The 55810-nt window shown below is 62.5% G+C and carries 55 protein-coding genes and 1 pseudogene (1 of these 56 cut by a window edge); 31 read left to right on the top strand and 25 right to left on the bottom strand.

All coding sequences use genetic code 11. The features are described 5' to 3' along the window. Positions 1 to 718, top strand: the 3' portion of a protein-coding gene (locus NKI73_RS24635; RefSeq protein ID WP_352633386.1) for an HlyD family type I secretion periplasmic adaptor subunit. The gene continues 602 nt to the left of window position 1, outside the view; the window shows 718 of its 1320 coding nt (coding positions 603-1320); the start codon falls outside the window, past its left edge; it ends in the stop codon at positions 716 to 718. 33 nt (positions 719 to 751) lie between these two features. Here NKI73_RS24635 and NKI73_RS24630 read toward each other — a convergent pair whose 3' ends face one another. Then, positions 752 to 1996, bottom strand: a complete 1245-nt coding sequence (locus NKI73_RS24630; RefSeq protein ID WP_352633384.1) for an ROK family protein — start codon at positions 1994 to 1996, stop codon at positions 752 to 754. A 269-nt stretch (positions 1997 to 2265) separates the two neighbouring features. Here NKI73_RS24630 and xylF point away from each other — a divergent pair, with 269 nt between their 5' ends. The 4 genes from xylF (at position 2266) to NKI73_RS24610 (ending at position 7390) form a co-directional block, all read left to right on the top strand. After that, a complete protein-coding gene (xylF, locus tag NKI73_RS24625; protein WP_352633382.1) occupies positions 2266 to 3306 on the top strand; it encodes a D-xylose ABC transporter substrate-binding protein in 1041 nt (346 codons plus the stop codon). Between the two features lie 144 nt (positions 3307 to 3450). Continuing rightward, the gene (locus tag NKI73_RS24620) at positions 3451 to 4776 is read left to right on the top strand and encodes a sugar ABC transporter permease (RefSeq protein ID WP_352633380.1); all 1326 of its coding nucleotides are present in this window, start codon (positions 3451 to 3453) and stop codon (positions 4774 to 4776) included. A 13-nt stretch (positions 4777 to 4789) separates the two neighbouring features. Further along, the gene (locus NKI73_RS24615; RefSeq protein ID WP_352633378.1) at positions 4790 to 5590 is read left to right on the top strand and encodes an ATP-binding cassette domain-containing protein; all 801 of its coding nucleotides are present in this window, start codon (positions 4790 to 4792) and stop codon (positions 5588 to 5590) included. A gap of 153 nt (positions 5591 to 5743) precedes the next feature. Further along, positions 5744 to 7390 (top strand): CHASE domain-containing protein, encoded by a 1647-nt coding sequence (locus tag NKI73_RS24610; RefSeq protein ID WP_352633377.1) that lies wholly within the window; start codon positions 5744 to 5746, stop codon positions 7388 to 7390. A 94-nt stretch (positions 7391 to 7484) separates the two neighbouring features. On the opposite strand, the gene NKI73_RS24605 is transcribed toward NKI73_RS24610, so the two are convergent. The 6 genes from NKI73_RS24605 to NKI73_RS24580 all read right to left on the bottom strand — a co-directional run bounded on the left by NKI73_RS24605 (position 7485) and on the right by NKI73_RS24580 (position 10889). Further along, positions 7485 to 7730 carry a YMGG-like glycine zipper-containing protein gene (locus NKI73_RS24605; protein WP_023757387.1) on the bottom strand — a complete coding sequence of 82 codons (246 nt, stop codon included), beginning with the start codon at positions 7728 to 7730 and terminating at the stop codon, positions 7485 to 7487. 83 nt (positions 7731 to 7813) lie between these two features. Continuing rightward, positions 7814 to 8092 carry a hypothetical protein gene (locus NKI73_RS24600; RefSeq protein WP_352633375.1) on the bottom strand — a complete coding sequence of 93 codons (279 nt, stop codon included), beginning with the start codon at positions 8090 to 8092 and terminating at the stop codon, positions 7814 to 7816. Beyond that, a complete protein-coding gene (locus NKI73_RS24595; RefSeq protein ID WP_352633374.1) occupies positions 8089 to 8343 on the bottom strand; it encodes a hypothetical protein in 255 nt (84 codons plus the stop codon). The genes NKI73_RS24600 and NKI73_RS24595 overlap by 4 nt, the downstream gene beginning before the upstream one ends. Before the next feature lie 124 nt (positions 8344 to 8467). Next, positions 8468 to 9499, bottom strand: a complete 1032-nt coding sequence (locus tag NKI73_RS24590) for a sensor histidine kinase (RefSeq protein ID WP_352633372.1) — start codon at positions 9497 to 9499, stop codon at positions 8468 to 8470. A 172-nt stretch (positions 9500 to 9671) separates the two neighbouring features. Further along, positions 9672 to 9839 carry a DUF1328 domain-containing protein gene (locus NKI73_RS24585; RefSeq protein ID WP_091578592.1) on the bottom strand — a complete coding sequence of 56 codons (168 nt, stop codon included), beginning with the start codon at positions 9837 to 9839 and terminating at the stop codon, positions 9672 to 9674. A gap of 255 nt (positions 9840 to 10094) precedes the next feature. Beyond that, complete coding sequence (locus tag NKI73_RS24580; RefSeq protein ID WP_352633370.1) at positions 10095 to 10889, bottom strand: response regulator; 795 nt, start codon at positions 10887 to 10889, stop codon at positions 10095 to 10097. 222 nt (positions 10890 to 11111) lie between these two features. On the opposite strand from NKI73_RS24580, the gene NKI73_RS24575 reads away from it, so the two are divergent. Further along, complete coding sequence (locus NKI73_RS24575; RefSeq protein WP_352633368.1) at positions 11112 to 11315, top strand: NepR family anti-sigma factor; 204 nt, start codon at positions 11112 to 11114, stop codon at positions 11313 to 11315. A gap of 3 nt (positions 11316 to 11318) precedes the next feature. Further along, positions 11319 to 11870 carry a sigma-70 family RNA polymerase sigma factor gene (locus tag NKI73_RS24570; RefSeq protein WP_352633366.1) on the top strand — a complete coding sequence of 184 codons (552 nt, stop codon included), beginning with the start codon at positions 11319 to 11321 and terminating at the stop codon, positions 11868 to 11870. Positions 11871 to 11938: 68 nt separating this feature from the next. On the opposite strand, the gene NKI73_RS24565 is transcribed toward NKI73_RS24570, so the two are convergent. Continuing rightward, a complete protein-coding gene (locus NKI73_RS24565) occupies positions 11939 to 12259 on the bottom strand; it encodes a response regulator (RefSeq protein ID WP_352633426.1) in 321 nt (106 codons plus the stop codon). 224 nt (positions 12260 to 12483) lie between these two features. Here NKI73_RS24565 and NKI73_RS24560 point away from each other — a divergent pair. From NKI73_RS24560 to NKI73_RS24550, 3 genes and pseudogenes are all read left to right on the top strand, one after another. Continuing rightward, positions 12484 to 12698: pseudogene (locus tag NKI73_RS24560) on the top strand (Crp/Fnr family transcriptional regulator); the annotation flags it as partial. Between the two features lie 154 nt (positions 12699 to 12852). Further along, on the top strand, positions 12853 to 13179 hold the full coding sequence (locus NKI73_RS24555; RefSeq protein ID WP_352633365.1) for an ElaB/YgaM/YqjD family protein: 327 nt from the start codon (positions 12853 to 12855) through the stop codon (positions 13177 to 13179). A 12-nt stretch (positions 13180 to 13191) separates the two neighbouring features. Continuing rightward, entirely contained in the window at positions 13192 to 13650 is a 459-nt protein-coding gene (locus NKI73_RS24550; RefSeq protein WP_352633364.1) for a hypothetical protein, read from the top strand. Between the two features lie 80 nt (positions 13651 to 13730). Here the strand turns inward: NKI73_RS24550 and NKI73_RS24545 are convergent, their stop codons facing one another. Then, on the bottom strand, positions 13731 to 15263 hold the full coding sequence (locus NKI73_RS24545) for a sensor histidine kinase (protein WP_352633363.1): 1533 nt from the start codon (positions 15261 to 15263) through the stop codon (positions 13731 to 13733). Between the two features lie 169 nt (positions 15264 to 15432). On the opposite strand from NKI73_RS24545, the gene NKI73_RS24540 reads away from it, so the two are divergent. Then, positions 15433 to 15606 carry a hypothetical protein gene (locus NKI73_RS24540; RefSeq protein ID WP_352633362.1) on the top strand — a complete coding sequence of 58 codons (174 nt, stop codon included), beginning with the start codon at positions 15433 to 15435 and terminating at the stop codon, positions 15604 to 15606. 29 nt (positions 15607 to 15635) lie between these two features. Here NKI73_RS24540 and NKI73_RS24535 read toward each other — a convergent pair whose 3' ends face one another. Beyond that, positions 15636 to 16556, bottom strand: coding sequence for a diacylglycerol/lipid kinase family protein (locus NKI73_RS24535; RefSeq protein WP_352633361.1), 921 nt, complete (start codon positions 16554 to 16556; stop codon positions 15636 to 15638). A 243-nt stretch (positions 16557 to 16799) separates the two neighbouring features. Here NKI73_RS24535 and NKI73_RS24530 point away from each other — a divergent pair, with 243 nt between their 5' ends. Continuing rightward, on the top strand, positions 16800 to 18122 hold the full coding sequence (locus NKI73_RS24530; protein WP_352633360.1) for a PRC-barrel domain-containing protein: 1323 nt from the start codon (positions 16800 to 16802) through the stop codon (positions 18120 to 18122). A gap of 50 nt (positions 18123 to 18172) precedes the next feature. Here the strand turns inward: NKI73_RS24530 and NKI73_RS24525 are convergent, their stop codons facing one another. Continuing rightward, positions 18173 to 19744, bottom strand: a complete 1572-nt coding sequence (locus tag NKI73_RS24525) for an alkaline phosphatase family protein (protein WP_352633359.1) — start codon at positions 19742 to 19744, stop codon at positions 18173 to 18175. A 227-nt stretch (positions 19745 to 19971) separates the two neighbouring features. Here NKI73_RS24525 and NKI73_RS24520 point away from each other — a divergent pair, with 227 nt between their 5' ends. From NKI73_RS24520 to NKI73_RS24505, 4 genes are all read left to right on the top strand, one after another. Continuing rightward, the gene (locus NKI73_RS24520; protein WP_352633358.1) at positions 19972 to 20904 is read left to right on the top strand and encodes a VOC family protein; all 933 of its coding nucleotides are present in this window, start codon (positions 19972 to 19974) and stop codon (positions 20902 to 20904) included. Between the two features lie 4 nt (positions 20905 to 20908). Further along, positions 20909 to 21529 carry an alpha/beta hydrolase gene (locus NKI73_RS24515; RefSeq protein ID WP_352633357.1) on the top strand — a complete coding sequence of 207 codons (621 nt, stop codon included), beginning with the start codon at positions 20909 to 20911 and terminating at the stop codon, positions 21527 to 21529. Positions 21530 to 21531: 2 nt separating this feature from the next. Next, entirely contained in the window at positions 21532 to 21831 is a 300-nt protein-coding gene (locus NKI73_RS24510) for a GNAT family N-acetyltransferase (RefSeq protein ID WP_109665182.1), read from the top strand. Positions 21832 to 21975: 144 nt separating this feature from the next. Beyond that, on the top strand, positions 21976 to 23034 hold the full coding sequence (locus tag NKI73_RS24505; protein WP_352633356.1) for a dipeptidase: 1059 nt from the start codon (positions 21976 to 21978) through the stop codon (positions 23032 to 23034). A gap of 9 nt (positions 23035 to 23043) precedes the next feature. Here NKI73_RS24505 and NKI73_RS24500 read toward each other — a convergent pair whose 3' ends face one another. From NKI73_RS24500 to NKI73_RS24485, 4 genes are read right to left on the bottom strand one after another with little or no spacing between them, the layout of a single operon-like run. Further along, positions 23044 to 23304: a hypothetical protein gene (locus NKI73_RS24500; RefSeq protein WP_352633355.1), complete on the bottom strand. Its 261-nt coding sequence runs from the start codon at positions 23302 to 23304 to the stop codon at positions 23044 to 23046. 2 nt (positions 23305 to 23306) lie between these two features. Continuing rightward, positions 23307 to 24566: an aminomethyl transferase family protein gene (locus tag NKI73_RS24495; RefSeq protein WP_352633354.1), complete on the bottom strand. Its 1260-nt coding sequence runs from the start codon at positions 24564 to 24566 to the stop codon at positions 23307 to 23309. A gap of 3 nt (positions 24567 to 24569) precedes the next feature. Next, positions 24570 to 26135, bottom strand: a complete 1566-nt coding sequence (locus tag NKI73_RS24490) for a phytoene desaturase family protein (protein ID WP_352633353.1) — start codon at positions 26133 to 26135, stop codon at positions 24570 to 24572. Beyond that, the gene (locus NKI73_RS24485; protein ID WP_352633352.1) at positions 26122 to 27741 is read right to left on the bottom strand and encodes a phytoene desaturase family protein; all 1620 of its coding nucleotides are present in this window, start codon (positions 27739 to 27741) and stop codon (positions 26122 to 26124) included. Before NKI73_RS24485 ends, NKI73_RS24490 begins: the two co-directional genes overlap by 14 nt. A 201-nt stretch (positions 27742 to 27942) precedes the next feature. On the opposite strand from NKI73_RS24485, the gene NKI73_RS24480 reads away from it, so the two are divergent. From NKI73_RS24480 to NKI73_RS24460, 5 genes are all read left to right on the top strand, one after another. Beyond that, entirely contained in the window at positions 27943 to 28737 is a 795-nt protein-coding gene (locus NKI73_RS24480) for a class I SAM-dependent methyltransferase (protein ID WP_352633351.1), read from the top strand. Positions 28738 to 28743: 6 nt separating this feature from the next. Further along, positions 28744 to 29457: a transcriptional regulator BetI gene (betI, locus tag NKI73_RS24475; protein WP_502905610.1), complete on the top strand. Its 714-nt coding sequence runs from the start codon at positions 28744 to 28746 to the stop codon at positions 29455 to 29457. 30 nt (positions 29458 to 29487) lie between these two features. Beyond that, positions 29488 to 30570: an ABC transporter substrate-binding protein gene (locus NKI73_RS24470; RefSeq protein WP_352633349.1), complete on the top strand. Its 1083-nt coding sequence runs from the start codon at positions 29488 to 29490 to the stop codon at positions 30568 to 30570. Between the two features lie 117 nt (positions 30571 to 30687). Then, entirely contained in the window at positions 30688 to 31764 is a 1077-nt protein-coding gene (locus NKI73_RS24465) for an extracellular solute-binding protein (RefSeq protein WP_352633348.1), read from the top strand. Next, a complete protein-coding gene (locus NKI73_RS24460; RefSeq protein WP_352633347.1) occupies positions 31761 to 33071 on the top strand; it encodes a flavin monoamine oxidase family protein in 1311 nt (436 codons plus the stop codon). The genes NKI73_RS24465 and NKI73_RS24460 overlap by 4 nt, the downstream gene beginning before the upstream one ends. Here NKI73_RS24460 and NKI73_RS24455 read toward each other — a convergent pair. The 3 genes from NKI73_RS24455 to NKI73_RS24445 are packed head-to-tail and all read right to left on the bottom strand — an operon-like array spanning position 33035 to position 35863. Then, positions 33035 to 34108 carry an ABC transporter ATP-binding protein gene (locus tag NKI73_RS24455; protein WP_352633424.1) on the bottom strand — a complete coding sequence of 358 codons (1074 nt, stop codon included), beginning with the start codon at positions 34106 to 34108 and terminating at the stop codon, positions 33035 to 33037. The two genes, NKI73_RS24460 and NKI73_RS24455, sit on opposite strands and share 37 nt — an antisense overlap. A gap of 16 nt (positions 34109 to 34124) precedes the next feature. After that, a complete protein-coding gene (locus NKI73_RS24450) occupies positions 34125 to 34949 on the bottom strand; it encodes an ABC transporter permease (RefSeq protein ID WP_352633346.1) in 825 nt (274 codons plus the stop codon). Continuing rightward, positions 34946 to 35863: an ABC transporter permease gene (locus NKI73_RS24445; RefSeq protein WP_352633345.1), complete on the bottom strand. Its 918-nt coding sequence runs from the start codon at positions 35861 to 35863 to the stop codon at positions 34946 to 34948. Before NKI73_RS24445 ends, NKI73_RS24450 begins: the two co-directional genes overlap by 4 nt. A gap of 271 nt (positions 35864 to 36134) precedes the next feature. Between NKI73_RS24445 and NKI73_RS24440 the strand changes: the two genes are divergently transcribed. Both NKI73_RS24440 and NKI73_RS24435 read left to right on the top strand, forming a co-directional pair. Next, on the top strand, positions 36135 to 37556 hold the full coding sequence (locus NKI73_RS24440; RefSeq protein WP_352633344.1) for an aminotransferase: 1422 nt from the start codon (positions 36135 to 36137) through the stop codon (positions 37554 to 37556). Between the two features lie 201 nt (positions 37557 to 37757). Beyond that, a complete protein-coding gene (locus tag NKI73_RS24435) occupies positions 37758 to 38453 on the top strand; it encodes a hypothetical protein (protein WP_352633343.1) in 696 nt (231 codons plus the stop codon). Positions 38454 to 38463: 10 nt separating this feature from the next. Here the strand turns inward: NKI73_RS24435 and NKI73_RS24430 are convergent, their stop codons facing one another. Beyond that, positions 38464 to 39666 (bottom strand): aromatic ring-hydroxylating oxygenase subunit alpha, encoded by a 1203-nt coding sequence (locus NKI73_RS24430; RefSeq protein WP_352633342.1) that lies wholly within the window; start codon positions 39664 to 39666, stop codon positions 38464 to 38466. 496 nt (positions 39667 to 40162) lie between these two features. On the opposite strand from NKI73_RS24430, the gene NKI73_RS24425 reads away from it, so the two are divergent. After that, positions 40163 to 40573, top strand: a complete 411-nt coding sequence (locus tag NKI73_RS24425) for a hypothetical protein (RefSeq protein ID WP_352633341.1) — start codon at positions 40163 to 40165, stop codon at positions 40571 to 40573. Positions 40574 to 40688: 115 nt separating this feature from the next. Here the strand turns inward: NKI73_RS24425 and NKI73_RS24420 are convergent, their stop codons facing one another. Both NKI73_RS24420 and NKI73_RS24415 read right to left on the bottom strand, forming a co-directional pair. Next, on the bottom strand, positions 40689 to 42776 hold the full coding sequence (locus tag NKI73_RS24420) for an ATP-binding protein (RefSeq protein WP_352633340.1): 2088 nt from the start codon (positions 42774 to 42776) through the stop codon (positions 40689 to 40691). 77 nt (positions 42777 to 42853) lie between these two features. Beyond that, the gene (locus NKI73_RS24415; protein ID WP_352633339.1) at positions 42854 to 43627 is read right to left on the bottom strand and encodes a response regulator; all 774 of its coding nucleotides are present in this window, start codon (positions 43625 to 43627) and stop codon (positions 42854 to 42856) included. A 45-nt stretch (positions 43628 to 43672) separates the two neighbouring features. Here NKI73_RS24415 and NKI73_RS24410 point away from each other — a divergent pair, with 45 nt between their 5' ends. Next, positions 43673 to 44374 (top strand): winged helix-turn-helix domain-containing protein, encoded by a 702-nt coding sequence (locus NKI73_RS24410; protein WP_352633338.1) that lies wholly within the window; start codon positions 43673 to 43675, stop codon positions 44372 to 44374. A gap of 72 nt (positions 44375 to 44446) precedes the next feature. Here NKI73_RS24410 and NKI73_RS24405 read toward each other — a convergent pair whose 3' ends face one another. Both NKI73_RS24405 and NKI73_RS24400 read right to left on the bottom strand, forming a co-directional pair. Then, positions 44447 to 44614 (bottom strand): hypothetical protein, encoded by a 168-nt coding sequence (locus tag NKI73_RS24405; RefSeq protein ID WP_023757353.1) that lies wholly within the window; start codon positions 44612 to 44614, stop codon positions 44447 to 44449. 40 nt (positions 44615 to 44654) lie between these two features. Continuing rightward, positions 44655 to 44987, bottom strand: a complete 333-nt coding sequence (locus NKI73_RS24400; RefSeq protein ID WP_352633337.1) for a hypothetical protein — start codon at positions 44985 to 44987, stop codon at positions 44655 to 44657. Positions 44988 to 45344: 357 nt separating this feature from the next. Here NKI73_RS24400 and NKI73_RS24395 point away from each other — a divergent pair, with 357 nt between their 5' ends. Continuing rightward, positions 45345 to 45800, top strand: coding sequence for a L,D-transpeptidase (locus tag NKI73_RS24395; RefSeq protein ID WP_352633336.1), 456 nt, complete (start codon positions 45345 to 45347; stop codon positions 45798 to 45800). Between the two features lie 154 nt (positions 45801 to 45954). Here the strand turns inward: NKI73_RS24395 and NKI73_RS24390 are convergent, their stop codons facing one another. Together NKI73_RS24390 and NKI73_RS24385 are read right to left on the bottom strand one after the other, a co-directional pair. Next, positions 45955 to 49038: an efflux RND transporter permease subunit gene (locus NKI73_RS24390; protein WP_352633335.1), complete on the bottom strand. Its 3084-nt coding sequence runs from the start codon at positions 49036 to 49038 to the stop codon at positions 45955 to 45957. Then, the gene (locus NKI73_RS24385; RefSeq protein WP_352633334.1) at positions 49035 to 50378 is read right to left on the bottom strand and encodes an efflux RND transporter periplasmic adaptor subunit; all 1344 of its coding nucleotides are present in this window, start codon (positions 50376 to 50378) and stop codon (positions 49035 to 49037) included. Before NKI73_RS24385 ends, NKI73_RS24390 begins: the two co-directional genes overlap by 4 nt. A 145-nt stretch (positions 50379 to 50523) precedes the next feature. On the opposite strand from NKI73_RS24385, the gene NKI73_RS24380 reads away from it, so the two are divergent. The 5 genes from NKI73_RS24380 to NKI73_RS24360 all read left to right on the top strand — a co-directional run. After that, entirely contained in the window at positions 50524 to 51057 is a 534-nt protein-coding gene (locus tag NKI73_RS24380; protein ID WP_352633333.1) for a TetR/AcrR family transcriptional regulator, read from the top strand. A gap of 482 nt (positions 51058 to 51539) precedes the next feature. Continuing rightward, positions 51540 to 52868 carry an NAD(P)H-dependent oxidoreductase gene (locus tag NKI73_RS24375; protein ID WP_352633332.1) on the top strand — a complete coding sequence of 443 codons (1329 nt, stop codon included), beginning with the start codon at positions 51540 to 51542 and terminating at the stop codon, positions 52866 to 52868. A gap of 2 nt (positions 52869 to 52870) precedes the next feature. After that, complete coding sequence (locus NKI73_RS24370; RefSeq protein ID WP_352633331.1) at positions 52871 to 53899, top strand: thiamine pyrophosphate-dependent dehydrogenase E1 component subunit alpha; 1029 nt, start codon at positions 52871 to 52873, stop codon at positions 53897 to 53899. Then, a complete protein-coding gene (locus tag NKI73_RS24365) occupies positions 53899 to 54897 on the top strand; it encodes an alpha-ketoacid dehydrogenase subunit beta (RefSeq protein WP_352633330.1) in 999 nt (332 codons plus the stop codon). Before NKI73_RS24370 ends, NKI73_RS24365 begins: the two co-directional genes overlap by 1 nt. Positions 54898 to 54900: 3 nt before the next feature. After that, positions 54901 to 55810 (top strand): E3 binding domain-containing protein (locus NKI73_RS24360; RefSeq protein ID WP_352633328.1); only part of this gene is annotated, 910 nt, incomplete at its 3' end.

Genomic DNA, 55810 nt, shown 5'->3' with positions numbered 1-55810 from the left:
GACCGGCCTGTTGGACAAGGGCCTCACCAATCGCACTGAATATTCGCAGCTTTTGCGTAGCGAGGCCGATCTCGTCGGGCAGGGAGGGGCGCTGGAGGCAAATCTTGCATCGGCCAGCACCCAGATCGTCGAAGCCCAGGAGCAGATCGAGCGCCTGACCACGCAACGCGTGGAGGAAGCCCTGACGAAGCTCGACGAGGTGCGTTCTTCGCTGGCCGACATTGACGAACAGATGCGCGCATCCGAGGCAGTGCTGCGGCGGACGACGATCAAGGCACCGGCGGCGGGCATCGTGGTGTCGTCCACCTACAATTCCAAGGGCAGCGTGATTGCCCCCGGCGAGAAGATCATGGAGATCCTGCCTACGGCATCGGGCCTGATCGTCGATGCACGGCTGCCGCCGAAAGACATCGACCAGGTTCGTGTCGGCCAGCCGGCAAAATTGCGCTTGTCCGCGTTGAACATGCGGCTCACCCCTGAGATATCAGCCATCGTGACACAGGTTTCCGCGGACCGGCTCATCGACCAGGGTACGCATGAACCCTATTTCCGCGCCAAGCTGAAGATTGCCGCCAACCTGCCGCCCGACGTGAAAGTGGAGCAGCTTTACCCTGGAATGCCGGTCGAAGCGTTCATCAGCACTGGCGACCGGACTTTCTTCGAGTATCTCGCACGGCCGATGCTTGATTCCTTCGCTCGCGCTTTCACGGAGCGGTAGATGTTGCGGACCGCGCAATTTTGACCCTGGTCCTCACGCAACACTCTTTCCGGCGCTCCCTCGCGCCTGCGCGCCGGGCGCGAAAATTTCCTGGTCGACGAAGGTCAGCGCGCGCATGGCGCAGCCTTCGCGGATCAGCGGCAATTCGTTCGGCTCGGTGTCGAAGGAAATCGACTTCGAATGCTGGCCGCCGGCGGTCTGGGCAATCGCCTTGCGCAATGCCGGCTCGATCAGGTCGAAGGCGGCGGCGCTGGCGCCGACCATGGCGACGGGGGCCGGATCGATCAGGGCGAACAGGCTGCCGAGACCGTAGCCGAGCGCTTCGCCGGCCTTGCGATAGGCCTCGCGCTCAGGCCCATCCCGTTCGCGGGCCGCGGTCGCCAAGGCGCGCATGTCGGCGTCGCTGACATCGGCGACGGGTTCCGCGTCCTCACCCAATTGCCTTGCATTGCGCCAGATGGCGTAGTTGCCGGCATAGGCCTCGACGCAGCCGCGCCGTCCGCAACGGCAGAGCGCGCCGTTCGGCTGATGGATCATGTGGCCGAATTCGCCGCCCGAGGAATGGGTACCGGTGAACAGCTCGCCCTTCAGCACCAGGCCCATGCCGATGCCGTGCGACAAGAGAATGGCGATGAAATCGTCGCGGTAGCGATCGGGATCGCGCCAGCGCAGCGCTATCGCCATCATGTTGCAGTCGTTCTCCATGGTGGCGGGGATGGCGAACTCGTCTTCGAGTATGTCGGCGAAAGCGATGTCGGTGTGCGGCGTGATCGGCGACCACAGCATGGCGCGAGCACGGGTGTCGGTGATTCCCTGGATCGCCAACGCGATGCGGGCGATGCTGCGCACGTCAAGGTCGGGGTCTTCAAGGCGGCGCCGCACGATGGCGACGCATTCGCCGATCAGCGCGTCGCGCGACATGGTCAGTGTGTCCAGCCGCCGCTGTTCCTCGGCGACCACCTGGCCGGCATAGTCGATGACGGCGACGGAGAGAAAATTCAACGACAGCACCACGGTCATCACCGCCGCCGCTTCCGGATTGAGGCTGAGGCCGACCTGAGGCCGGCCGCGTTTGAGCGAGCCGGCCTCGCTTGGCTTGCTTTCGGTCAGGATGCCTTCACCGATCAGGTCGGAGGAGATCGCCGATATGGTCGAGTGGCTGAGCCCCGTGGTCGCGGCGATCTCGGTGCGTGACGGCTGTCCGGCGCGGCGTACGGCCGCGATCACCATCGCCCGGTTGCGGCGGCGCAGATCGTCGTGGCGGATTCCGACCGACATGCTTCTTCAAGTCCTCCCGGTCGCCGCGGTTCTCCGTGCCCTCGAACGCTGTCGGCAACGCAGCCAAATACTGGCAGAAGCCGTCCACTCTGTCATTTATTTATTCCGGGGCTCGAAAAAAATTCGCGAGCACATCAAAATCCATCAGAATCGATGTTGACAGTGTTCGGGTGTTGGACCAGTATTTTTTCGAGGCTCGAAAAAATAGGGCCTCTGTGCCGGCCTTCGGGTCAGTTTGGTCGCGCCATACGCGGCGCAGGGAGGATAATATGAAAAGATTCACAGCCGCCATCCTGGCGGGTGTCGCAATGTCGCTGACGCTCGCGTCGGTCGCGCAGGCGAAGGACAAGGTCATCGGCGTCTCGTGGTCCAACTTCCAGGAAGAGCGCTGGAAGACCGACGAGGCCGCCATGAAGACGGCGATCGAGGCAGCCGGCGACAAGTATATCTCCGCCGACGCGCAGTCCAATCCCGGTAAGCAGCTTACCGATGTCGAAAGCCTGATCTCGCAGGGCGCCAATTCGCTGATCATCCTGGCGCAGGATGCCTCGGCCATCGGCCCGGCGGTGCAGAAGGCGCTGGACGAAGGCATTCCGGTCGTCGGCTATGACCGGCTGATCGAGAACAAGGATGTCTTCTATCTGACCTTCGACAACAAGGAAGTCGGGCGCATGCAGGCCCGCGAAGTGTTCAAGGTCAAGCCGGAAGGCAACTATGTCTTCATCAAGGGCTCGGGTGCCGATCCGAATGCCGACTTCCTGTTCGCGGGCTCGATGGAAGTGCTCAAGGAAGCCATCGACAGCGGCAAGATCAAGAATGTCGGCGAGGCCTATACGGACGGCTGGCTGCCCGCCAACGCCCAGAAGAACATGGAACAGTTCCTCACCGCCAACGACAACAAGGTCGATGCCGTGGTCGCGGCCAATGACGGCACCGCCGGCGGCGTCGTCGCGGCGCTGACGGCACAGGGCCTTGCCGGCACCGTGCCGGTCTCGGGCCAGGACGGCGACCACGCCGCGCTGAACCGCATCGCGCTAGGCACGCAGACGGTGTCGGTGTGGAAGGACGCGCGCGAGCTCGGCAAGAACGCTGCCGAGATCGCCTCGCAGCTGGCCGATGGCAAGAAGACGGCCGATATTGCCGGCGCCAAGGACTTCACGACGCCGGGCGGCAATACTGTCAAGTCGCTGTTCCTGACCCCGGTTGCCATCACCAAGGACAACCTCAACGTCGTCATCGACGCCGGCTGGATCAAGAAGGACGAAGTCTGCGCGGGTGTTGCCGCCGGCACCGTTGCGGCCTGCAACTAAGAGCCGGTCTCTTCCTGCATTCTCAACGCCGCGGCCCAAAGCCGCGGCGTTTTCTCAAAAAGATTTGTGTTTCCGCATCGCGCGGATAGCTTCTAGGCTGGGTTCCGGTATCCGCGTCGGACGGCCAGCCGGTGGGAGGAAATCATGACCGACACGACGTCCAACCCCGCAAATACGCCCGCAGACCAGGCGCGCGCGTCCGAACTGAGCACTGTCGGACGCTTCCTCAAGGCAACCGAACTCGATACGCGCATGCTTGGCATGGTTGGTGCGTTGCTGGTCATCTGGGTCGGCATTCACATCCTGTCGGGTGGACTTTTCCTGACGCCGCGCAACCTCTGGAACCTGTCGGTGCAGACCTCCTCGGTCGCGATCATGGCGACCGGCATGGTGCTGGTCATCGTCATGCGCAACATCGACCTTTCGGTTGGTTCCGTCGAAGGCGTGATCGGTATGATCATGGGCGTGGCGCAAGCCGAATTCCTCATTCGTGTCATCGGCTTCCAGCTTGGAAATCCCTGGCTCTGGATCATCGCGCTGGCCGCCGGTGTGGTGCTCGGTCTTGTGATCGGCGCCTTCCAGGGCTTCATCATCGCCTATCTCGAAGTTCCTGCCTTCATCGTGACGCTGGGCGGTCTGTTGGTCTGGCGCGGCATGGCATGGCTGATCACCAACGGGCGCACGGTCGCGCCGCTTGACTCCACGTTCCAACTGATGGGCGGAGGACCGCGGGGCTCGATCGGCGCCACCGCCAGCTGGATCATCGGCATCGTCGCTTGCGTGGCTGTCGCCTTCGCGCTGCTCAACGGCCGGTCGCAGCGCAAACGGTTCAATTTTCCACTGCGCCCCGTCTGGGCGGAAACCTTTCTCGGTGTAGTCACCTGCGCTGCCATCCTTGGAGCCGTCTGGATCGCCAATTCCTATCCGTGGCCAATCGGCATCGTGCGCCAGTATGCGCAGCAGAACGGCATCACCGTTCCCGAAGGCGGGCTGTTCATCGCCCACGGCATCGCCATACCGGTGCTGATGGCCGTCGCGGTCGGCATCGTCATGACCTTCATCACCAAGCGCACCCGTTTCGGCCGCTATGTCTTTGCCATCGGCGGCAATCCGGAGGCCGCCAATCTCGCCGGCATCAACACGCGCTGGGTGACCATGAAGGTGTTCATGATCATGGGCGTGCTGGCCGCGATCAGCGCGGCGATCTCGTCGGCCCGTCTCAACGCATCGACCAATGCGCTGGGCACGTTGGACGAGTTGCTGGTGATCGCCGCCGCCGTCATCGGCGGCACTTCGCTTGCCGGCGGCTCCGGAACGGTGCTGGGCGCCATGCTCGGCGCGCTGCTCATGCAGTCGCTGCAGTCCGGCATGGTGCTGCTTGGCATCGACTCGCCGCTGCAGAGCATCGTCGTCGGCGCAGTGCTGGTCATCGCCGTCTGGCTCGACACCGTCTATCGCAAGCGCGTCTAGGGAGGACAAGATCATGGCAGACAAGACCGCTCCCATGGGCACCGCGCTGATCGATATGCGCAACATCTCGATCGCGTTCGGCGGCATCCGCGCCGTTGACGACGCCTCGATCGATCTTTTCCCCGGCGAGGTCGTGGCGCTGCTCGGCCACAATGGCGCCGGCAAGTCGACATTGATCAAGATCCTGTCCGGCGCCTACAAGCGCGATGCGGGCCAGATCTTCGTCAACGGCGAGGAGGCATCGATCTCCAACCCGCGCGACGCCAAGAAATACGGCATCGAGACGATCTACCAGACGCTGGCGTTGGCCGACAATGTCGACGCCGCCGCCAATCTGTTCCTCGGCCGCGAGCTGATGACCGCCTGGGGTACGCTCGATGACGTTGCCATGGAGGCGGAGGCGCGCAAGGTGATGGGCCGGCTCAATCCGCGCTTCCAGCGCTTCAAGGAGCCGGTGATCAAGCTGTCGGGCGGCCAGCGGCAGTCGGTGGCGATCGCGCGCGCGATCCTGTTCAACGCACGTATCCTGATCATGGACGAGCCGACGGCGGCGCTTGGCCCGCAGGAAACGGCGCAGGTCGGCGAACTGGTCAAGCAGCTCAAGTCCGACGGCATCGGCATCTTCCTGATCAGCCACGACATCCACGATGTGTTCGACCTTGCCGATCGGGTCTGCGTCATGAAGAACGGCCAGGTCGTCGGCACCGCCCGCACTACGGACGTGACCCAGGATGAGGTGCTCGGCATGATCATTTTGGGCAAATGCCCGCCCGGTGCCATTCCAGGACCGGGCGCTCTGAAGATCGCCGCTTGAGGCTTGCCGGTAGCGATGCCGCCTGACCGGAGGAATGTGCCGGGTCTCGGACAATCCGATGTGCCAGCCGTCAGGATGGCTTGGCCTTGCCATTGTATTGGCACGGCGACTTCCCCATAAAAGGCTCGACATGCTCATGGACCGCATCATCCGTTGAAGAAGCTTTTTCCAACCGTCGCGTTCATCGCCGTTGCGCTGATCAGCATGACGATGGCGGGGTTTGCCTATTTCGCGACGCAGGAGGCCGCCCGCATCAAGTTCGAAGCGACGGCCGACGACGCGCTCAACCGGATCGAGAGCCGCATCGACCTGCATCTGTCGCTGCTGCGCTCGACGCAGGCCCTGTTCGATGCCCGCAACGGCAATATTTCCGGCAACGAGTTCAACGCGTTCTTCAAAGCGCTCGATGTCGACAAAAACTTTGCCGGCTTGCGCGGCATCGGCTATCTCAAGCTGGCGAAGGCTGGAGACGAGGCAGCGATCGAACGCGATATGCTGCGCGACCATGGCGTCAGCCATCCGATCTATCCTGATACCACGCAGCCATGGCGCACTCCGGTCGTGCTGTTCGAGCCGCAGGACCCTTCCAACCAGACCAGCGTCGGCTACGACATGTTCAGTGAACCGGTACGGCGCGCGGCGATCGAAAAGGCGATGTCGGACGACCAACAGCACGCCAGCGGGCTGGTGCAGCTGGGCCACGACACCGGTGCCGCGCAGACGTTCACCGGTTTCCTCGTCTTCGTGCGGCTCAATGTCGAAACCGCACCCGATGCCATCAATGCGCCCAGATCCTCCACAGCCGGTTTTCTCTATGCGGCCTTTCGAGCTCGCGACCTGTTCCAGACCGCGCTCAGCCGGTCCCCGCTGCTGCCGGTCAACACGGAAATCTACGACGGCGACGGCGCTGTGAACGGCGACAATCTGCTGTTCCGGTCGGAGACGCCACCGGCTTCGACCTTGGGGGACAGGCTGCTGGTCACCCGCAAGATCATTGTGGCCGGGCGGCCATGGACTGTGCTGTTCCGGCCGACGAGCGCCTTCTCGCAGCCGTCGTCGCGCGCCATTCCGGTGATGCTGGGGCTGTTTGGCCTGCTGTTGGCGGGCGCCATCGCGCTGGTGGCGCGTTATCAGGAGCGGGCCTATGAGGCGGCGTCGCGCTTGCACGAGACCACGGAAAAGAGCCTGCTCGAAAAAGACCTGATGCTGCAGGAGATGAAGCATCGTATCAAGAATTCGATCACCAGGGTGCTGGCGATCGCGCGCCAGACGGCGTCGCGGGCCACCGACGTCAATGAGTTTTCCGCATCCTTCTCGGCCCGGCTCCAGGCGATGGCGGCGTCCCAGGACATGCTGACGCGTTCGCGCTGGCAGAAGGCCGATCTTGGCGATCTCTTGCGCATCGAGCTTGGCCAGGTGTTCGGCAAGGAGCTGCCCGAAGAGCTGTTGTCAGGGCCGCAGGTGCTGCTCGACGAAACCACGACGCAAGCGCTCGGCCTGACCTTTCACGAACTGGCGACAAATGCGCTGAAATACGGCGAAGCCGGCAATTCGGCCAATTCGTTCAAGGGGGACTGGGCGCTGAAAGTGGACTGGTCGCTCGAAGGGCGCGGGCGTGATAGGACGCTTGCTCTCAACTGGCGCGAAACCGGGCACAAGAAACTCGAAGCGCCTGCCAAGACCGGATTCGGCACCAAGCTGATAGACCTCAACGTTACGCGCGAATTGCGCGGCACGATCAAGCGCGATTACCAGCCCAATGGCCTGAACGTGGAAATCAGAATCCCCCTGGCGAACTGAGCGCGATCGTCAGGCGCAGAATCAACCATCCAAACAACGAAAAACCGGAGGCCGGCTAACCGGTCTCCGGATCAACGTTTCGATTATCGCCGAATTAGTTGCAGCGAGCCGTGTAGATCCGGCCGCGATGATCGCGATACTGGCAATAGCCATTGCGCAGATTGCGCACCAGCAGGCCGGAACCAGCACCCACGGCCGCGCCGATCAGCGCGCCCTTGCCGCCGCCGACCAAGCCGCCGACACCGGCGCCAATCAAGCCGCCGCCAACCACGTCCTGTTCGGTCGAGGTGCAGCCACTGACCGCCACCACCGCAACCATGGCAATAATCATCTTCCGCATAGAGTCACTCCTCACTTTGTGTCCTCACTTTAATAAGCTCCAACCGCCATTTAGCATGAAATGGAGGCCTTTGCTGCTGCAATCTATTGTTGGCGAAGATAGTCTTTTTCTGGGCGTATCGTGTTCGACGCTATCACGACGCTGGAAATCGCCAGGGAAGCGTCGAGCGTGCCGTCCGGATGCACATTCCAGACGATCTGGTCATAGTCGTCTTCCAGAGCCGGATCCACCGGAAGGCACTTGGCTACGATATGCTGAGCCTGCCCTTGAACATCGCTCATCGCAAACGGCCGTTCGGCAACGCATTGGTCGGCGGTTTCGAAGACACTTACAGGAACCTGGAGTTCACGACAGTCGGTCATTGTGTTCGAGCAGCCGATGACCAGCAACAATGCAGCGATGTGTTGAGCGGCCAGCGCGCGCGGGGCGTTGACGTCAGGAACTCAGCTGGTAGCATGACTGCGAGTATGACCGCAGCAGCCAGACCTAAGGCGAGAATGCGCATCGAGATATGGCGGACAGAAGGCGGTGGCACGGTTGCCTCGGAGTCTTCAAACTCGCCCATGGAGATACGAGCGGCCTGTTCCAGTCTGTTCATGTCGGCAACCGTCAAAGGCATTCCTCCCACACCATGCTGCAAGTCCTGCTGCGGAAATGTCCGACGATGCAACAGGTTCAAGCGGTGTCTGGGAAAAACAGCATCCGCTTTTATGGTGAACAGCCGGTTAAGGAGCCGCTCATTCCGTCTCGAAATTGCCATGCGGAACGACAAGGCGGTATTCGAGGCGGCCAGCCGCGATTTCAAGCGTCGCCGTGCCGTTTAGCGATGCCGGCACGACCCGTTCGAGTGCGACGCTACCGAAGCGCTTCTCGCTACGCTGGTTGTCATTGGCTCCGATCGTCTCGGCCCAGGTCAGAGACAGAGAGGGCCCGGTGTCGGCGACGGTCAGGTTGGCTGTAACCTCGACGAACCCATCCGGCCGTGACAGGGCGCCATAGCTCACCGAGTTGACGGCGAGTTCATGCATGGCGAGGCCGATATGCAGGGCAGCGTTGGGATTGAGATAGGGGTTTGCCCCCTGAAAACGCAGGCTGCGCACCGGATCCCCGCCGTAGCGGCCAACCTGGCCCGATACCAGTTCGCGAAGTGCGGCGCCCCGCCAATTGGAGGAGGTCACGAGATCCTGGGACGAAGCCAGCGACTGCAGCCGGCCGCGGAAGCGTGTCAGGAAATCACCGATGCCGTCGGAGTAGCGCCCGGTCTGGGTGGCTATGCTTTGAATGATCGCCAGCAGATTCTTCGAGCGATGACTGACTTCGCGCAACAGCGTCGTCAGGGTCTGCTCACGGCGTTTCTGCTCGGTCGTCTCGACCATCGTGGTGACGACGCCTTGCACCGTGCCGCCATCGCCGTGGTCGGCATCGATCCAGACTTGAAACCAGCGGATGCCATCCTCGACGGGAACGCTGATCTCGAGACGTTGCGGGGTGCCGGATGCAATGACGTCGCGCTTGGCCGAGCCAATGCGATCGGCCTGCGCCGCCGGCAGGATGCCGTTGCTGTCGGCGGCGTCGGAAACCCAAGGCGCGCGCATGTTGCGCGCCCATACGGTTTTCATCTCGCGATCCTGATAGAGCACGGAAATGCCGGCATTGTGCAACGCGTGGAGAAGAGCCCGGCCAAGCTGCATGCCGCTTTCGGCAGGATGCAGGGCGATCACTTCATCGCTTTGCACGTCGTCTTTCCTATCTCCGGTTCTGGAACGCATCGGCCAATCTGTCCACCCAACTCAGGCTGAACGGCTCACTGTTGAATGGGTTCCAAAAGAGAATTCCCGAAAACCAGCTCCAAAAGCGGTCCGCCGGACGGTGCCCTTTGCAGGATACCGCCCGGCGGTGGCTGGAAACCGTTTGAGGGGTGCGGCTTCCAGTGTCCGGTCCTCACGACGCCCGTTTGAATAGGCCGGCGAGGAGGGAAATGATCAGGAAGGCGAGAAAGATGAAGAACAATATCTGCGCTATCCCCGCAGACGTGCCGGCGATGCCGCCAAAACCAAGCGCGCCGGCGATGATTGCCACGACGAGAAATACGAGCGCCCAGTAAAGCATGGTTCATCTCCTTCTAATGGTGCGATGAAAACGTGGGTAGATGCGGTTTGTTCCACCCTTTGCCGAAAAAGACGATGCTTGCAAATCGTTCGGAGCCGGAGGCGCAGGAGGAATTTCGCCGTTGCCGCCCGATGCGTGCATCAGGCGGCACGAAGTGAAGAACTGATGAATTTGAAGATCTGGGAGAAAATCGGCGAGCGAGGCTATCGCCTTGGGTTCGTCAATTCTTCAATTCCTCCGCTCCTCAATTCCCGACTATGCGGCGGCTTTCGCCTGGCGATCGAAGAACAGCGCCTGGCTGATCAGTGCCTTGACCATGTCGGGATTGAACGGCTTGGTGACCAGGAAGGCCGGTTCGGGACGTTCGCCGGTCAACAGACGCTCGGGAAAGGCGGTGATGAAGATGACCGGCACCGATGTCGACGACAGGATCTCATTCACGGCTTCGATGCCCGAACTGCCGTCGGCGAGCTGGATGTCGGCCAGCACCATCTTCGGCCGTGTCTTGCCGAACATCATCACCGCCTCGGCATGGGTGCGCGCCGTTCCGACGACGCGGTGCCCGAGGCTCTCGACCATTTCCTCTATATCCATGGCGATCAGCGGTTCATCCTCGATGATCAGCACGTCGGTTGCCACCTGGCGGGATATCTCGTTGCTTGCCTGCGCCAGCAGCTCTGAAAACTCCTGGTCGCCGACATCGAGAATCTCGGCTGCCTCGTCCTCGCTGAAACCTTCGACGGCTACGAGCAGGAAGGCCTGGCGGGGGAGCGGCGCAAGCGCATTCAGATTGGCGGCGGCGCGCTGTTCCCATGCCGATTGCGCCTGCTCCTGCGGGACGCGGATGGCGACCGATGTGAACAGCTTGGCGAAAACCTTGTACAGCGCGATGCGGTCGCTCGATGCCTCGGGAAAGATATCGACATCGGCGATGATGGCTTCGAGCATCGCGGCGACCAGCGCGTCGCCACTTTCCTGTGATCCGGAAACGGCCCGCGAGAAGCGGCGCAGGAATGGCAGGTGTGGTGCGATGGTGGCGGATAAGCTCATGATAAGACGTCTCCCTCAGAATGACGTGATTGCATAGATTGCAGGTCAAGCTGATTGCAAGCCTAGTTAAACAACGCCCTTCCTGAGAAAAAGTTCCGGTCTCGGTGGAACTAATGCGGGGGAACGGCGTTTGAATGCCGGGATGGGCAACCAGACGAGGGTGCCGCTTGCGTTGTGTTGAGTCGGTTGTGAGCGGCTTGGTGCTGGGAATATAAGGGCAAAATGAAGGATATGACGAAAGATATTCTAGCTGGCGCCGCGGGCAGGCGCCGGAACGGTTCTGGTGACGCCCTCGGGCCGAACTCCGAAATCGGACGCAAACTCAAACAATATTACGACGAGCTGGTCTCCGACGATGTGCCGGATCGCTTTGCCCAGTTGCTCAGCCAACTGGAACGGGCCGAACCCGCACAGAAGAAGGACTGAAGCATGGCAGCGGTCTCCCAAGGCTTCAAGACCGATCTGCTTGGGGCGATCCCGAGCTTGCGCGCCTTTGCCGTGTCGCTGACGCAGAATGCCGACAAAGCGGACGATCTCGTCCAGGAAACGCTGGTCAAGGCGTGGGACAAGCATGAGAGCTTCCAGCCTGGCACCAATCTCAAAGCATGGCTTTTCACCATCCTGCGCAATGAATTCTATTCGCAGATGCGCAAACGCGGGCGCGAAGTGCAGGACAGCGACGGCATCATGACGGCCAGGCTTGCCGTTCATCCGGCCCAGCATGGCCAGCTCGATCTGAAGGATTTTCGCGGCGCCCTCGAGCAATTGCCGGAGGATCAGCGCGAAGCCATCATCCTTATCGGTGCGTCGGGTTTCTCCTACGAGGAGGCCGCCGAGATTTGCGGTTGCGCGGTCGGGACGATCAAGAGCCGCGTCAGCCGGGCCCGCACGCGCTTGCAGGAGATCCTGAAAATATCAGGCGAAGACGAGTATGGTCCGGATGCGATTTCGGCCCAGGTAACGGGCACTCCGGCCAGTTGACCTGCGATCGCCAGGCGCGATCCGCAAGGGTCGGGCGCCAGGCGCGATCCGCAAGGGTCGGCATCTTCTCAACCCGGAGAAGCACGTCCGCAGGCCGCCGCCACCGCTTGCACGAGGTCTTCACCCGAATAGGGTTTGCCGACCAGCTTGACGCCCGGAAACGATGCCTTGATTTCATCGGCATCCGAATAGCCCGACGCAAACACGAAAGGTACGCCTGCCGCGCGCAACCCCGAAGCAAAATCGAGTGTCGAGGCGCCGCCCAGCATGAGGTCGACAATGGCCGCATCGAATTGCGTGGCGACCTCCCGGCCATCGACCTCGGTCAGATCGCGGGCGATCACCACCTCACCGGCGCCGTGGTCACGGCAAAGCTGCTCGACATCCATGGCGATGAGAAATTCGTCCTCCAAGACGAGAATCCGCAATCCGTCAAGCAATGTGGGCACAGGCAATGTGGGCACAGGCAATGACTCCTCGAAACGCATAGACTCATGATCGCTAATTGGCGTGCTGTCATTTAAAAAAGACATGTGGCCGGCGGCGGAACCTCAATCCTTGCAACGCATTGAAATGCAGCCCTTCCAAAGAGCGGGCTTTCGAAGGGGGCGAAATGTCAGCTCAGGACAATCGCGCTCGCTCTAACCGTAAGTATCCTTGCGAGAACTGCCCATCGCGGTGCCGGTTTTCCGCGACTTCGAAAAACAGGAACTGGCCTTCATCGGCAAATTCAAGAAAGGCGAGCTCGCCGTCGACAAGCTGTTGCTGGACGGCCGCCGCCAAATCCTCAACTATCTCATGCTCGGCGATCTGATCGGCCTGCACGGCAGGTGATTCGTCGGCCGCTGATTTGGCAAAGCGCTTTTTTACCATGTCGGCGGGCAGGGTGCGCGCCGATGCGTTTTCGGCTAGTTTGTCCCTGGTGTCGGAACCTTGAGACATGCGGCGCGTTTGAAACCAAGCAATCACAAGGAGTTAAGCAATGGCAACTGCCGCAGGAAAGACCGCAAGCGACGCCCGTGCAAATGCAGACCTTGAAGCCGACATCAGGCAGTTGAAGGCCGATATCGACAAGCTCACCAAGCAGTTGGCCAAGACCGGCGAGCATGGCTATGGCACAGCCCGCCGTGCGGCCACCGAAGGGGTCGAGCAGCTGCGTGCGCACGGCGAAGCTGCCTTCGACAGTCTGCGCAGCAACGCCAAGGATATCGAAGCGCAGATGATGGCCAGCGTGCGCGAAAAGCCGGTGACGTCACTGGCGATCGCCGTCGGCGTTGGCTTCCTCTTCGCGCTTCTCGCGCGTCGCTAATCGCATCCTCAGATGGGAATGCTCGCATCCCTGATTTCCGGCCTGGCGTCGGGCGAAACCGTTGCCGCCATGCGCCGGGCGCGCACGGCGGCAATCGTCTATGGGCTCGCCCTGTCGGCAGCGCTCTGTGGTCTCGGGTTTCTGGTCGGCGCAGCCTATATCTGGGCGGCGATGCGCTACGGGTCGCTTGCCGCCGCGCTGGGCTTTGGCGCCGGTTTCCTGGTGCTTGCCGGGCTGATCCTGCTGATTTACCAGATATCCGCAGGCTCGCGCGCGCGGCGCCGGGCGCAACGACGCAATGCCGAAATGAAAGCAATCGGCATCACCGCCGCGCTCGCCGTGCTGCCGACGCTGCTCAAGGGAAAGGGCGGTCTCGGCGTCATCCTGGGTCCGGCCCTGGCGATCGCCGCCTACGCTATCTATCGTGAGAACGTGAAATCTGACGATCCGGATGAGAGCGAGCGGAAATAAGCCTTTTGGCCCCTTTCCGTTTGATCATGATCCCGAAACCGGCTCTTGCTTCGCTGATTTCGGGTTCGGGGTCAGGTCCGTCACTTCGACAGATCTTCCAGAGGCATCGATATTTCGGCAAACACACCTTCCGGCCGGAACTCGTGGGTCACTTCGCTTGAAATCACCTTGGCAAGGCTGCGGCGGATGAGGATCGAGCCGAAACCGTGCCGCTCCGGCGGGGCGACTTGAGGACCGCCGCTTTCGCGCCAGGTCAGGACCAGGCGTCGAGCACCCTTCCTGCCCTGCGTCCTCCAGTCGAGATCAACCTTGCCTGATACCACCGACAGCGATCCATATTGCAGCGCATTGCTGCCCAGTTCATGCAGGATCAGGCCAAGTCCGACGGCCTGGTCTGGCGACAGCAGCAAGTCGTCGCCGGAGATCGTCATGCGCGGCTGCTCTGCCGTTTCGAAAGGCCTGACTTCGATCTGGACAAGTTCACGAATGCCGATGCCGCGCCACTCGCGGTCGGACAACAAATTGTGGGCGATGCCCAGGGCCTGAAGCCGGGCGCCAAAGGCTTCGAGGAATTCGCTCGGCTGGCGGGCATGGCGCACGGTCTGCGTCGCCAGCGCCTGGACGGTCGCCAGAGTGTTCTTGACGCGGTGGTTGAGTTCGCGCAGCAGCAGCCGTTGCCGCTCGTCGCCAAGCTTGCGCTCCGATATGTCGTAGTTGACGCCGAAGATCAGCGTCGGCTTGCCGTCGCCGTCGCGCTCGATGACACGGCCGCGCGTGGCGAGCCAGCGTGGCGGATGAAAGCCCTTCACCCGGTATTCGCCGAAATAGTCGTCGCTGCCGGTCAAGGCGTCGCGAAAGCGGGTTTCGGTCTGGTAGACGTCGCGCGGATCGATGGCGGTGAGGATGTCGCGTGCCCGCAGCCGGTTCGAGCGCGGCAGGTTGAACAGCTCCGACATCAAGGTGTCGCATTCGATGATGTCGTTGCGGATGTCCCACGCCCAGCTGGCCAGCGACGCCGCATCGAGCGCGATGGCGCGCCGCTTTTCCTCGCGCGCCAGCGCGGCCTCGGCGATGGCGCCGCTGCGAGTCGCGTCCTTCAAGGTGAGCAGGCTGGCGGCGAGGCCGGCGAGCGCCTTCAACTGGTCGAGTTCGGCGCGGGATGGAAAGGCATGCGGCTTGCGGTCGAGCACGCACAGCGTGCCGATGCGGGCACCTGCGACGATCATCGGCGCGCCGGCATAGAAACGGACATGGTGCTTGCCGGTGACCAGCGGGTTGGCCTTGAAACGGGGGTCCGTCGTTGCATCCGTGACCACCATCGGCTCGTCGCCGGCGGCAATCGCATGGACGCAGAAGGAGATGTCGGTCGCGGCTTCGGTCTCGTCCAGGCCGAAGCAGGATTTGAACCATTGCCGCTCATGGTCGACGAGCGTGACCAGGGCGATCGGCACCTGCATCGCCGCCGCGGCAAGGCTGCTGATGCGGTCGAAATCCGGATCGGCGGCCGTATCCAGCATCTCCAGCCCGTGCAGCACGGCCAGCCGGTCTTGATCCTTGATCGCGCGTGCAACTTCAGCCGGCAGGCCCGGCACTGTTTCTGCCTTACTATTCACCAAGCCCCCAATGCCCCGTCTTGGCCTGCCCCGTCTCGGCCTTCGCTCCCGCGCCGGCCTGCCGATCCAGGAGCAGCCCGCCGATCCGGAACCATCCTAGCAAGGAACCGTTACCTGACCATGTTGTGCCAGATGCGTCAGCTGGTGCAAAACAAGACAAGGACCGACCATGGCCAAGATCATTCCCGAGAACAAAGCGCGTCAGGGGCGATGGGGCTGGCACGGCCTGCGCATTTTGATTGCCGCGCTGCTTCTGGCCTTCGCTGCCTGGGGCATCGCTGAAATCTATGGTGAATTGGTCAAGACGCCGGCGACGGAGCAAGGAAGTGCGCCAAGCGGCTAGATTTTCGGGCTTCGTCGTTCGAGGTCGCATCAGGCAGCCTTTGCCTCGGCGAGGCTGGCCGGCACCAGGACATTCAGTGCGCCAGGCCGGATTTCGATCGTCGTTTCACGATCGAGCCTGACCAGTTCTCCATCCATCACGGCGCGAAACTTGCTGCTTCCCGAATGGATTTTCAGGACCGTTCTGTTCGCCTGATGGATTTCGACATGTTCATTGTCGCGCCATTTGCCGCGCGCCATGTTGAAGAAGAATTTGACCAGCTCGGCGCGCTGCTGCGCCACCGTGACATAGACGCCAAGCACGCCGCCGGCCGGGTTGTCAGCGTAAGGCAGGTGGCCTTCGCCGAACAGATTGTTGGTGATGCCGATGCCGGTGATGCGGGCCGCAATCTCGGCTTCGCCGATGCTGAGCGTCACGTTCATCGCCGGGGGATTGTTGATTGTCGCCCAGGCTGCCTTGGCCGTGGCGCGGATCTTTCCCAGGCGCGAACCGAATTCCATCTTCTGGCGCAGTTGCACCATTTTGGCGTGCATGCCGATCGAAAACTGATGAACGAAGGGCCGGCCGTTGGCCGTGGCCATATCGACTGCGACAATTTCGCCGTTGGCGAAGGACTCCAGCGCGGCATCGAGGGACTGCGGAATGCCCAGCCCACGAGCGAACAGGTTCATGGTGCCGGCCGGCAATATGGCAAGCGCCTTCTTCGTGCCCATCAGCCGGGCAGCCGCGGCGGAAATGGTCCCGTCGCCGCCACCGGCCAGCACGACATCGACGGAGCGGCGTGAAGCCGCGCCGTTGAGCGTTTCCACTACATCCTTGCCGGCGACAATCTCGATGCTGAGAGAGTGCCCCGACGCCTCCAGCGTCTGATGCATCCTTTCGGAGAAAGCGGCAAGGTCAATAGTGCGCAACGTGCCGCCATCCCGGTTCAGCACCGCTGCAAATCTCATGCCCCGCTCCGTCGCTCGGGCCGGCACAGACCCAGCCAATGGCTGAAACGCGACGAAGCGGGAAAGGTTCCGTTTTGAAAGCAGCCAATACCGGCTCCGTCCTTCAGTCGCCGCGCATCCGCGCCCGCGTTTTTGTCGGAACAACAGCATGCTCACAACGTTGTGAAATTGCAGATGACGCCGCGTCCGAACTCCCTAAGCGACGGTTGCGGCGCACAAAATTACGCACGAGGAGAGACTGACATGATCCGCAATCTTTTAGCCACGACTGCAATCGCAACCCTGGTCGCGACTGGGGCTTATGCGCAGACTGCAACAACCCCGGCGCCAGCACAGACGCCCGCCGTTCAGGAGCCCGCCGCTGCCCCGGTGCGTGCCGAGGGCAGCATCGTCACCAATATCATCGGTGAATCCGTCTATAACGGCACCGGCGACGATGCTGAGAACATCGGCAAGGTCAGCGACGTCGTCTTCGACAAGGATGGACAGGCGAAATCCGTCGTCATCGGCGTCGGCGGCTTCCTGGGTATCGGAGCGAAGAATGTCGCTTTCGACTATGCCAAGCTGCAATGGGCCGAAAAGAACGGCGACCGCTGGCTGGTTGCCCAGACGACGAAGGACGAGCTGACGGCGCAGGCAGAATTCGACAGCAAGCCCTACGCTCCGGCTCCTGCGCCAGCCGCGTCGACCGATGCCACGGCGCCGACCGCGCCCGCGACGACGGATACGGCGCAGAAACCTGCCGACATGAATGCCCCTCCGGCGGAACCTGTGAAGCGCGCCGATGGCAACCTTGCCACCAACATCATCGGGGAAACCGTCTACAATGGCACCGGTGATGACGCGCAGAACATCGGCAGCGTCAGCGACATTGTGCTGACCAAGGAAGGCAAGGCCGAGTCCCTAGTCATCGGCGTCGGTGGTTTCCTTGGCCTCGGAGCCAAGAATGTCACCTATGATTTCTCCAAGGCCCAGTGGGCCGAGAAGAATGGCGACCGCTGGCTGGTGGCCCAGACCACCAAGGAAGAACTGCAGGCGCAGCCGGATTTCAACCGCAAGGCCTATGATCCGGTACCCGCGACAACGGCATCCAATGAGCCGGCAGCAACCGCCCCGGCCGCCGTTCCGTCCAACACGACGGCCCCTGCTGTCGCTCCGGCAGACAAGACGGCGGCGGCTCCTGATGCCTCGGCTCCCGACCAGACGCAGACCGCAGCCATCGACAAGTCCGCGCTGACCGAAATGCCGGTTGGTGAGATCCGCGCCGACGATCTGAAGGGCACCACCGTCTACGGTGCCAACGATGCCAAGGTCGGCGTGATCGGCGACGTCGTCTTGACCCCCGACAAAAACCCCGATGCCGTGATCGTCGATGTCGGCGGCTTCCTCGGCATTGGCGCGAAGGAAGTCGCGGTCGGTATGGATAATCTCAAATTCATGACCGACAAGGACGGCAACAAGTATCTCTACACGACCTTCACTAAGGAACAGCTCGAGGCTCAAACCGCCTATGACAAGGGCAGCTATGCCGAGAAGCGCGATCAGCAGCGCATGATTGTGCGGTAGCTCGGTTCAGTCTTGAAGAAGGTCCGCCCCGGCAACGGGGCGGACCTTTTTCATGTCAGGCGCGGAGGGAGACCGGCGGCGCGGCCCGCAATTCCGTGCTCCGTCAGCTCTACCAGTGCCAGCGACTGGTCAAGATGTTCGGCACGCCAGGCAAGGAGCCGTTCGGCAAACTCCAGCCGCACGGCGAGATGCTTTGGGGAGGCCGCGAGATTGTCCAGTTCGCCCGGATCACTTTCGAGATCGAACAGCAGCGGCGGCAGGCCGCCACCGAAATGGACATATTTGAATTTTTCCGTGCGGATGACGGCGAGGTTGCATTGGCGTGAGGTGATGCCGAAATGGCGTTCGGCCTCACCATCGGCAATCGAGCGGAAATCGAACTCCCAATGCGCGGCATCGCGCCAGGCTGCAGGGTTCGCTCCGTCCAGGAACGACCTCAGCGAGTGACCGTCGAGATGTGGCGCGGGAGCCTCGCCGAGCAGGTCGAGAAGCGTCGGCACAATGTCCACCGCTTCGGTGAAGCGGTCGACGCTGCCGCCGGCCGCCTTGCGGTGGTGCGGATCGCGGATGATCAGCGGAATGTGATAGCTGCCATCGAAGTAGCCGCCCTTGCCCAGCATGAAATGGTCGCCCATCATCTCGGCATGGTCCGATATCAGCACGATGATGGTGTCGTCCCACGCGCCCGCGGTCTTGACCGCTTGCCAGACGCGGCCGAGCTGCGCGTCGACCTCTGAGATCATGCCGTAATAGATCGCGCGTATACGGCGAAAGTCGTCATCGCTCCAGTCGTGCACCCTGCCATTGGCGTCGGGACGGAACTTAGCCTGCTTCTGCCGGCCAATGTCATAGACGAGATAGGGATGGCTTTCCGCCTCTTCCTGCCAGCTTGCCGCCCGCAGGAAGGCGGGGCCGTCCGCTGGTTCATACAGCGTGTTGTAGGGCTCCGGGACGATGAAGGGCGGGTGCGGGCTGATGAACGAAAGATGCGCGAACCACGGCGCGGCGCGCTCCTGCTCGCCGAGCCAGCGCGTGAATTCGCCGGTCAGGAAGGCGGCCGGCGTTTCATCCCTGGAGTAGACAGGTGGCGCGTTGCTGACAGATGCGCTGGCCTTGCCTTGGGTCACCGGGCGGTGGATGTCGGGAGACCCGGCGCTGGTGTCGATACCTCGCTGCTTCAGCCAGGACAGCCACTGTTTCTGATGCTCGGGCAGCAGCTGGCGCACCGTAAAGCCCGGCAACACGCCTTCATAGCTTTGCAGCCGCGGGTCGCCCGGCGCCAGCAGGCGCGGGTCGAGCGACACGTCGGTATAGCCGAACAGTGTCGGATCATAGCCAAGGCCGCGCGCATGCAACGCGATGTTGCCGTGACGGGCGTCAAGCGGCGTGCCGTTGCGGCAGACGCGGTTATTCATCTGGTAGAGGCCGGTGTAGAGGCAGGCGCGGGCCGGCGAGCAGGGCGCCGCACCGCCATAGTGCCGCTTGAACAGCACACCCTCTGCGGCCAGTGCGTCGGCATTCGGCGTTTTCACAACCGGATGGCCCGCGGAAGACAGACAATCGCCGCGCCACTGGTCGCATGTGATCAGCAGAATGTTAGGCCGCCTGGCTTTTCCAGTCACTCGCGATACCCTTGTCCCTGGATGGTCGAACGCCGCTCATGGAACCGAATTCTGACGACGGCGCAAGTCCGTCTTGTGAGTCAATTGGTGAACAAACTTCTTTCCATTGTTCACTTTTGCAGGACAGTCCATTCTGTGTTTGCCGCCTTTGCCTAAAGCGCCCGCATCCTCATATTGGCGTGGACAGCGGCGAGGGCCGCACAAGCACCAAGGGAAGGAGCAAGACAATGCTCGACCAGATCAAGGGCCTGCATCACGTCACATCGATGGCCAAGGATGCCCGGCAGAACAATGAGTTCTTCACCCAAAAGCTCGGCCAGCGCCGGGTCAAGAAGACTGTCAATTTCGACGCGCCCGATGTTTACCACCTCTACTATGGCGACGAATCCGGGATGCCCGGTTCAGTGATGACCTATTTCCCGTTCCCCAACATCGGCAAGGGCCGTCACGGCGTCGGTGAAGTCGGCACCACGGTCTATTCGGTACCGGAAGGCACGCTTGCCTACTGGGAAAAGCGTTTTGCCGATGAAGGCGTCACCGGCGTGTCGCGCGAACAGACATTCGGCGAGAAGCGTCTGGCCTTTTCCGGTCCCGATGGCGACGGTTTCGCGCTGGTCGAGGACAAGGCGGATAGCAGAGCGCCCTGGGCGAAAGGCGGCATCCCAGCTGATGAGGCGATCCGCGGCTTCCACTCGGTGTCGCTCCGGCTGAAGGATGGCGGTGCCACCGAGGAGCTTTTGAAATTCATGGGCTACGAGGAGATCGAGAAATCAGGCAACGTCAGGCGGCTCGCTGTGAAGAACGGCAACGGCGCCGATGTCGTCGATATCGAATCGCTGCCGACCACGGCCTTCGCCGATCTCGGCGCCGGCTCAGTCCATCATGTCGCCTTCGCCGTCGAGAACCGTGCCAAGCAGCTCGAAGTGCGCAAGGCGTTGATGGACACCGGCTATGGGGTGACACCGGTGATCGATCGCGATTATTTCTGGGCGATCTATTTCCGCACGCCGGGTGGCGTGCTGTTCGAAGTTGCCACCAACGAGCCGGGTTTCGATCGCGATGAGGATACCGCTCATCTCGGCGAGGCGCTGAAGCTGCCGACGCAGCACCAGCACCTGCGACCCTATCTCGAACAGCATCTGCAGAAGCTGGAAGGCTGAGACCATGAGCAAGGACGCGTACATCCACAAGCTGCTGCCCGGTTCGCCGGGCGGTCCGTTGCTGTTCGTCTTCCATGGCACGGGGGCCGACGAGAACCAGCTTCTGTCGCTGGGGCGCGATCTCGCGCACCAGGCAACCATTATCTCGCCGCGCGGCGACGTGTCGGAACAAGGTGCGGCACGCTTCTTTCGCCGCACTGGGGAAGGCGTCTACGATATGGACGATCTGGCGCGGGCGACGGACAAGATGGCAGGCTTCGTCAACACGTACGTCGAGGCGGCGAAGCCGTCGGCCGTGCTCGGTCTCGGCTATTCCAATGGCGCCAATATCCTGGCCTCGGTGGTGTTTGCGATACCGGCGCAGTTCGACGCTGCGGTGCTGATGCATCCGCTGATCCCGTTCGAACCTGACGTCAAGGGCAGTCTCGCTGGCCGCCATATTCTGCTCACCGCCGGCAAGCACGATCCGATCTGCCCACCGAACCTGACCACGCGGCTCGAAGCTTATTTGCGTGCCGACGGCGCCGATGTCACAGTGGAATGGCATGAAGGCGGGCACGAGGTGCGGCCAAACGAGATCGAGGCGGCACGGCGGTTCTTTGCCAATGCTGCCCAAGGAGTATAGCGATGCCGGATCAACTGCCTGAGATCGAACTGGAGGATCGCGGTTCCAAGGGTCGCTACGTCCTTCGCGGGCCCGGTGGCGCCGAAGCCGAGATGACCTTCACCAAGATCGGCGAGCACCAGATCATCATCGATCACACTGAGGTACCGGACGCGTTTCGCGGCCAAGGTGCCGGGCTTAGGCTCGTCACCCGCGCCGTCGAGGATGCGCGTGCGGCAGGCAAGAAGATCATCCCGCTCTGCCCATTCGCCAACGCCCAGTTCCGCCGCCATCAGGAATGGGCTGACGTGCTGAAGCGGTAGGGATTTCGTCGCTCGTAAACGGCGCGACAAGCGGCTGCCATCCCAGCGGGGATGGCTTTGGCATTTGCGCGGGTGGCGCATCCTGCCTATGTAGATATGATCCATCTCAGCCCCTTGCCGACAAACGAACCGAATGATCCCCCTATGACCGAAACCGACCTCGTTCCCGTCTTCGACGGCCACAACGATACGTTGCTCAGACTCTATCAGTCTAAAGACACCGACGTCGAAAAGCTGTTCATCGAGGGGAAATCGGGCGGCCATATCGACCTGCCGCGTGCCAAAGCCGGCGGCTTTGCCGGCGGCATGTTCGCCATCTTTCCGCCGCCTGTCGAGAAATCCAGGCGCAGTGCCGTGCCCCTGGCGCCGAGTGATGCCGAGCCGCTGCCGCCCGAGGTTCCGCGCAATGACGCGCTGACCTCGACGATCGCCATGGCCTCGATCCTGTTTCGGCTGGAACGGGCCGGAGCGCTCACCGTCTGCCGCAGCGCCGGCGACGTGCGCAACGCCATGGCGCAAGGCTCGATCGCGGCGGTGTTCCACATCGAAGGCGTCGAGGCGATCGATCCAGAGCTCACCATGCTCGACGTGCTGCACGCTGCCGGCCTGCGCTCGCTCGGCATCGTCTGGAGCCGGCCGAACGCCTTCGGTCACGGCGTGCCGTTCCGCTTTCCGTCCTCGCCTGACACTGGGCCCGGCCTGACCGATGCCGGCAAGGCGCTGGTCAAGGCCTGCAATCAGCTGAAGATCATGATCGATCTGTCGCATCTCAACGAGAAAGGTTTTCGTGATGTCGCCGCACTCAGCGACGCGCCGCTGGTCGCCACCCATTCCAACGTGCACGCGATCTGCGGTCATTCGCGCAATCTCACCGACTGGCAGCTCGGCGCGATCCGCGAGTCCGGCGGCATGGTCGGGCTAAACTTCGCCACTGGCTTCCTGCGCGAGGACGGGCGAATGAATGCCGACACCAGCCTCGACATCATGGTGCGCCATGTCGATTCGCTGCTGCAGGCGCTGGGTGAAGACGGCGTCGGCGTCGGCTCGGATTTCGATGGCGCCATGATCCCGGCCGTCATCGGCGACGTTGCCGGCCTGCCGAAGCTGCTCGATGCTCTTTCGGCACGGGGTTTCGGCCGTGCGCTGATCGAAAAGATCGCCTATCGCAACTGGCTCGGCGTGCTGGAAAAGACAATTGGATAGCGCTTAGCGCTATTCGAAGCCGATCCTTTTCAACCAGTCCTTGCCGCCGCCGCGATCGCGGATGATCGGCAGCGGATCTTCCGAATCGAGCCGTGCGCAGATGCGGTAGACTTCGAGCGTCTCGGCGCTCATCTCGTCGCGCTTGTAGAAAAACATGGCCGCGGCATAGCGCGTGCGGCCGGACCATTTTTCGCCGAGCGGCGTGTTGACGAGCTCCCACTGCTCGGCGGCTTCCCCATCTTCTTTAGGCTTGTCGGCTTCGTCGGTCATGGTCAGAAGTCCGCGGGCGGGTTGGCGGTGCGGCGGTCGAGCTTGATGAACGGCCGCGCCACTACCTTGGCCCGCTTCATCAGCTTCTGATACTGCAGCTCGCGCATGGCGTAGATCTCGACCCAGAGGTCCTCGATAATTGTATCACCGTATGGCCGCGCCAGCGAGGCGATGGCGATGTTGCGCTTGGCCATCGGCGACCACATGGCGCCGCTGACCAGGCCAACCTCCTGGGCTTTCTTGTGGTAGATGATGGCGTGTTCGGCCGGGATGTTGCCCTCGATTTCCAGCCCGACCAGCACATGGCGCAGCTTGCGTTTGGTGCGAGCCTCGAGGATGGCACGACGGCCGTTGAAATGGCCCCTTTCCAGATCGATCATGAAGCCGAGCCCGATCTCGTCAGGCATGCGCAGGCGGTCGGCGCGGATGGCGTGCTCGGCGGTGGTGAAATCCGCATTGGCAACGATCAGCCCGGCCTCGAGACGCGCGCGGTTGAGCGGCGTGTAGCCGATGGCGCGGATGCCGCGCTGTTCGCCCGCAATCATCAGCCGGTCCCACAGGCTCAGCGCCTTGCCGGCCGGCACGAACAGTTCGTAGCCGAGATCGCCGGTGAAGCCGGTGCGCGAAATCGTGACGCTATCCCCATCATGCGGGAAGTCGGCAAGATCGAATATTTTCAGCTTTTCGACGCCGGTGAAGCCGGCATCGCGCAGCACCGCAAAGGAAGTCGGCCCTTGCAAGGCGAGGCCCGCGATGGCTTCTGTCTCTTCCTCGACTGTGACGTCGAAGCCGCAGGCGCTGTCGAGCAGCCAGGGCAGATGCCGCTCCTGCGAACAGAGGCGGAAACGCGTCGATGACAGCCTAAACAGCATGCCGTCGTCGAGGACAAAACCCGCGTCGTCGCACCATGCGGTGTAGTGGACGCGGCCCGGTTTGAGCTTGGTGACGTCGCGTAGCGTCACACGATCTAGCAAGGCTTCGGCGTCCGGCCCTTCGATCCGGTATTTGATCGTCGGCGAAATGTCGAACAGCGCCGCCTGGCTGCGGATGGCGAAATATTCGAGCTCCTCGTCCCACAGCGAATGCGGGGCACGGTAGCCGGCCCAGTTGTACCAGTCCTGGGTTTTGGCCAGCGCGTCGATACGCGGCTGAAAGGGTGTGCCCAGACGCAGCGTGCGGAAATGCGATTGGACGGCGATGCGAGCCGAAATGGCTGTGCCGGCTGTCTTTGCAACGGGCTTCTTCCTGGTTGCCTGAGCCATGGCCTATCCTTTCATCGCAATGATGCGTCGCGCCGCGTTGAGGCCAGGCGCACCGGACACACCGCCGCCCGGATGCGAGCCGGCGCCGGCCAGGAACAGGCCTTCGACCGGCGTGTCGTAGCCTGACCAGCCTGACACGGGCCGCGAGACCAGCATCTGGTCGGCTTGCAATTCGCCGTGGTGCCAATGGCCGCCCGGCATGCGGTAGCGCGTCTCGATGTCGGCTGGCGTCAGAAGCTCAGCATGGACGACGCTCTTGCCGATGCCGGGCGCGTGAGACTCGAGCTGCGCCATGATCGCCTTGAGGAATTTCGGCTTGCCGGCAGCCCAACCCTCTTTCAACTGATAGGGCGCGTATTGCACGACCGCCGACAGCACGCAGGCGCCGTTGGGTGCTAGCGATGGGTCGGCGAGGCTGGGCAGCGTGATCTCCATCACCGGCTCCGGCGAGAACTCGCCATATTTGGAGGGATTGAAGGCGCGCTCGACGTGATCGGGTGAGGGGGCTATGACCAGCCGGCCCTTGTGACCGGCGGCATCGACGCCGCTGAATTGCGGCGGCCGGTCGAGCGCCAGATTGAGCTTGGCCGCATCGCCCTTCATGCGGATGTTTTTCACCTTGCGCATGAAGCCGATGTCGATCTCGCGCGGTCCAACGAGGTCGAGAAAGGTGGTTGCCGGACTGATGGCGGAGACGATCGTGCTGGCGCGCAGCACCTCGCCATTGTCGAGCGCGACACCGACGGCGCGGCCTTTCTCCATGATGATTTTTGCTACGGGCGCCGATGTGCGGACTTCGACGCCAGCCTTCTCCGCCGAGGCACGGATGGCGGCGACGATCGCGCCCATGCCGCCCTTTGGCAGAACCTGCGCGCCGGCCGCACCGGCGGCCTCACCGGCCAGCCGATAGTAGAGGCCGAGCAATGAGGTCGGTGAACGGGGGCCGAGGTGGCTGCCGAGCGTCGCATCGAAGGCTAGCAGGCCCTTCAGCCTGATATCGGCAAGCTGCTCGTCGAGCAGGTCCGCGACGTTCATCAACAGCACGCGCAGGAAGTCGCGCATGTCTTCCTTGCCGAGCTTCTTCAGCGCCAGCGCGGTCTGGCCGAGCGAGGCGGTCTCGAGCAGCGACATGCTGGCGAGATTGGGTGGCCGGCGCGAGAGGAACGGCTTCAGGATGCCGGCATAGCGCAGCAGCTGCGCGCGCAGGTCTTTCCATGCCGATTGCTCGGATGGGCTGGCGCCAGTCAGCACCTCGCCATAGGCGCCATGCAGGACCAGTGGTGGGCCGTCCTTCGACAAAGCCACCGACGTCATGAAGTCGGCGCGTGCGATTTTTAGCCCGTGTTTCTCCAGCTCCAGCGTCTTCACCACATCGGGATGCAGCCGGTTGAGCAGGTGGGCGATTGACGAGACGCGAAAGCCCGGTGCGAATTCCTCGGTGCGCGCGGCGCCGCCGACGTCGGCGCCGGCCTCCAGAACGAGCACCTTGCGGCCGGCTTTTGCCAGCGTGGCAGCGGCGACGAGGCCGTTGTGGCCGCCGCCAATGACGATGCTATCAAATGACGTCATGGGCCGGGCTCATATGCGAGGTGGATTTGGCAAGATCGCGCAGGATTTCCGCCGCGGCGTTGCGGCCGGGCGCGCCCATGACGCCGCCGCCGGGATGGGTCGAGGAGCCGCAAATATAGAGGCCGCCAACCGGCGAACGGTATTGCGCGTAGCCCGGCACCGGCCGGTTGAACAGAAGCTGGTCGAAGGTCAGTTCGCCCTGGAAGATGTTGCCTTCGGTGAGGCCGACTTCCGCCTCGATCTCGCGCGGCGTGCGCACCTCCATGTGGACGATGCGGTCGCGGAAGCCTGGCGAATACTCCGCGATCTGCGAAATCACGCTTTCGGCGAAACCATCGCGGTCGGCATCGGTCCACTCGCGGCCGTTCACCTTTGGCGGCGCGTATTGCACGAAGCAGCTCATGAAATGCTTGCCGGGCGGCGCCATGGTCGGGTCGAGCGTCGTCGGGATGACCATGTCGAGGAAGGGGTCGGCCGACCAGCGCCCGGCCTTCCAGTCGTCATAGGCGCGCTCCATGCGCTCCATCGAATCGGTGAAATGCATGTCGCCGCGATAGATCGGCGAGTCCTTCGGCAGCGCCGGGAATTCCGGCAGCGAATCGAGCGCGATGTTGACCTTGCCGGAGGAGCCGCGGATCTTGAAGTTCCTGACCCGGCGCAGGAAAATGTCGGGCAGTTCCTTTTCCTCGACCAGTTTGAGGAAAGTGCGCTTCACGTCGGCATTGGAGACGACGAGCTTGCCGTAAATCTCCTCACCGCCGGCCAGCACCACGCCCTTGGCTTTTCCTCGGCCGACGAGCACATGGTCGACCTCGGCGCCGGTTCGGATGGTTCCGCCTGACGCCTTGAAGGATGCGGCCAGCGCCTTGGTCACCGCGCCCATGCCGCCGCGCGCATAGCCCCAGGCGCCGACAGAGCCGTCGACCTCGCCCATATAGTGGTGCAGCAGCACATAAGCCGTGCCCGGCGACATCGGGCCGAGCGCGGTGCCGATGATACCGGACAGCGCGAAGTTCGCCTTGATGACGTCGGTCTCGAAATACTCGTCGAGGAATTCCGAGATCGACATGGTCCAGAAGCGCAGCGTCAGTGCCATTTCCTCAGCCGACAGGCTGGCGAATTTCTTGCCGAGATAGAGCAGCTCGCCGATGTCGCGCGGCCGAAAACTGGTCGGGTCGGGCGCGGTGCGCATCAATAGCGGCTGGATAAAACGGCACTGCCGCGTCACGTCGCGGGCGTAGCGATCATAGGCTTCGGCGTCGCGCTTGGAAAAGCGGGCGAACTCGCGCCGGTGGGCGTCGTGGTCGCGGTAGTTGGCGAGATAGTCGCCGTCGCGGGTGAACACCGCGCCACCCTCGTAGGAGATGACCTGCAGGCCGAAGCGCGGCAGTTCGAGGTCGCGCATGATCTCTGGCCGGAATAGCGAACAGACATAGGAGCAGTTGGAGTAGAGGAAGCCCGGCGTCAGTTCGCGGCTGGTGGCGGCACCACCGACCCAGTCGTTCTTCTCGACCACCAGCACGTCGAGGCCGGCGCGCTGCAGATAGCAGGCGTTGACCAGGCCGTTGTGTCCGCCGCCGATGATGATCGCATCCCAAGCTTTCATTTTGGCCCAGTCTTCCCCTAGCGACCCGCTCTCATTTTTGCGTGATCTGTTCCCGAATGCGCGGAATTTGGCACGAGGGCTGTCATTTTGTCCAGTAATACTGAATGAATGTTCAACAAATGATATTGTGTTTTCCCTGACGTGCGCTACGCTTTGCCGGCGTTCTAAGGTTCTGAAATCGGCGGACGGGGACGACATCCGATGATCGAAACGGCAGATGCCGAGCCGGAGTATGACGACACCGCCATCCGCTTCCTCGAGGCGCTGTGGGGCGATGGCTATCTGTCGCCCGGCGGGCCTGATGAGGTCGACCGGGTGGTCGAAGGGCTTTCGCTCAAGGGCAAGACGATCCTCGAGATCGGCTGCGGCTCAGGCGGTATCACGCTGCATCTGGTCGAGTGCCACGGTGCCGCCCAGGCCACCGGTTTCGATGTTGAACAGCCGGTGATCGAGACGGCGAGACAACGGGCCGCCGCGCGAGGGCTCGCGGATCGTGTCAGCTTCATCCAGGCACCGCCGGGGCGGCTGCCTTTCGCCGATCGCTCCTTCGATGTCGTGTTCTCCAAGGATGCACTGCTGCATGTGCCGGACAAGGACGCGCTGTTTGCCGAAATCTTCCGGGTGCTCAGGCCGGGCGGCGTCTTTGCCGCCTCCAACTGGATGATCTCGCATGACGGCGAACCGTCGCCCGAGATGAAGGCCTATATCGCGGCGGAAGGGCTGTCTTTCGCCATGGCGTCACCGGCACGCTATGCGCGGGCGATGCGTAGCGCCGGCTTTGCCGATGTCGCCGTCAGGGACCGCAACCCCTGGTACCGCGACGTGGCGCGCGGTGAGCTGGAAAGGCTGAAGGGGCCGCTCTATCCGACGGTCGCGGCCGCGGTTGGCGCAGCCTATGTCGACAAGAACATACGAACCTGGGAAGCCATGCAGAAGGTGCTTGACAGTGGTGAGCACCGTCCCACTCATCTTCGCGGTCGAAAGCCGGTTGGATAGCCGGCGATGCTGGAGACCATCAGACTCATGAAGACTTCAGTCGCCAAGGAAGCCCTCCTTGAATCGGCGCGGAAAAGCGAGGCCGAAAAGCGCGGACGCAAGGCCTCGAAGGAAGTCAGGCAGCTTCAGCTCATCGAGGCGACGATCGATTCCCTGGCCAAGCGCGGCTATTCGGAAACGACGATGGCCGATGTCGCCGATGGCGCCGGCCTGTCGCGCGGCATCGTCAATTTTCATTTCGAAAGCAAGGAAAAGCTGCTCATCGCGACCTTGCAGCATATGTATGACGAGTACTCGGCGCATTGGCGCAACGCCCTGCAGAAGGCAGGCGATGATCCGGCCCAGCAACTCCAGGCGCTGGTCTCCGCCGATTTCGACCGTTCGATCTGTAACAAGCGAAAGCTGGCCGCCTGGTGCGCCTTTTGGGGCGAGGCCAAGTCGCGGCCGACCTATCAGGCGCTGAGCAGTGCGCGCGATGCCGTCTATCAGACCATCTTCATCGACCTGTGCGTGACGCTCAAGCAGAGCGGCGGTTATGCCTATGAACCGCAGGTGATGGCGCTGGCACTCAGCGCAATGCTGGAAGGGCTGTGGCTGCGGTTGATGATGGGGACCGAGGACACCACCCGCGAGACCGCGCTGCAAGCAGCCAACGAATTCCTGTCGGCGGCCTTCCCGAAACACTACCCGTCGAAGGCCGCCGGCACCACGAAACCATAAGAACACCAGAACAAAGCAGAGGATGGAACAATGAAAAAACTGACCCGACGCCTGACATTGACCCTGGCGCTGACTGGTGCGCTGGCGGCTTCGGCCGCAGCACTGGCAGTCGCCGCCGACAAGGACCTGGTCGTGTTCGACTGGTCCGGTTATGAGGACCCCAGCTTCCATCCGAAATATGTCGAGAAGAACGGCGACTCGCCGACCTTCGCCTTCTTCGGCGACGAGGACGAGGCGTTCGAGAAGGCTCGCTCCGGCTTCAAGGCCGATCTTGGCCATCCCTGCTCGCAGAGCGTGGTGAAATGGCGCGAGGCCGACCTTCTGCAGCCGCTCGACACGTCGAAGATCACGGGCTGGAAAGATCTCAATCCCGGCATCATGGCGATGAAGGATCTTGCCACGACGCCGGACGGCAAGGCGTGGTTCATGCCCTGGGACTGGGGCAACACCCAGCTCACCTACAACACCTCCAAGATCGACGCCAAGGACGTGCAATCGCTGAAGGCTTTTGCCGATCCCAAGTTCAAGGGCAGGGTGTCGATCGGCGACAATGTCGACGACGCCTATGCGCTGGCGAGCCTCGCCATCGGCGTCAAGGACTGGACCAAGATGACCGACGACCAGTTCAAGCAGGCATCCGATTTCCTGCGCCAGGTGCATAAGAACATCCGCTCCTACTGGACCGACACAACCGACGTCGTGCAGCTGTTGAGCGGTGGCGATGTCGACCTCGCCTGGGCCTGGAATGACGCCACCGTGCAGTCGGTCGCCGCCGGCGTGCCGATCATGGCGAAGAAGGACACCGACGAAGGCATCTCGACCTGGGTCTGCGGCTATGTGCTGTTCAAGGACGCGCCCGGCAACATCGACAAGGCTTATGACTATCTGAACGCCGTCAACGATCCGGAGACCGCCAAGGTGCTGGTCAAGGACTGGGGCTATGGCCAGGCCAACGCCAAGGGCATGGCCGGCGTCGATCAGGCGGTGCTGAAGGAAAAGGGCTATGACGACGTGCAGAAATTCGTCGACAAGACACTGTTCCAATCGCCGGTGCCGTCCGACCTCAAGCTCAAGATGATCGCCGAATTCGAGAAGATCAAAGCCGGTTATTGAGCCCTGTTCTGGGCGTCCCGTCTGCGCGCCCATCGGGCGGCAGACGGGCTCGCCAAAGTCTGGGAATTCTCCTAACCTTGCGCTGATGTTTTCGCGACCCCGGGGGAATTCTCAGCCATGAAATCGATGCTACGCCGCCTTGCCCTTGCCGCCGCGTGCATGATCGGCGGCGGCGCTGTCTATGCCTCCGCCGAAGGCAGCGGCGATCTCGTGGTGTTCGACTGGTCGGGCTATGAAGATCCGCTGCTGCATCCCGCCTACACCGCCAAATACGGCGCCGAACCGACCTTCGCTTTCTTCGGCGACGAGGACGAAGCGTTCGAGAAGATGCGGGCGGGCTTCAAGGCCGACATCGCCCACCCCTGCTCGCAAAGCGTTGTCAAATGGCGCGAGGCCGGCATGCTGCAGCCGCTCGACACCTCCAGGATATCAGGCTGGAAGGACCTCAATCCCGGCATCATGGCGATGAAGGATCTCGCTGTCACCGCTGACGGCAAGGCCTGGTTCATGCCGTTCGACTGGGGCAACACCTCGCTGCTCTACCGCACCGACAAGGTGACGGCGGAAGAGGCGCAATCGCTCAGGATCTTCGCCGATCCCAAGTTCAAGGGCCGCGTCACCATCGGCGACAATGTCGACGACGCCTATGCCTTGGCGAGCCTGGTGATCGGCCTCAAGGACTGGACCAAGATGACCGATGCGCAGTTCCAGCAGGCGTCCGCGTTCCTGCGCGATGTGCACAAGAACGTCCGCTTCTACTGGACCGACGACACCGACCTCAACCAGGCCTTTATCGGCAATGAGGTCGATCTCGTCTGGGGCTGGAACGAGACCTTCGTGACGCTCAAAGGGCAAGGCATGCCGATCGCCATGAACCGCGACACCAAGGAAGGGATTTCCACCTGGGTGTGCGGCTATGTGCTGATGAAGGACGCGCCCGGCAAGCTCGACGAAGCCTATGATTTCCTCAGCGCCGTCAATGCACCCGGCGTGTCGGACTACCTAGTCAAGACCTTTGGCTATGGCCATGGCAACGGCGCCGGCATGGGAGCGATCGACCACAAGGTGCTGGTCGAGCGCGGCTTCGACAATCTCGACAAGTTTCTCGACAAAACGCTGTTCCAGCAGCCGGTGACGCCGGAGCTTAAGCAGCGCATGGGCGCCGAGTTCGAGAAGATCAAGGCAGGCTATTGAAGAGCGAACCGGAAAGAACCGATGTCGTCATCGTCGGCGCCGGCTTCACCGGCCTGTCGGCAGCACTTGAGCTGAAGGCAGCCGGCATCGATTTCGTCCTGCTCGAAGCACACGACCGCGTCGGCGGGCGGGTCGAGTCCATGGAGATCGGCGACGGAGAGCGTATCGACAGCGGCGGTCAGTTCCTGTGCGAGGATATGCCGGCGCTGATGGCGTTGGTTGAGGAGCACGGCAAGACGCTGGTCGAGACCTATGTCGACGGCGAATTCGTCGCCCAGCCGGCCATGTCTGCCCGAGAGGCAGAACGAACCTACGTCGGCTCGATGGTGATCCGCGATCGCATGAACGCGATCGCGCCTGATGATCCTGATATCGCCGGCTTATCAGTCGCCGCCTGGCTCGATCGGCAGGGCGACCCCGAGGACGCCAAGGCAGCCTTTCGCTCGATGATCGAAGGTTTGTGGTGCCAAGCACTGGAGAAGCTGCCGCTTTGGCACCTCATCGACAATGATCGCCGTATCACCAACGAGGTGTCGGAGCTGCAATACTTTCTCGCAGAGACGATGCATTCGCTGGCGGAGGATTTGGCTCGAGATCTGGGCGGCCGGGTGCGGCTTGGCGCGCATGTCACGCGCATCGAGCAAGGCGCAAATGGCGTGTCCATCCATGCCGGCGCGGGTTCGATAGAGGCTCGTTGTCTGCTCGTCGCCGTGCCGCCAGTCATGGCGTCGAGGATCGACTATTCGCCGCCACTGCCGGCGGCCCTGGAGAAAGCACTCGGCGTCTGGCGGAGCGGTATGGTGATCAAGGTACTGGTGCGCTATCGCACCGCCTTCTGGCGAGCCAAGGGCTTGAGCGGCATGGTGATGTGGCGCGACCAGCCGGGTTTGTTTGCCTGCGACGCCAGCAAGGATGACGATCATCCGGCGCTGGTGGTTTTCATTGGCGGTCCGTCTGCCATCGAATGGCGCGGCTTTGGGCAGGAGGGCCTCCGCACCAGAATTGCGGCGCGTCTCGTTGCGGCACTCGGTCCAGAAGCTGCAAAATGGGTCGGCTTTGCCGTCCGATACTGGTTCGACGACGAAGGCAGCGTTGGCGGCTACAGCGACCTCATCGTCGACATGGATGCGACCGACGCCGAGCGTATAATCCGAGCCGGCGCGCCAGCAATGCATTTCGCCAGTTCAGAGCTGTCACCGTCATTTCCGGGCTATGTCGAAGGCGCGATCATCGCCGGGCGCATCGCGGCGCGCAAGATCATCACGGAAGTTCAGTCGGCCATCGCCACCAGCGCTTCCGGGTCGTAGGCGAGGCGGATAGAGGTTCCCACCGGTATGTCGTCGGCACCGAAATCGTTGGTTTCGGTCACCGATAGCGGCTTCTCCAGGCCCGGTATCTCGACGATCAGATGGGTGATCTCGCCGAAATAGTGGCGTTCGACCACCCTTCCGGCGACTTCGAATTTTGCCGTCGCATTGTCCCACAGCACGCGCAGGCGTTCCGGCCTGATGCCGAGCGTGGCGCCGCCGCCATTGCGCACAAAAGCCTTCGGCTTGTCGGTCTTGATCCGGCCGAAGCCCAGCGTATCGACGACCAGCGACGCGCCGTTCTCCTCGACAATCTGAGCCTTGACGAAATTCATGCCGCCGAGGAAGTCGGCGACCTGGCGGGTGACCGGCCGCTGGTAGATCTCCTTGGGCGAAGCGACCTGCGCGATCCTGCCGCCGAACATCACGGCGATGCGGTCGGACATGGCGAGCGCTTCATACTGGTCGTGGGTAACGAGCACGAAGGTGATGCCGACGGCCTGTTGCAGGCGGCGCAATTCGACCTGCATCTGCTCGCGCAGCTTCTTGTCCAGCGCCGACAGCGGTTCGTCGAGCAGCAGCACCTTGGGCCGCATGACCAGCGCGCGGGCGAGGGCCACGCGCTGCCGCTGGCCTCCGGACAGTTCTGTCGCCAGGCGCTTGCCTAGGCCTGTGAGCGAGACCTGCGCCAGCGCCTCCTCGACGCGGCGTTTTTCCTCGCCGCCCTGCAGCTTCAGCCGCTTCAGCCCATAGGCGACGTTCTGCTCGACATTGAGATGCGGGAAGATCGCGTAGCTCTGGAAGACCATGTTGGTTGGCCGGCGATTGGCCGGGATGCCTTCCATCGGCTGGCCGCCGACCGAGATCGAGCCGCTGGTCGGATTGTCGAAGCCGGCAATCATGCGCAGCAGCGTGGTCTTGCCGCAACCGGAGGGACCGAGCAGCGAGAAGAACTCGCCTTCGCGGATGGTCAAGGAGGCGTCGTCGAGCGCCTTGAACGCGCCGTAGCTGCGGGTGACGTTCTTGATCTCGATCATGGATCGTTGCGGCTGCTCAGGCATAGAGGCCTCCCTCGTTCTGGGTGCGTCTGGCCGCGCGGCGACGCAGGATTTCGGCGACGGTCATCAACAGGAAAGAGGCGATCAGCAGCAGCGTGCCCAGCGCCAGCACGCCGGGCAGCTTCGCCGCAAAACGCAGCTGGCCCCAGATGTAGATCGGCAGCGTCGCCTCGGTGCCGGTGAGGAAGAAGGCGATGATGAATTCGTCGAGCGAGATGGTGAAGCAGACGAGCAGGCTGGAGATGATGGCCGGCGCCACCATTGGCAATGTCACCCGCCGGAAAGTGCCGAAGGCGCTCTCGCCGAGGTCGGCGGAGGCTTCCTCCAGGCTGCGGTCGAAGCCTTCGAAGCCGGAGGTCAGCACGGTCATCGAATAAGGGATGCAGACGAGCACATGGCCGAGCACGACGGTGAACAGCGACAGGCTCAAGCCAAGCTGCAGCATCACCAGCAGCATCGAGATGGCGACGATCACCTCAGGCAGCACCAGCGGCGCCATGATCAGGCCGTTGATGGTGCGACGGCCGGGATAGCGGTATCGGGTGATCGAACGGGCGGCGAGGATGCCGAGCACGGTGGAGAGGATTGCTGCCGAGGCGCCAACGATCAGGCTGTTCCAGGTGGCGTCGAGCAGTGCGGGCGTGCGCGGCAGGTCCTCGTACCAATGCAAGGTGAAGCCGGTGAGCGGAAATTTTGGTGTCGCCGCCGTGTTGACCGAGAAGATCGGCAGGAAAATGACAGGCAGATAGAGGAACACGACATAGAGAAACGCATAGGTGGCCAGCCAGCCGCCGGACAGGAAGCGCCGCACCACAATCATCGCGCCAGCCTCTGGACGGCGCGGATGATCAGCACCGTGGCGCCCGCCATCAGCGTCACGATCAACATGGTGGTGACGGAAAGGGCCGCGCCCAGCGGCCAATTGGAGGCCTTGCCGAACTGCGCCTGGATGGCGTTGGCGATCATGACACCGTCCTTGCCGCCGACCAGCTTCGGCGTGACGTAGTCGCCGACGGTCGGGATCATGACGATCAGCGCCGCCGAGATGACGCCAGGTGCCGACAGCGGTAGCGTCACGCGGAGGAACGAGCGTAGTGGGCCGTCACCGAGATCGGTGGCTGCCTCGACCAGCGTGCGGTCGACCCTTTCCAGCGAGACGAAGATCGGCAGGATGGCGAAGGCCGCCCAGGCATGGGTGAGCGTGATGATGACGGCGCTCGAATTGTAGAGCAGCGCGGTCGACGGCTCGTCGATGATGCCAAGACCCATCAGGCCGGAATTGAGGACGCCGTTGTAACCGAGGATGACCTTCCACGACATCACCCGCAGCAGATAGCTGGTCCAGAACGGAATGGTGATGAGAAACAGCCACAGGCTCTTGTGGCGACCGCCATGGAACGAAATGAAGTAGGCGATCGGATAGGCCAAAAGGACGGTGAGCAGGCTGACCGTCAGCGATATGTAGAGCGAGCGCCATAGGAGATCACGGTAGATCGGCTCGGTCAGCGCGACGCGGTAGTTTTCCAGCGTGAAGGTGCGGTCGATGGTCAGGTAGTGCTGTGTCCAGAAGGAATGCGCGATGACCACCAGGATCGGCAGGACCAGAAGGATAAGCGCGTAGATGAAGGTCGGGCTGATCAGGGCGAGGCCCTGCACGGGTTCGGACTGCAGAAGGGCATTTCGTCTGGCCCGCGTCATGCGCAACGGGGGCGACCCTTCCGCAGCCGCCGTCATTGCCAGGCTCCGGGGGACAGGGCCCCGGGTGCGATCTCGGTTGCTGGCCTGGACTGTCCCGCCATGCGGCATCCCATTGTGCTGGTGCCGGCGGCTTGTTCCCCTTGCCGGCTTTCTTTCATCATGCGCGCATCCTTGGATTGAAATCAAGCGCTAATTCTGCAATATTGATTGAACGAACATTCAATATGAAGTGAAGAAAGCCGCTGTTTCCGATACTTGGCATCTCATTTCATGACCGATGAAATTCTGTGAGGCATGTGAGGCGACAATGGCTGCGGCAAGAGACCTGAAGGCAAACGGGATGGCCGGCGCGGAGCCCGGCGACGATGCCGTCGAACTGGCCAAGCACCATCTCATCCAGCCCTGGCCGTTCGCCGGCTCAGTCGGCGCTGAGGCGCGCGCGCTGATCGGCGAAGGCGACGGCATCTACATCACCGACAGCACCGGCAAACGACTGATCGACGGGCCGGCCGGCATGTGGTGCGTCAATGTCGGCCACCGCCGCGAGGAACTCGCCAAGGTGATGTACGACCAGGCGATGGCGCTGTCCTACAACACGCCGTGGTACACGATGAACGCGCCGTCGGCGGAACTTGCCAGGCGCATCGCCGGCCACGCGCCAGGCGATCTCAGCCATGTCTTCTACACCACCGGCGGCTCTTCGGCCGTCGAGACGGCGCTGCGCTTCATGCAGTTCTACAACAATGTGCGCGGCCGGCCGGAAAAGAAGCTGATCCTGAGCCGCGGCGGCGCCTATCACGGCTCGACCTATCTGTCGGCCTCGCTCAACGGCCGTCCGCGCGACCGAGACTGGATGGACGGCGCCGACGAACTGGTGATCAAGCTGTCTTCGCCCGATCCGTTCCGCCGTCCGCACGGCATGAGCCTAGCCGCCTTCACCGATTTCCTGGTCGATCAATTCCGCGACACGGTCGCCCGTGTCGGCGCCGACAAGATCGGCGCCTTCGTCGGCGAGCCAGTGCAGGCATCCGGCGGTGTCGTCGTGCCGCCAGACGACTATCTCAAGCGGATCCGCCAGATCTGCCGCGACAACGACATCCTCTATGTCTCCGACGAGGTGGTGACGGCCTTCGGCCGACTTGGTCACGTCTTTGCCTCGGGCGACATGTTCGGCATCGATCCTGACATGATCACCTTCGCCAAGGGCGTCACCTCGGGCTATTTCCCGCTCGGCGGCGTCATCATCTCGGAGCGGCTGCTGGAAGAGCTGCGGCGCTCGAACCATCCCGATGCGATGTTCGGCCATGGCCTGACCTACACCAGCCATCCCATCGGCTGTACCGTGGCGTTGAAGAACCTCGATCTGCTGGAAGAGGGCGTGCTTGCCCACACGCATGCGGTCGCGCCTTACTTCCAGGCGCAGCTAAAGACACTGGAAGAATTGCCGCTGGTCGGCGAGGTGCGAGGCCTCGGCCTGATGGGTTGCGTCGAGTGCGTGGCGGACCGCGAAAGCAAGGACCCGCTGCAGCTCGACAAGGATGTGGGAAAACGCATCGACGCCCATTGCCATGAGCTCGGCCTGCTGGTGCGGCCGCTGATCAACATGTGCGTGATGTCGCCGCCGCTGGTCATCACCCGCGAGCAGATCGACGACATGGTCGGCATTCTGCGGGAAGGCATTTCGAGGACGATGGATGATTTGCGCCGGGAAGGTGTGTGGCGGGGCTGAGCTTCCAAGACTTGAGTTCCTCCCCCGCGCAGTGGGGCAAGGAACTCAAGCTGGAATGAAGACGCGATTCTCGCGCCTCTCCTGGACGGTCCCTAGCATGACAACCATGCGACCGGACCGTTCCCGTACGAGACGCCTCCAGCTCGCGGCTCGCCCAGCGCCGCGAATGCCCAGGCGGTTCGGCTCATTGGCAGGCTCGCCTTGCTGGCCAGCTCGACATTTAGCAATTTTCCCCAAGCCCCGGCCTCCGCAACGTTGCAAGTTGTGGCGGCATATTTCGGCGCCGACCTGCGAGGCCGCGCCGGCGGTCGGTTCGTCTACCTGGAAACGAAAGGCAGTATGGCGATGGCGATTTCTCCGTTTCTCACCGCTCTCGGATCCGAAGGTCCCCCAGCCGACGAAGCAAAAGACATGAGTCTGTATGGATGGCTAATCGGAAGCTGGGAAATGGACACGGTCCACTACCTCGACGACGGCACAATCCAGAAATGGGATGGGGAATGCCATTTTGGCTGGGTGCTCGAAGGCCGCGCGATTCAGGACGTTTGGATCAGGCCCAAGCGCCCTGCGCCTTCCACGATGTATGGCACGACCTTGCGCATCTTCGATCCTGGGATCGATGGCTGGCACATCATATGGAACGACCCGCTCAACCGGGACCACTCGCGCCAGATCGGGCGGGCCGACGGCAAGGACATCGTCCAACTCGGCAATGACTCGCGCGGTCTGAAAACTCGATGGCGTTTCACTGAGATCACCGCCAACAGCTTCCATTGGATCGGCGAGGAAAGATCTTCCGAGAGCGACCCTTGGAAAATCACGTATGAGCATCTAGCCCGCCGAACAAACCCTGAGGCTAGTGGCGTCCGCTTGGCACCACACCCGCATCTGTTTTGAACCAAGCCTCCTACGACCGCGACCTCAGCGCGTCGTTCAAGTTCCACATGTCCTTCTCCTCGGGCGCGGTCTCCAAGCCCAGCACCGGCAGCATCTTGCGGAGATGGTCGTGGTGGGTGCGCACGCCGTATTCGAGGTCCGAGAGATAAAAGCCCTCGAAGGCTTCGGACAGCATGGATTCGTTCGACCACACCGAGAGCTGCACATCTTCCGACATGGTGTCGCGGTCGATGCGGAAAGAGAGGTAGCGGGCGGCGGCCTGTTCGCGGCTTTCGTCGCGGTAGCGGTAGATGGCGCCGCGCAGCAGGGTCTGCCCGGTCGACAGCGGGAACTCCTGATAGAACTGCACCGACTCCGGCATCACCGAAATGACCGCATTGGGGAAGATGCCGTAATAGACCCAGGCCTTTTTCAGATAGTCGGGCAGATGAGCTGGTTCGGGCGCGATCTTGACGTAGTTCTTGACGCTCCAGCGCCGGCCGGCATGCGGGTTGTAGGTGGCGAATGAGCGCGACACGCCGTTTATGAAGGGCTCGTCGAAATAGGTGGCGCCATAGAGATCCTGCAAGGCGGGATGCGCCATGGCGACGTGATAACCCTCATTGTCGACATCGCGCACCGACTTCCAGTTGACCGGCGTCTTCTGGCTCCAGATGCCCCAGGAGGGCACCATGTCGGCGGCGTTGTAATGCGCGAATTCCGGCTCGATCGGCTTCATCAGCTCGGCGACCGAGGGCTGTGGCCCGCCATTTCGGAAGCAGATGAAGATGAAGCCCATCCAGACTTCCAGGTCGAGCGGCATCAAGCCGAACTCGGTCTTATCGAGGTCGGGGAAGGAACGCGGGCGTGCGGCACCGCGTAGCGTGCCGTCAAGATTGTAGACCCAGCCATGGAACGGGCACACCAGCGCGTTCTTGCAATTGCCCTGGCTGTCGGCGACGACGCGGCTGCCGCGATGGCGGCACATGTTGTTGAAACCGCGCACGACGCCATCCTTGCCGCGTACGACCAGGGCACGTTCGCCAACCACATCCATGGTCAGGTAATCGCCGGCATTTGGTATATCGCTGACATGTCCGACGATCTGCCAGTGATTGCGGAAAACATGCTCCTTCTCGAGCTCGAGAAGGGCATCCGAATGGTAACTCCAGCCCGGCAGTCCCCGCCGGTCCCAATCGTTGGGGATCGCCACGTCGCGGAGGTGCGGGTTCATAAAACGTCTCTTCTTTTTATTGAATACTTATTCAATAAAAGCATATTTCTCATTGAAATGCAATGGCTTGTGAAAATTCGACCGCTTCCGTGCCGGAATCTCCATGCTGTCCGAGGCCGAAATACACACAACTGTCGACCCGGAAAATCCCGGAGAATCCGGGTGTTAGTCGGAGTTTCGGGCATGCTGTCCAGGCCCGACTTTGCGAAGCGAACAGAGCGCAGGACAAACGCTTCCCCGAGGGCGAAAATGGCTTCGCTATTCTTCGGTCGGTCCGCTGGTTCACAGGCATTCGGATCGGCATAGTCGGCCGTAACTGGGCCGAAAATCGCCTGCCGGCATGATGAGTGCGTCAGCGTGCCCGGTTTTGCCCGATTTTGCCCGAAATATTGTTTCAATCTCGTTACATTGTCAGTCTCGCACCACCGTTGCCTTGTTACAAAGCGCGGCTAAGTTCGATTTATCACCAAAAAGAAACTCAGCGAAGGGGAAGGCAATGCATGCGAAAATCCAGACGATCCGCGGCGAGTGCCGCCTTCAGGCTCCAGAGCGCAATGACCGCCGTCCGAAACTGGCGCTGCGCCAGCGGGCCAGCGACCACCCCATGGCGATGTTCATGGTGCTGGTTGCTTGCGCCTTCGTCGGCATGGCGTTTACGCCGACAATCGGGCCGGCCTTCGCTTCGTTGACTCCCCCGGCCAACCTCATCGAGGGCGCGCAGACGACGACCAGGACCGCGCGTCTGCCGATGCCGGTGACCGACTTCGCCTGCAAGGGCCAGGCCTGGGGCGCCGAGAGCATCGATTGCCTGCGCGCCATCGCCGAGCAGTCCGGAGCGCACAAGACCCGCGCGATCCGCATGATCGCCAACGCCGCGCCGTTGACCGGCACGCCGAATATTTTCTGATTTTTCGTCGAAGCCTGATCCCGAAACCGGTTCCCACTTGGGATCATGCTTTGAACTCCCCGAGCGCTCCCTCCAGCGCGCTCTTCTTCGGCCCCCGCCCCCGGGGGCCTCTTTTTTATCCTTTCAAGGCCGCCTGTTCGGCGATGGCGGACAGCACACTGCGCACATCCAGCGTACTGAACGGCTTTTCCAGGATCTGCGGCCGTTGCTGCGCCGGCAGGGCCTCGATTTCGGCTTTTGCGCCGATCAGGTCGCCGGTGACCAGCACGAAACGACGCGCCAGGTCGGGCTTTTCGGCAAGCAGTTCGCGATAGATCGATATGCCGCTGATGCCCGGCATGCGCAGGTCCGAAAAGACGATGTCTGGCGGCATGTGGCCGCCCAAGGTGGCCGCGCCCGATTCCCAGACAGGAACGATCCGCGACTTGATGCCCATCAATTCGAGAATATCGGAGAGCGAGCCGGCAACATCCGGCTCGTCGTCGATGATCAAGGCGTGGCGCAGGCCGCTCGATCGCGGCTGGTTATCGCCGGCGGTGGCGAGGCCGGCTACAATGGTGGGCAGTTGGACGACGAAACGCGCCCCCCTCGGCAACACTTCCTCGAACCAGACATTGCCATTGTGCCGCTCGATGATCGATTTCGAGATCGACAGGCCGATGCCGGTGCCGACGCCGACCGGCTTGGTGGTGAAATAGGATTCGAAGATGCGGCTGCGGATCGCTTCCGGCACGCCGGGCCCATTGTCTTCGACCGAGAAGCAGGGGTGACCCCGGTCGCTGCGGAACGTCCGCACCTTGATCAGCCGATCACCGGCAATGCCGGCCAGCGCATGCTGGCTGTTGATGAGGAAGTTGGCCGCCACCTGCGTCACATGGTCGGCGTCGGCCATGGCCAGCAGCGGGCCGGTGGCGAAATCGGTGTCGATGATGATGCCGCTGGAGCGCGCGCCGTAGGCGGTCACTTCCAGTGCCGCCCTGATCACCTGGTTGAGGTCGGTCTCGGCTTGTGCCGCGGGATGGAGCCGGACCATCGACAGGAAGCTCTTGACGATGCGGCCGCAGCGCTCGGCGGCCGCACGCACTTTCTCGGCGCGCACCTTGGTCTGCGGGTCGGAAGCGAATTCGTGCAGCAGCGTCGATTGCGCCACCACCACGGCCAGCGGGTTGTTGAGTTCGTGCGACACGCCGGCCAGCAACGAACCCATCGCCGCCATCTTCTCGTTCTGATGCAGCTTCTCGCGCTGGCGGCCGATCTCCTCCTCGGCGCGCAATTTGTCGCGCAGGTCGCGGATGGAGCCGAAGATCAAGCGACGGTCTGCGACCCGCATCTCGGTCGCCGTCAGTTCGATCGGGAACACTTCGCCGGCGGCATTCTGGGTCACCGTCTCGAGCCGCTGGCCGACCATTGGCGCGCCGCGGCCGGACATGTATTCGGCCCCCGAAGCATAACCCTTTCGGTAGTAGATCGGCACGATGGTATCGAGCAGGTCCTTGCCGAGGATGTCGCTGCGCTGGAAGCCGAACATCTTTTCGGCGGCCGGATTGAATTCGATGATCGAGCCGGTCTCGTCGATGACGACGATGGCGTCGAGCGAGGCCTGCAGCATGGTGCGGCGAATGACCTCGCTGGCATGGGCCTCTGAGGGCGAGCGTTCGATGGCATCGCCGATGGCGAGCGCGATGATGTGTAGCGTCGCTTCTTCCTCGTCGGTCCACTCGCGCTCGTTGACGCAGTCATTGACCGCCAGCGTGCCCCACAGATGGCCATGCGCGAAGACCGAAACCGACAGGAACGACTTGATGTTCTGCTTTTCGAAGTCGGTTCTCAGAAAGCCTTCGAGATCGCGCGTATGCCCGGCGAAGATCTTGCCTTGCCGTTCGTCCTCGGCCAGCCGCTCCAGCAGCGGATCCGAATTGACGATCGACTGCATGATGACGGTCGGCGACGCCAGTTCGCCACCGAAAAGAGGGTCGATCCAGTAGGCGGCGACAGATTGGGCGAAGCCCTGGCCGGGCAGCTCGCGCAGGCGAAACAAGATGCCGCGCTGGCAATCCATGGCTCGGCAGAGCGTTTCGAGGATGCCGTCCATCTCGCGCTGCCAGTCGCCGGCCTCACGCAACCGGCGAACGACACGCACGGCCGCCATCGCTGCGCCCTGCCTGAACCCTTGCATATCCGTGCTTGCTGCTTCAGCGATCATCTTCTGCCGTCATTCCGGAGTCGTGCCAATCCGATTGGCGAGCAAGGGCTGCGAATCCGACCCTGTGGCCTCGGGGCTCAGTTGCCGTCGCCGGTCGGCAGCGAGAAGATATAGCCCTCGCCGCGCACCGTGCGCAGGAATTTCGGATTGGCCGGGTCGGTCTCGATCTTCTTGCGCAGCCGCATGATGCGAATGTCGACCGCGCGCGACGATTCCGGGTCTTCGGTGAAGCCGATCGCCTCGGAAATCGCGGCGCGGGTCAGCAGCCGGTTGGCGCGGGTCAGGAAAACTTCCAGCACGTCGAATTCGCTCTTGGCCATGTCGATCACCGCGCCATTGGCGCCGGTGACCAGCCTGCCGTCGAGATCGGCCTGGAAAGGGCCGAAGGCAACGGCTCGGCGATCCGTCCTGGCCTTCTTGTCCTGAAGCTCCTGCGGCTGGGGAACCCGGCGCAACACGCTGCGGACCCTCGCCAGCACCTCGCGCAATTCGTAGGGCTTGACGATGTAGTCGTCAGCGCCGAGTTCCAGCCCGACGATACGGTCGAGCGCGGTGCCGGCGGCGGTCGCGTAGATAATGCCGATCGGCAGTTTCGAGCGCAGCCAGCGGCCGAGCGAAAGGCCGTCCTCACCGGGCATGGCGATGTCGAGGATGGCGAGATGGAACGACTGCGTTTCAACGAGGCTGCGCGCGGCGGCGGCGCTTTCAGCGGTGACCACGTCATAGCCGGCGGCGCCAAGATATTCGGCGACCGCATCCCTCAAATCGGGCTCATCCTCGACGATGACAATTCTTGCCCGCACGATGTTTGCGCTCCCACTTTCAGTGGAAAGTAGATTGGGTATAAACATGATGTCCAGCACTCATATCCGGTTGCCAGGGAACGGTTGGAAAACATGGCCGCACGATCGATCATCGCGCTTGTTTCCGTTGCCGAAGTGGTCGCGACCGAACTCGCCGACCATCTCGAGCGGCGTGGCCACGATGTGCATCAGGCGCGCCAGCCCTGGGAGGCCGAATCGCTGCTGTCGGGAAGGGGTATCGATGTCGTCGTCGTCGGCGACAGTCTCAGCCAGGCGGAGGGGCGGGACCTGCTCCGGCGTTATGGCGGCCAAGGCGGGGGTGGCGAGGGCGGGCCGGATTTCATCCTGATCTGCCGGCCGGCCGATCTCGTCGACAAGGTGCTGGCGCTGGAGCTTGGGGCGGCCGACGTCGTCGAGAGCCCGCTCAATGTCAGGGAGCTCGCCGCCCGTGTTGGCGGTCTGCTTTCGCGACGCGGCAGGGGCACCCAGGAGTTGATCGTGCTGGAGAACGCGACCGTCGATCTGAGGTCGGCCATGGTCATGCATCGCTCGGGCACGGAAGAGCAGCTTTCGCCTGGACAGGTGGCGCTGCTCAGGCTGTTCCTGGCCAGTCCGCGCAAGGTGCTGACGCGTGACGACATCATCGCCGCGGCACCGGCGGAAAACGCCGACGCCTTCGATCGCTCGATCGATTCGCGCATCGTGCGGCTGCGCCGCAAGCTCGACACCGAAACCATCACCACCATACGTGGCGCCGGCTACCGGTTCGATCCGCCGCAGCAATTCGCCGACTGATTGTCCGGCGCTGACGCAGTCTCCTTTGTCGGGCATCGGATTTTCCATCTCTGGTCCCGATGCTCCCGGCGCTCAGCGTACCAGCAGAAGTGATGGGCCCACCGGCATGTCGCCGCCCATGGTGAGCTCACTGGCATGGGCGCGGTCCCTCAGGAGCACGGTGGCAAGCCCGGCAAAGCCGAGCAGACCCTGTGCGTAGAGCAGTGCGGACAGCACCGAAGCGGCAAATTTCGTGTTCATCGTAGCAGTTCCCCAAAATTGAAACGTGTTGCGGATCGTTTCAGGACACCCCCGAAGTGCCCGCGCCGCCCACGGAATCCCCCGTCGCGGCGCGGGCCTTCGGTCCTCTCGGCAGCAAGTTGCCGGAGGGGCCGCGCAAACCCGTCAGCCTAAGACCGACCCGCCAGAGGGCCTTGAGCCGAGCAATGCGCAGGCTGGAGACAATCCAGACCAAGGCGAAAAACAGTGCGGCATGCAGCGTCGAAATCTCGCCTGAAGTCATCGCGCCGAGCCTTGCCAGCGGGGTGCCGGCAACCGTGCCGACGCCGCCAATGACAGCTGCCGCGATGCTGATCCTGAGAAGCCAGGACAGCGCGTTCGATTTCGTTCCCATGTTTCGTTACCGGCTGTTTTCGTTGCGTCAACTTTGCTTGCGCCCCGTATCCGGATCATGCCGCTCGAAGCCGCGCTTTGTTGCAATTCGGTTTCGAGATTGCCGGATTTTTCTTCGTATAACGGTAATTCGCACTTTCGTTTAGAGGCGGATACCCATGTTCCTGACTTTGGCCTAGCCGCCGGGTTACGGAACCGACTTGTATCGGGTTCTATGAAGGGCTGCGTTTGTTAACCGGTGGAAACAGATTCGAAACACAAACGAGTATTTTGCGAAATCTGCTCGAAACATGACGTTGGGATAAGCAGCCCATCGAATTGGAGCCGGCCGGGACCGGCAGAGAGAGGGGACATCATTATGCATACCGCCATTTCCGCCAAGCTCATCAACATCACCGCCGCCGCCTTGACGGGTGCCGCACTGCTGTTTGGCTCGGGCGCCGCGCACGCCGCCAACAAGATCGTGGCGCGCGTTTCGCTTTCACAGCAGGTCATGGAAGTCTCGGTCGACGGCCGCCCGACCTTCGCCTGGAAGGTCTCCACCGGCGACCGGGCCCATGTGACGCCGACCGGCTCGTTCAAGCCGACGCGCATGCATGAGATGTGGTACTCGAAGAAATACGACAACGCACCGATGCCGCACTCGGTCTTCTTCAGCGGCGGCTATGCGGTGCACGCGACCTATGCGATCAAACGCCTCGGCCAGCCGGCTTCGCATGGCTGCGTGCGGCTGCATCCGGACAACGCCGCCGATTTCTACCAGCTCGTCGAAACCTTCGGGGCGACCAACACCAGCATCGTCATCGTCAAGTAGCCTGACGGGATCGCTGCCTTTGGCCTATTGTGCCGAAGCCGTGGAGCGACCGTCAGAAAAAAGAGGCCGGAAAGATCCGGCCTCTTTTTATTTCCAGCTATTTTTGACGCATCTCCGGACGGAAAACCGTTTCACACTTTTCCTGGAATTGCTCTTAGCTCGGCAGTGCCGGCATCAGCTTGGGATCCGGTTTCTCAGCAAGGTGAGGCAGGTCCTTGCTGGCGATGAAGGTGTAGAACATGGGCACCACGAAGAGCGTGAACATGGTTCCGACCAGGATGCCGGTGAAGATCACCAGGCCCATCGAGTAGCGGGCCGCGGCACCGGCGCCGCTGGACGTGATCAGCGGCACAACGCCAAGCGCCATCGCCGCTGTCGTCATCAGGATCGGCCGCAGGCGCACCTTGGCCGAGGCGATGATGGCGTCATGCCGCCGCATGCCATGGATTTCACGCTGCTGGTTGGCGAACTCGACCAGCAGGATGCCGTGTTTGGTGATGAGACCGATCAGCGTGATCAGCCCGACCTGCGTATAGATGTTGAGCGTGCCGAGGCCCAGATTGAGCGGCACGATCGCGCCGAAGATCGACAGCGGCACCGCCATCATGATGATCAGCGGGTCGCGGAAGCTTTCAAACTGCGCCGCAAGCACCAGATAGATGACGACAACGGCCGCCGCGAAAGCGATCAGGATGGTGTTGCCTTGTTCCTTTTCCTGTCGCGATTGACCGGAATAGTCGATGAAGAATGTTTCGGGCAGGCTCTCCCTGGCAATGTCCTCCAGCGCCTTCAGGCCGTCGCCAGTGGTGACGCCGGGCAGCGGAAGTGCTGAAATCGTCGATGAATTCAGCTGGTTGAACTGCTCGATTGCCGCCGGTGCCGCATTGGTCGAAATCTTGACCACCGCCGACAGCGGCACCATCTCGCCCGTTACGCTGCGCACGAAGTATTCGCCGAGCTTGTCGGGGTTGTCGCGAAATTCCTGCGGCACCTGCGGGATGATGTCGTAGCTGTTGGAGTCGCGGTCGAACTGCGCCACTTCGGCGCCGCCGACCAGCAGCGTCAGCGTGCGGCCGATATCGGCGATCGGCAGGTTCAGCGCAGCGGCGCGGTCACGGTCGATGGTCACCGTCACTTCCGGTGCATCATAGGCCATAGAATTCTGCACGACGATGAAGCGGCCGGAGGCTTGCGCCTTGTTCTTGATCTGCTCGGCCACCTCGTACACCTCCGAGGAAGCGCCGGTCGATCGCACCACCATGGAAATCGGCAGGCCGCCGCCGGAGCCCGGCAGCGTCGGCGGCGCGAAGACGAAGGCCTCGACACCGGCGACTTTGGCGATACGGGCCGTGATGTCGGCCTGCAGTTCCTTCGAATTGCGCTTGCGTTCCGCCCAGTCCTTGAAGGCATAGCCGACGAAGGCGCTGTTTGTCGTGCCGCCGAAGGCGACGGCCGAGAACTGCGCCCGTGTCTCGGGAATGTCCTTCACCAGACCGAGAATCTGATTGACGTATGTCTCGGTGTAATCGGACGTTGCATAACGTGGTCCTGTCACGATCGAGAGCAGAAAGCCCTGATCTTCTTCCGGCGCCAGCTCGGTCGAGGTCTTGGTGAACATGAAACCGGTCACCCCTGCAAGCGCAAGCACGATGATCAGCGTCAATGGGCGATAGTTCAGCGAGCCGGTGACCGCACGTTCGTAGACATGCTCGACACGCGCGAAGGCGCCGTCGACAATACGCTGGAAAAGGCCTGGCGTGCCGGACTTCAAAAGGCGCGCCGACATCATCGGGGTGATAGTGACGGCGATGACGCCCGACAGCACAACCGAGCCGGCGAGGGTGACCGCGAATTCGCGGAACAGCGCGCCGGTCAGGCCACCGGTGAAGGCCAGCGGCGCGAAGACCGCGGCCAGCGTCATGGTCATGGCAACGATGGCCGACGCAATTTCGCGCATGCCGCTGAACGCAGCCTGCATCGGCGACATGTGGTCTTCTTCCATGTGACGATGGATGTTCTCCACCACCACGATGGCGTCGTCGACAACCAGACCGATCGCCAGCACCATGGCCAGCAGCGACAAAAGGTTGATCGAATAGCCGACCGCGAACAAAAGGAAACAGACGCCGATCAGCGACAGCGGGATGGTGACGATGGGCATCATCACCGAGCGGAAGGAGCCAAGGAACAACAGGATGACGACGACGACGATGGCAACCGCCTCGCCTATGGTCTTGAACACTTCTTCGATGGAGGCGCTGATCTGCCCGGTCGCGTCGTAGACCACCTCGATCGTCATGCCTTTCGGCAGCGTCTCCTGAATCTGCGGCACCAGCTTGGTGAGTGCAGCCGCCGTGGTCAGCGGGTTGGCCGCCGGTGTCGGGAAGATGGCGAGGAAGGTGCCGGGCTTGCCGTTGAAGCTGACCCTGGTGTCGGTGTTTTCGGCGCCGAGCTCGACGCGCGCGACGTCGCGCAACCGTACCACATTGCCGTCGGTCGAACGCAGCGGCAGCTCGGCGAACGCCTCCGGCGTCTGCAATGTCGAGCGTACGGTGATCGATGAGACGACGTATTCGTTCTCGGTATTGCCGGGGGCCGACAGGAAGTTGGAATTGTTGATCGCCGTCAGCAGTTCGGAGGCCGTCACGCCGCGCGCGGCAAGCTTGATCGGATCGATCCAGACGCGCATCGAGTATTCCTGGGCACCGAAGATCTGCACATCGGCGACGCCTTCGACCGTCGACATGCGCGGCCTGATGACGCGCTCGATATACTCGGTCAGCTGCTCCTTGGTCATGTTCGGATTCTGCATCGAGATGTACATCATCGCGAACTGCTGGCCGGTGCCCTTGACGATAACGGGGTCCTTCGATGCGTCCGGCAAGGTGCCGCGCACACCCTGGACCTTGGACAGCACCTCGGTCAGCGCGACATCGGGGTTGGAGCCGAGCTTCATCTGCACCGTCACGGTGCTGGAAGACGGGCGGCTGGACGAGGTGACGTAGTCGATGTTCTCGGTCGAGGCGACGGCGCGGGCGATCGGGGCGGAAATGAAGCCCTGGATCAGATCGGCGCTGGCGCCTGGATAGGCGGTCGTGATGGTGATCGCCGTTTCATCGACCTTCGGATACTGCCGGATCGACAGGTTGAAGATGCCCTGGAAACCCAAGAGCAGGATCATGCAGGCAAGGACCGTCGAAAGGACGGGCCGGCGAATGAAGAGATCGGAAAAGCTCATTGCTGGTCGGCCTGCTTGTTCGCCGATTTGGTCGGGTCGATGGTGTTGTCCACAACGACGGACATGCCGTTGAAGAGGCGGTTCTGACCTGCGGTGACGACCTCGTCGCCAGCCTTTAGCCCCTCGACGATCTCGACCATGCCTTGATTGCGGCGGCCCGGCTTGACGAACACCTGCGACAGCACCAGCGCGGGCTTGTCACCGTCCGCCGCCGGACCAGCAGCCTTGTCCGCCGGCTTTGCCGCATCGGCGGCAGGCTTGGCTGCATCAGCCGCCGGCTTCATGGCATCAGCCGGCTTGGTGTCAGCCGGCTTGGTATCAGTCGGTCTGGCGTCCGCCGATTTGTCGGCTGCCGGCGCGGCGGGTTTTTCGTTCGGCTTGGCCGGCTGCGCAGGGGCTGCCTCGGCGGGTTTCGCCGGCTGTACGACGAAGATGTAGTCGCCATAGAGGCTTGTCGTCAGTGCCGTCTGAGGCAGCGTCAGCACGTTCTGCTGTTCGGGCAGTTCGACACGCACCTGCACGAACTGGCCAGGGGTCAGCTTGCCGTCGGGATTGGCGACTTCCGCCCTGATATTCACCAGACGGCTGGACGAGTCGATTTTCGGGTCGATACCGCGAATGGCGCCGGCAAACGGCATATCCTCGCCGCCGAAGCCCAACCGAACCGTCTGGCCGATCTTGAGCAACGGGAGTTGCTGTTCGGGAACCGAGAAATCGACCCGCATCGTGTCGAGATCCTGCAGCGTCACCACTGCGGTGCCGGGTGCCAGATACTGGCCAATATCGATCTTAGGAATGCCCACCGTGCCGCCGAACGGCGCCGTCAGCCGCTTCTGGTCGAGCAAGGCCTCCAGCTTGGTGACCTGGGACGCCGAGGCCGAGGCCGCCGCGCGCGCCGTGTCCAGCGTCGAGTCGGAGCCGACGCCACGCTTCGTCAGTTCGATGGCGCGGGCCAACGACGTCTGATCGAGCGCGGCCTGCGCCTTCTGTGCGTCGAGATCGGCGCGCTCGACGGCATCGTCGAGCTGCAGCAGAACCACATTGTCCGCCACCTTCTGGTTGGCATGGAAAAGGATGTCCTTGACGATGCCGGTGGTCTCGACCGTCAGGTCGACACCGCGCACCGCCTTGACCGTACCGATGGCCTCGACGCCCGGCGTCCAGCTCGACGGCTTGGCAATGACCGTCGACACGGTTGCCGCTGGCGGCTTCATCGATGCGAAATATTGCTTGATGCCGTTGTCGCGCAGGAAGTTGAAGCCGACGATGCCGCCGACCACGACGACGAGCACGGCCAGAACAAGAATGATGATAACGATACGAAGTATGCGCTTGAACAAGGAAGTCCCCTCAGTCGAAATCCGGCGCGAAGCGCGGACATCGGGACACATATCGACTGCGGGTCCCGATTTCAAATAATGGCGATCTTACTGTACCGTCTGGACGGTCTTGTCAATTGGGCCTAAGCTTGCGAAGGGAGGCGCCATGAGAGCCCAACGAACGAACTCGCGCGAGAAAATTCTCGCTGCGGCGGCCGATGTCGCACGGGAATCCGGGCCTGGCAGCCTGTCGCTGGAAGCGGTTGCCAGCCGTGCCGGCGTATCGAAGGGCGGGCTTCTCTATAATTTCCCGACCAAGGCCAAATTGATGCAAGGGCTGGTCGAAGACTATCTGCGCGAGTTCGAGCAGGCGCTGGAAACCGCCTGCGTGAATGACAAAGACGAAAACACGCTTGCCGTCTACATCAGGCTGTCGGCCAATGATTGCGAGGAGAAGCAGCCGTCGGCGTCCTGGATTTTCTCGGCGATCGCCGAGGATCCCGATTTCATGACGCCGATAAAGACATTCAAACGGCAGCTCTTCGAGCGGCTGAAGGGCGAGACGCCAGACCTCAAATCGCTGCTGGTCTGCTATCTCGCCATCGAGGGATTGCGCAGCATGAACCTCTTCGACGCGGATGTCCTGTCGAAGGACGAGCGAGAGCTGCTGGTTTCGTCCTTGCTGGAGATCGCCAGATAGGCGCGCCGGATCGAAGCGCTCAATCCACGGCGCGCCTGATCCTGCTCGACACGCTGGACAGCGGCCATGTCGAGGGCAGGCTTTGCGAGGTGCGCCTGCGCTGGCTGGGTGAAAGACTGGAAGAGGCGCGCGACCGGCCGGTCGGGGTGATCGTGCATTTCCAGGATTTCCCGGTGCTGTCGGCGCCTGGTCTAGTTCTATAGAGTTCTTCAATCCGAGACTGGCACCGGTCATGACGGAGCGGCCGGCGCGGGCGGGGATAGCTCCCATATCCTGCCTCCAAGAATCATATCGCGGCGCTATCTGTTCGAGTGCAATGTCCCGCGCGCCTGCCTCCGGCTGCGGAAGGCTTTTGGTCCACGGAGCCTCGCGAAAGGGTGTCAAAAAGCGCAAGAATATGGACATTAGTCTTGACAGAAATACATATGTTCAATACCCGTCAGGCAATTGAACAAGCCTGCAATGTGGGAGGAATAAGCGGTATGGCTTCCAATGTTTCGTTGACGGGTCTTGCCCGCGATCTCGAGGAACGCGCCAAGTCGGGCAAGCCAATCCGCATCGGCCTGATCGGCTCCGGCGAGATGGGAACCGACATCGTCACCCGCGTCGCCCATATGTCGGGCATCGAGATCGGCGCCATTTCCGAGCTGAACCTGCCCGCCGCGAGCAAGGCGGTGGATATCGCCTTCCAGGAAACCGGGCATGCGCGCGAAGTCTCGAACGCTTCGGCGATGACGGCGGCGATGGAGGCCGGCAAGGTGGCGGTCACCAACGATGCCGGCCTGGTCATCAACAATGATCTGATCGACGTCGTCATCGACGCCACCGGGGTCCCCGCCGTCGGCGCCGAGATCGGGCTGCGCGCCATGGAGCATGGCAAGCATCTGGTGATGATGAATGTCGAGGCCGACGTCACCATCGGCGCCTACCTGAAGAGCGAGGCCGACCGGCTCGGCGTCACCTATTCGCTGGGCGCCGGTGACGAGCCGTCCTCCTGCATGGAGCTGATCGAGTTCGTCTCGGCCATGGGGCACCCGATCGTTGCCGCCGGCAAGGGCAAGAACAATCCGCTCAATATCGATGCCATCCCCCCCGACTATGAGGAGGAGGCAAGGCGCCGGCACATGAATGTGCGCATGCTGGTCGAATTCGTCGACGGTTCCAAGACCATGGTCGAGATGGCGGCGATCGCCAACGCCACCGGGCTGGTGCCCGACAAGGCCGGCATGCACGGCCCGGCCGCGACGCTTGGCGAATTGTCCAAGGTGCTGGTGCCGCAGAAGGACGGCGGCGTGCTGTCGAAGGTCGGCGTCGTCGACTACTCGATCGGCAAGGGTGTCGCGCCCGGCGTCTTCGTCGTCGCCGACATGTCGCATCCGCGCATCTCCGAGCGCATGGAAGATCTGAAGATGGGTAAAGGACCATACTTCACCTTCCACCGTCCCTATCACCTGACCTCGCTCGAAGTGCCGCTGACCTGCGCGCGCGTCGTGCTCTACGGCAAGGCCGACATGGTGCCGCTGGCCAAACCGGTCGCCGAGGTCTGCGCGGTGGCCAAGAAGGACATGAAGCCCGGCGAGAAGCTCGATGCGATCGGCGAATATTGCTACCGCGCCTGGATCATGACGGCGCCCGAGGCACGGGCCGCAAAGGCCATACCCTGCGGCCTGCTGCAGGGCGGCTCGGTCACCGCGCCGATCAGGAAGGGCGAGCTGATTACCTACGCGAATGCAGCTCCCGCAGCGGGCTCCAAGATCGCTGAACTGCGCGCCCGCCAGGACAAGCTCGTCTACGGGTCCGTGGGGGCGTGATCATGGCCGGAGCCAGCAAAGCCGTCACCGATAGTCGCGCCAATCTGCCCTTTGTCTATCGCCAGTACAGCGCCGAGCAGCTCAGGGGGGTGCTCCACAAGATGTACCTCATCCGTCGCTTCGAAGAGGGCGCGGAGGAGTGCTACACGCGCGGCCTCATCCACGGCACCATGCACTTGTCGATCGGCCAGGAAGCCAGTGCCATGGGCATCTGCATGCCGCTTGCCGAGGATGACCAGATCACTTCGACGCATCGCGGCCATGGCCACTGCATCGCCAAGGGGGCCGAGGTCAAGCGCATGTTCGCCGAGTTCTTCGGCAAGACCACCGGCTACTGCAAGGGCCGTGGCGGCTCGATGCACATTGCCGATGTCGCCAAGGGCAATCTCGGCGCCAACGGCATTGTCGCAGGCGGCATCCCGATCGCCGTTGGCGCCGGGCTTTCCTCGAAGATGATGAAGACCGGCAAGGTCGTGGTCTCCTTCTTCGGTGATGGCGCCAACAATGAGGGCGCCTTCCACGAGGCGCTGAACATGGCGGCGATCTGGAAGCTGCCGGTGATCTTCGTCTGCGAGAACAACGGCTACGGCATGTCGACATCGACGGCGCGTTCGACCGCCGTCAAGAACATCGCCGAGCGCGCCGCCGCCTATTCGATGCCGGGCGTCATCGTCAACGGCAACATCTTCTCCGAGGTCGCCGAGGCGTCTCATCAGGCTGTCGCCCGAGCCCGCGCGGGCGAGGGGCCGACGCTGATCGAATCCAAGACCTATCGCCATCGCGGCCATTCCAAGAGCGACCGCAACCGCTATCGCACCAAGGAGGAGATCGAGGACTGGATGTCGAACCGCGATCCGATCACCCTGTTCGAGAGCGAGCTCAGGGAATTCGGCTTCATCGACGACAAGGGTATCGAGGCCATTCGCGACGCCGTGGCGCAAGAGATCGCCGAAGGCATCGAGTTCGCCAAGGCGAGCCCGTCGCCGGACGTCCGCGACACCGGGAATTATGTCTATACGGAGCAGGCGTAATGGACGCGATGGTGCGTGAACTGAGTTACGCCCAGGCGATCCAGGAAGCCATGGCGATCGCCATGGACATGGACGAACGCGTCTTCCTGATGGGCGAGGATATCGGCGTCTATGGCGGTGCCTTCCAGGTGACCGGAGATCTGGTCGAGCGTTTCGGCACCGAGCGGGTGATCGACACGCCGATTTCGGAACTGGGCGGGGCGGGCGTTGCCGTCGGCGCTGCCCTCACCGGCATGCGGCCGATCTTCGAATTCCAGTTTTCCGATTTCGCCACGCTGGCCATGGAACAGATCGTCAACCAGGCGGCGAAGATGCGCTTCATGTTGGGCGGCGAGGTTTCGGTTCCCGTGGTGATGCGCTTTCCCGCCGGTTCCGGCACGGGTGCGGCGGCTCAGCACAGCCAGAGCCTAGAGGCCTGGCTCGGCCACGTGCCGGGTCTGAAAGTCATCCAGCCGGCGACGCCCTATGATGCCAAGGGCATGCTTTTGGCGGCGGTCGCCGACCCCGATCCGGTGATGATCTTCGAGCACAAGCTGCTCTACAAGATGAAGGGCCCGGTGCCCGAAGGCTATTACACCGTGCCGATCGGCAAAGCCGATATCCGCCGCGAGGGCAGCGATCTCACCATCGTCGCGACCTCGATCATGGTGCAGAAGGCGCTCGACGCCGCAGCCGCGCTGGAGAGCGAAGGCATCGACGTCGAGATCGTCGATCTCCGAACCATCCGGCCGATGGACAAGCAGACCGTCATCGACAGCGTCAAGAAGACGTCGCGGCTGATGTGCGTCTACGAAGCGGTCAAGACGCTGGGTATCGGTGCCGAGGTCAGCGCCATGATCGCCGAAAGCGAGGCGTTCGACTATCTCGATGCGCCGATCGTGCGGCTGGGCGGCGCCGAAACGCCGATCCCCTACAATCCGGAGTTGGAGAAGGCAACGGTGCCGCAGGTTCCAGACATCATCACCGCCGCGCGCGACCTCGTGAAAGGGGTCCGCTGAGAAATGCCGACCGAAGTCATTCTTCCCAAGGTCGACATGGACATGGCGACAGGACAGATTTCGCGCTGGTTTGCCGAGGAAGGTGCGCACGTCAAGAAGGGTGACGTGCTGTTCGAGATCGAGACCGACAAGGCGGCGATGGAAATCGACGCGCCTGCCAGCGGCGTGCTGCGCGATGTCACCGGCAAGGAGGGGGTCGATATTGCGGTCGGCGCGGCTGTTGCGTGGATCTATGCCGAAGATGAAAGCTATGCGCCAATCTCCCCCCTCGAGGGGGAGATGTCGACGAAGTCGACAGACGGGGTTGCCTCAGGCGGCACCGCCCTTGAGCCGCGTCCGGTCGAACCGACCCCACCCGACCGGCCTGCGGCCGGCCACCCTCCCCTCGAGGGGGAGGGGGGGGCCCGCGCGACACCTTTGGCACGAAGACTGGCTCGGGAAGCGGGCCTGAACCTGTCAACGGTATCAGGCACCGGCCCATACGGTCGCGTTGTAAAAGCCGATGTCGACGCAGCACTTTCCTCCCCCCTTGAGGGGGAGGTGTCCGCGAAGCGGACGGAGGGGGTTGCCTCAGAAGGCACCTCCTTTGCGCCGAGCCCCGTCGAACCGACCCCACCCGACCGGCCTGCGGCCGGCCACCCTCCCCTCAAAGGGGAGGGGGACGTTCTGCGGCTCTTCGAAGAAGGCTCCTACGATCTGGTCCCACATGACAACATGCGCAAGACCATCGCGCGGCGTCTGGTCGAGGCCAAGACCACCATCCCGCATTTCTACCTGACGCTCGACTGCGAACTCGATGCGCTGCTTGCGCTGCGCACGCAGATCAATGCCGCAGCCCCGGTGAAGAAAACCGACAAGGGCGACGCACCGGCCTACAAGCTGTCGGTCAACGACATGGTGATCAAGGCGATGG

This window comes from Mesorhizobium sp. M0496, assembly GCF_040321205.1.
Lineage (GTDB): Bacteria > Pseudomonadota > Alphaproteobacteria > Rhizobiales > Rhizobiaceae > Mesorhizobium.
Note: the sequence above shows the minus strand (reverse complement) of the source record. Positions and strands in the feature narration are given on the sequence as shown.

Excerpts from the sequence above, each read along its gene's own strand:
- NKI73_RS24630 (WP_352633384.1), bottom strand. The coding sequence starts at position 1,996 with ATGTCGGTCGGAATCCGCCACGACGATCTGCGCCGCCGCAACCGGGCG.
- xylF (WP_352633382.1), top strand. The coding sequence starts at position 2,266 with ATGAAAAGATTCACAGCCGCCATCCTGGCGGGTGTCGCAATGTCGCTG.
- NKI73_RS24620 (WP_352633380.1), top strand. The coding sequence starts at position 3,451 with ATGACCGACACGACGTCCAACCCCGCAAATACGCCCGCAGACCAGGCG.
- NKI73_RS24615 (WP_352633378.1), top strand. The coding sequence starts at position 4,790 with ATGGCAGACAAGACCGCTCCCATGGGCACCGCGCTGATCGATATGCGC.
- NKI73_RS24605 (WP_023757387.1), bottom strand. The coding sequence starts at position 7,730 with ATGCGGAAGATGATTATTGCCATGGTTGCGGTGGTGGCGGTCAGTGGC.
- NKI73_RS24600 (WP_352633375.1), bottom strand. The coding sequence starts at position 8,092 with ATGACCGACTGTCGTGAACTCCAGGTTCCTGTAAGTGTCTTCGAAACC.
- NKI73_RS24590 (WP_352633372.1), bottom strand. The coding sequence starts at position 9,499 with ATGCGTTCCAGAACCGGAGATAGGAAAGACGACGTGCAAAGCGATGAA.
- NKI73_RS24585 (WP_091578592.1), bottom strand. The coding sequence starts at position 9,839 with ATGCTTTACTGGGCGCTCGTATTTCTCGTCGTGGCAATCATCGCCGGC.
- NKI73_RS24580 (WP_352633370.1), bottom strand. The coding sequence starts at position 10,889 with ATGAGCTTATCCGCCACCATCGCACCACACCTGCCATTCCTGCGCCGC.
- NKI73_RS24575 (WP_352633368.1), top strand. The coding sequence starts at position 11,112 with ATGAAGGATATGACGAAAGATATTCTAGCTGGCGCCGCGGGCAGGCGC.
- NKI73_RS24570 (WP_352633366.1), top strand. The coding sequence starts at position 11,319 with ATGGCAGCGGTCTCCCAAGGCTTCAAGACCGATCTGCTTGGGGCGATC.
- NKI73_RS24565 (WP_352633426.1), bottom strand. The coding sequence starts at position 12,259 with ATGGATGTCGAGCAGCTTTGCCGTGACCACGGCGCCGGTGAGGTGGTG.
- NKI73_RS24555 (WP_352633365.1), top strand. The coding sequence starts at position 12,853 with ATGGCAACTGCCGCAGGAAAGACCGCAAGCGACGCCCGTGCAAATGCA.
- NKI73_RS24550 (WP_352633364.1), top strand. The coding sequence starts at position 13,192 with ATGGGAATGCTCGCATCCCTGATTTCCGGCCTGGCGTCGGGCGAAACC.
- NKI73_RS24540 (WP_352633362.1), top strand. The coding sequence starts at position 15,433 with ATGGCCAAGATCATTCCCGAGAACAAAGCGCGTCAGGGGCGATGGGGC.
- NKI73_RS24535 (WP_352633361.1), bottom strand. The coding sequence starts at position 16,556 with ATGAGATTTGCAGCGGTGCTGAACCGGGATGGCGGCACGTTGCGCACT.
- NKI73_RS24530 (WP_352633360.1), top strand. The coding sequence starts at position 16,800 with ATGATCCGCAATCTTTTAGCCACGACTGCAATCGCAACCCTGGTCGCG.
- NKI73_RS24520 (WP_352633358.1), top strand. The coding sequence starts at position 19,972 with ATGCTCGACCAGATCAAGGGCCTGCATCACGTCACATCGATGGCCAAG.
- NKI73_RS24515 (WP_352633357.1), top strand. The coding sequence starts at position 20,909 with ATGAGCAAGGACGCGTACATCCACAAGCTGCTGCCCGGTTCGCCGGGC.
- NKI73_RS24510 (WP_109665182.1), top strand. The coding sequence starts at position 21,532 with ATGCCGGATCAACTGCCTGAGATCGAACTGGAGGATCGCGGTTCCAAG.
- NKI73_RS24505 (WP_352633356.1), top strand. The coding sequence starts at position 21,976 with ATGACCGAAACCGACCTCGTTCCCGTCTTCGACGGCCACAACGATACG.
- NKI73_RS24500 (WP_352633355.1), bottom strand. The coding sequence starts at position 23,304 with ATGACCGACGAAGCCGACAAGCCTAAAGAAGATGGGGAAGCCGCCGAG.
- NKI73_RS24495 (WP_352633354.1), bottom strand. The coding sequence starts at position 24,566 with ATGGCTCAGGCAACCAGGAAGAAGCCCGTTGCAAAGACAGCCGGCACA.
- NKI73_RS24490 (WP_352633353.1), bottom strand. The coding sequence starts at position 26,135 with ATGACGTCATTTGATAGCATCGTCATTGGCGGCGGCCACAACGGCCTC.
- NKI73_RS24485 (WP_352633352.1), bottom strand. The coding sequence starts at position 27,741 with ATGAAAGCTTGGGATGCGATCATCATCGGCGGCGGACACAACGGCCTG.
- NKI73_RS24480 (WP_352633351.1), top strand. The coding sequence starts at position 27,943 with ATGATCGAAACGGCAGATGCCGAGCCGGAGTATGACGACACCGCCATC.
- betI (WP_502905610.1), top strand. The coding sequence starts at position 28,744 with ATGCTGGAGACCATCAGACTCATGAAGACTTCAGTCGCCAAGGAAGCC.
- NKI73_RS24470 (WP_352633349.1), top strand. The coding sequence starts at position 29,488 with ATGAAAAAACTGACCCGACGCCTGACATTGACCCTGGCGCTGACTGGT.
- NKI73_RS24465 (WP_352633348.1), top strand. The coding sequence starts at position 30,688 with ATGAAATCGATGCTACGCCGCCTTGCCCTTGCCGCCGCGTGCATGATC.
- NKI73_RS24455 (WP_352633424.1), bottom strand. The coding sequence starts at position 34,108 with ATGATCGAGATCAAGAACGTCACCCGCAGCTACGGCGCGTTCAAGGCG.
- NKI73_RS24450 (WP_352633346.1), bottom strand. The coding sequence starts at position 34,949 with ATGATTGTGGTGCGGCGCTTCCTGTCCGGCGGCTGGCTGGCCACCTAT.
- NKI73_RS24445 (WP_352633345.1), bottom strand. The coding sequence starts at position 35,863 with ATGACGGCGGCTGCGGAAGGGTCGCCCCCGTTGCGCATGACGCGGGCC.
- NKI73_RS24440 (WP_352633344.1), top strand. The coding sequence starts at position 36,135 with ATGGCTGCGGCAAGAGACCTGAAGGCAAACGGGATGGCCGGCGCGGAG.
- NKI73_RS24430 (WP_352633342.1), bottom strand. The coding sequence starts at position 39,666 with ATGAACCCGCACCTCCGCGACGTGGCGATCCCCAACGATTGGGACCGG.
- NKI73_RS24425 (WP_352633341.1), top strand. The coding sequence starts at position 40,163 with ATGCATGCGAAAATCCAGACGATCCGCGGCGAGTGCCGCCTTCAGGCT.
- NKI73_RS24420 (WP_352633340.1), bottom strand. The coding sequence starts at position 42,776 with ATGATCGCTGAAGCAGCAAGCACGGATATGCAAGGGTTCAGGCAGGGC.
- NKI73_RS24415 (WP_352633339.1), bottom strand. The coding sequence starts at position 43,627 with ATGTTTATACCCAATCTACTTTCCACTGAAAGTGGGAGCGCAAACATC.
- NKI73_RS24410 (WP_352633338.1), top strand. The coding sequence starts at position 43,673 with ATGGCCGCACGATCGATCATCGCGCTTGTTTCCGTTGCCGAAGTGGTC.
- NKI73_RS24405 (WP_023757353.1), bottom strand. The coding sequence starts at position 44,614 with ATGAACACGAAATTTGCCGCTTCGGTGCTGTCCGCACTGCTCTACGCA.
- NKI73_RS24400 (WP_352633337.1), bottom strand. The coding sequence starts at position 44,987 with ATGGGAACGAAATCGAACGCGCTGTCCTGGCTTCTCAGGATCAGCATC.
- NKI73_RS24395 (WP_352633336.1), top strand. The coding sequence starts at position 45,345 with ATGCATACCGCCATTTCCGCCAAGCTCATCAACATCACCGCCGCCGCC.
- NKI73_RS24390 (WP_352633335.1), bottom strand. The coding sequence starts at position 49,038 with ATGAGCTTTTCCGATCTCTTCATTCGCCGGCCCGTCCTTTCGACGGTC.
- NKI73_RS24380 (WP_352633333.1), top strand. The coding sequence starts at position 50,524 with ATGAGAGCCCAACGAACGAACTCGCGCGAGAAAATTCTCGCTGCGGCG.
- NKI73_RS24375 (WP_352633332.1), top strand. The coding sequence starts at position 51,540 with ATGGCTTCCAATGTTTCGTTGACGGGTCTTGCCCGCGATCTCGAGGAA.
- NKI73_RS24370 (WP_352633331.1), top strand. The coding sequence starts at position 52,871 with ATGGCCGGAGCCAGCAAAGCCGTCACCGATAGTCGCGCCAATCTGCCC.
- NKI73_RS24365 (WP_352633330.1), top strand. The coding sequence starts at position 53,899 with ATGGACGCGATGGTGCGTGAACTGAGTTACGCCCAGGCGATCCAGGAA.